The following is a 57671-nucleotide window of genomic DNA, read 5'->3' on the forward strand; positions in this document are numbered from 1 at the left end:
GCCGTTGTGGATGAAGCCATTTTTTACTATTCTTTCTGACCCGCATTTTGGACAGTTTAGCTTCTCTTCACTCATACAACTCTCTCTACATAATCTTTCCACTTATCCTTACATATTTGGCACTACCAAACTATTAATGGGACAATATTATTTTCTTCCCACAGTACGTAACTTAAGCGCCCTTTGTTGTTTCTCCGCCTTGGTACGCCAATACTGAGGAAACTATCGGGAACTAGAGGAGTTGGGCGGACTTTGGGCGTGTAGCTGTAATAAATGCCCATATCTATGCCAAAAAAACAGTCTTGGCGATCTTTCCACAGCAAAGCTAAGATTGAACGCAGTAAGCCGGGAATTAGGTCTTTAAATTCATTATCCACAGGTGTATCGTCAGAATCCGGCAGTTCGGTTGCAGATGGTAGGTATTGCAATGGGTCGTACTGTGGCATGACGGCTTGCCCTTGGATCTAATGCCTGAATTTTAGCTTTTTGACAAAAAAACTGCTTTAGCAGATTTGTAATGAGTTTTGAGTTTTTTTGCTAAATCTCAAGGGTGCGAATTGAAAACATATTTAGACAAAGCACTTCATTTTGAGATCCGGAGGACTTCAATGAGTATTCTGAGTATTAACAAATTAGCTCTTAACCTAGTTGCCAAAGATTTCAGCTTTAACGATTGCCACAAAGCACCTAATAATGCGGGCCCTACCAAAACTTCTAGGGCATTGGCTATTATTCACTTTGCTGCCCATGATGCTTATGCAAAAGTTACAGGACAACTTAATCCCCAACTTGGAAACCTACCGCATCCACCCGAAGGAATCGGCAAGGACGAAGCAACAGGAACGGCGGCACTCCTAGGGGCTGGTATCCTCGCGGCAGAGAGACTTTATCCTGACTTCGTTCAATTCATTTCTACAGAAACTGCACGGCTTACTATTGGAGTTAACTCGGAAGCATTGAACTATGGTAGGCACGTTGCGGCTGCCTGGTTCGATTTTCGTGTCAAAGATGGTTCTAGTGCGCCAGATATGGATAGTAACTTTAGTCTAGAGCCTGGTCGCCACCGTCCCGATCCTCTTAATCCGAAGCAAATAACTCTTGGTCGTACTTGGGGACAAGTTAAGCCTTTTGCGCGCTTAATGGCGTTGTAAATGATGCGCCTTTAGCTCCACCACCAGCCTTGAATAGCGTTGAGTATGCCCTTGCTTTCGACCAGGTAATTGAATGTGGCAAAAACGATATTATTGAGCGTGACCCGGAATTTCGTCGTAAGGCTGTAGATAATACTGGTGCTACCCGTCCGCGATATGCAGCAAATTTTACGCTTAGAGAAGCGATTGAACAAAACAATCTCAGTCGCATTTATCTAGGCGTGCGTTGTCGCAGCTTTCCAATAAACTTCACTATTAATTACTCACAAAATGCGGAAATCGATAGACGAGCCAAGTATTGGGAGTATCTGCTTTGATTAAGGAACTTTGCGATCGCCCTGATTAGTCAATTTGTAGGCTTTAATCGATGCAGGGGTGGTCAAGGAAAATTATGCAAGCTATTGTTAGATATGGGATACAGGTATTATTAGCGCTTTCTATCCTATTAGGCATAGCAAGCTGCAATGTTGCTAATATCTCTGGAAACGAGCCTCTCCCTTTGGTTGCTCCTTTACCTACGCCGCAATTACCCGATTGGATTGAACAAATTAGCCCGGTAGGTGAAACTGGAGTGCGATCGCAAATTCGCATCCGTTTCAAGGAAGCTTTAATTCCAGTTGAAAGTATTGATAGCCCCAATCAACAGCAAATTCTGCAAAAAATAGCAATTTTTCCGCCTTTAAAAGGACAATTTCGCTTTCTTACTCCCCGGATGGTAGGTTTTCAAGCGCAATCCGCACTCCCGAAAGCAACGCGAGTACAGGTTACTCTCAAAGCAGGACTCGCAAACTTAAAAAATCACCGTTTAGAGCAAGATTTAGCCTGGACTTTTAATACGGAAGCAATTAAATTAACTAATTTGCCTGGAACTAGCGAAAGTGGCGAAGTTGAACCAATTGATATTAAGCCCAAACTAAAATTTACCTCGAATGTAGAACTAAACCTCGATACACTCAAGGAGCGTGTAAAGCTGATTCCTGAAGGAAAAAAGCAAAGTATTTCCTTTAATGTTGCTTTGGACGAGGAAGAAAAATTGGCAGCTATCGAACCGGAAGAAAAGTTCGATCCATCTACTCGCAATTGGGTTTATAGCTTAGAACCCCGTCAAACGCTAACCAAAGCAACTACTTATCGCTGGGAAGTGGGTTCTGGTTTGCGGAGTCTTGATGGTAATTTGCTTAGTGCAATGCCTTTTACAAGCAAGGTTGCAACTTACGCGCCTCTTGCTTTTGAGCATATCAACTTTATCGGACAACCGGATGCTGGCGGTACTTTTGGACGATTTACTAAAGGTAGCGCCCAATTGCAATTTAATAATCCTTTAGTAGCATCCTCTAGTGAAGATATTACTGTTACCCCCGCCCCTAAGAAAACTCCGCGATTAGTCCAAGTGTATGAAGGCGATAAGATTGTCAATCTCAACCCTTATGCCTTAGAGCCACAAACTACTTATACAGTTACTCTAGGTGCAAAGATTCAAGATAAGTTTGGGCAAACTTTAGGCAAACCCATAACAGTAAAATATCAAACTGGCGATTTAGCTGGCGATATATGGGTTCCTTCCGACTTAAATATTTTTCCATCTGGTAAGAATTTACAACTAAATATCTCAACAATTAATCTGCCAGAATCGAAGTATAAAGCCGCTTATCAAGTAGTGCAGCCTACGGATTTGGTTTATACTGATTCCGCTTATCCCAGAGGAGAAGGTAAGGATTTATTGCCTAACCCGGCTAGTTGGCAAAGTTTTCAGGTATCTAGCAAAAAAAATCAATACAAAGACATAGCTGTACCTTTACAAAAACAATTCGGCGCTGCTACGGGGATGTTGGCTTATGGAGTACAAGCGCGGACTAATAGCTACCAAGAAGAAGGAAAACAACAATGGCGCGAATCTACTAATTATGGACTTGTACAGTTAACTAATTTAGGCTTATTTGCTCAATGGTTTCCCGATTCGGGAATGGTGCGAGTACATAACCTCAGCGATGGTGCGGTAGTTAAGGATGCAACTGTAGAGATTTATCAATCGAAGTTAGAGGCAAAATCTCGAACCCCACCTCAACCCTGCGCGATCGCCCAAACAGATTCTACTGGTACAGTATTATTCAACCGCCAAGATTTGCAGCAGTGTTATAGCAATTCTGAAGATGCTCCTAAGTTACTTGCGCTCGCACGTGTTGCCAATGACTGGGCTTTTGCTCGTTCTCTAGAGTATAGCGGCGCTTACGACTTCGGTATAGATGCAGGTTGGGATAGTGGTAAGTTCCAGTCTAGAGGGGTAATTTTTTCCGATAGACAGCTTTACCAACCAGGCGAAAAAGCTTGGTTTACAGGGATGGCGTACTATCTGCAAGGAGGGATTCTCAAGCAAGATAAAAATAGTCGCTATGCAGTCACCCTAGAAGATCCTGACGGTAAAAAGACAGATTTGGGCAGTCAAACAACTAACGAATTTGGTACGTTTTCTTTAGAATTGCCCATTAAACCGGAGCGAGCTTTGGGTTACTATTCAATTCGGGCAAAAGCAAGCATTGGAGCCGAAATATCAGGAGAATTTCGCATTGCTGAATTTAAACCGCCGAATTTCAAGGTCGATCTCGCTCTAGATAAAGAATTTGCAGCAATTGGCGACAAGGTAGAAGCAAAAGCTGCTAGTAGTTATCTATTTGGTTCTCCGGTAGAAGGTGGCAAAGTTCAATATTACGTCACGCGCCGCCAAACAGATTTTACACCCAAGACTTGGGACAAATTCTCTTTTGGACGCAAGTGGTTTTGGCCAGAAGAAGCGCCAGAAATCGCTACCGATGTGTTGCAGTCAGAGCAAATACTTGATGAAGAAGGGAAAAGCAGTCAAATTGTTCCGGTAGCGAAAGATGTTCCTTATCCCATGACTTACAGAGTAGACGCGCAAGTTACAGATGTGTCTAATCTATCGGTGGCTAATTCGCAGACCTTTACAGTATTACCGAGCGAAGTCTTAATTGGTTTGCAAAGCAATTTTGTTGCCGACGCGGGTAAATCTTTGCCTGTGCAAGTAATTGTTACTGACAGCACCGGGAAAGCAATAACTGGGCAACCAGTGCGTTTGGAATTGCAACAAATTATCTACAGCAGCGTGACTCAAGTTGTAGAAGGCAGCCAAACACCTAAAAATCAGGTGGAATACAAAACTGTCGAACAAACAGAAATTAGCTCAACGCAGGCGGCGCAATCAGTCGCTCTAACTCCTCCTGAGTCGGGTTCCTATCGCATCCGCGCTAATTTTGCCGATGCCAAAGATGATACTACTGCTACAGATATGCAGATATGGGCGGCGGGTGATAGTCCGGTAGATTGGGGGAGTAGATATACCAATAATCGTTTGGAACTTCGCCTCGATAAAGATACCTACAAGCCTGGTGAAACAGCAAATGTTCTTATTCAGTCGCCTTATCTTGAAGCTGAGTTGCATTTTGCGATTATCCGCCACAACTTTATTGAACGCCGCATAGTTCAAGTTAAGGGTGCAGCGCCACAAATTCAATTCCAAGTTACGGAAGATATGTTGCCCAATGCGGCGGTAGAAGCGGTGTTAGTCCGTCAAGGCAAACCTTTGTCGCAAGTAGAACCAGGCAAACTAGATAAATTAGTAAGAGTTGGTTTTGCACCGTTTAATACTAATTTGGACGATAAGTATTTAAAAGTGCAGGCTACGGCTAATAGTCAAACACTCTCACCTGGTACGGAACAAACAGTAAAGCTAGAAATTAGAGATCTGCAAAATCGACCTATCAAAGGACAATTTACTGTGATGGTGGTAAATGAAGCTGTATTGCAACTGAGCGGCTACAGACCACCAGATCTAGTATCAACAGTATATGCAGAACAATCAATTTCTACTCGATTTGCTGACAATCGCCCGGATGTAGTTTTACAACCGCTTTCCTCGCCCTTACAGAAAGGTTGGGGTTATGGTGGAGGCTTTTCCAATGGGGCAGCTAATACCCGCACTAGAACAAACTTTCAAGCCTTGGCTTACTACAACGGCTCAGTTTTAACTGATGACAACGGGCAAACTAGCGTAACTTTCAAATTACCCGACGATCTGACAACTTGGCGAGTGATGGCTGTGGCTACTGATGGCAATTTGCATTTTGGCAATGCCGAGACAACGTTTATTACTACCAAACCCTTGCTATCTAATCCAGTATTGCCCCAATTTGTCCGCCCAGGCGATTACTTTGAGGGGGGTTTATCCGTTACTAACACGACTGGACAATCTACAAACCTAGCTATTACTGGCAGTCTCAAGGGTGGCGTAGCTTTTGCTGATAATTCTGGCAGCTTGCAAGTTCAAGCCGTGTCAGGAACTAGCGCTTACCGTTTTCCAATGGTGGTAAATACGGCAGGTAACACCCAAGTCCAATTTAAAACTCAACTCAATGGTACAAGCGATGCTTTTGCCGTACCGCTAGAAGTCAAGCCATTAGAAGTTACAGAACAAGTAGTAGAAACGGGCGTAACTAACAAGCAGATAAAGATTCCTGTGAATGTAGATAAAAATGTCGTTAACACGACAGGCGGCTTAGAAGTTTCGACTGCAAGTACGCTGATTGCTCAAATTACTGCACCCGCCGAACAGGTTTTGGCAGATAACGAGTTACCATTTTTGGAACCTGCGGCAAGTAAACTTGCGATCGCATCTAACTTAGCGAAACTCGGCAATTCCTACTCGCAAAACCCTGAATTTAATCCTGTAGTGCAAGCTAGTCAAGCATTAGCAGTATTGCAGAAACTCCAGAGAGCGGATGGTGGTTTTGCAGCTTTCCCCAAACAAGAAACCTCCGATCCTTTTGTTTCTCCCTACGCGGCGCAAAGTATTGCTCAAGCGACTGCTGCTGGATTTAAGCCTAATTCAGCAATGGTGAGTCGTTTAGAGACTTATTTAGACAAAATCTTCACTAATCCCGGTCAATACGATTTCTGCAAGCAACAACTATGCAAAAATCAAGTACGACTAGAGGCTTTGATGGGTTTAGCTGCACTTGGAGATATACGCACTGACTTTTTGGCAGACATCTATGAATATAGAAGCCAATTTGATGCCGTTAGCCAAATAAAACTAGCTCGTTACCTCTCCCAATTTCCTCAATGGCAGCAAGAATTTCAAACGCTATTTGACCAATTGCAAGAAACTGTTTACCAGACGGGGCGCAGCGCTACAGTTAATCTACCTCCAGGTTGGAGATGGATTAGTTCGCCTACTACAGTCCAAGCTCAAGCTTTGCGCTTATTTGTCGCCCAAAATAAGCAACCAGAAACGTTAGATCGCCTATTGCAAGGACTTTTGGCACAGCGCCGCAAGGGAACTTGGGCAAGCACTTATGACAACGCTGAAGCTTTAACTGCGGTGGTGGAATACAGCCAGATTCAACCCAAACCTAATAATTTGACAGCCACAGTGCAACTAGCTGGCAAACAACTAGCTTCAACCAAGTTAGCAGGCGATCGCAATTCTAACCTAGAGGTAAAAGTGCCAATAGCTAATCTTCCTCGCGGTAAACACGATCTGATCCTCAAAAAATCTGGTCAAGGCTTATTGCATTACTTAGTTGCCTACCGCTATCGCTTGCAAGGCAATCAACCAGGCGCTCTTAATGGGTTGCGTGTGGTGCGGGAAATTAGAGCAGCTAATGAGCCAAAGGTGTTGCAACGCTTAGGGCTTTATGATATAGGTGAGCCGCTTAAAGTAAGTAGCGGACAAGTATTTGATATTGGTTTAGAAATTACTACTGACCATGAGGTAAATAATGTAGTAATAACTGACCCGATACCAGCAGGCTTTGAAGCGGTAGATACAAGTTTTCAAACTGCTACGCCTTATTTTCAGGCAACGCAAGATAACTGGGAAATTGACTATCAAACAATTTATCGCGATCGCATTGTGGCTTATGGCAACAGCTTGCAACCTGGAGTATATAGCCTGCATTACTTAGTTCGTTCTGTTACTCCCGGAACCTTTGTTTATCCCGGCGCAGAAGTACATTTACAATACGCACCAGAAGAATTTGGGCGATCGGCGGATTCTACCTTGCAAGTGGTGAATAATTAACTTTTATAGTAGCTACACTTATGGCAAAACTCCCAAACGGCATCTATGAAACAATTTGGAGATTGAAACGACAATTAGCTGATGTGATTGAAAATTCTAGAGATGCGGAGTTTGCCCTATTCGACAGATTTGGTGAAACAGAAAGGACAATTGTCTATCTTGATGAATTACAAAGCGTTGCGGAGCAAGCTACAGAGAAATTTTCACAATTTTCAATTATACAAATTCGGGTCTTTAACGTTCAGCCTCATGTTCCAGGCGATATGCTAGAGCTAGTAATGCAAGCTATAAAAAGTACAGAAGCTAGGCTGCCAGCACTAGAACAAAGTATTCAAGAAATCAAGACTGAGTGGAAGTTACTATGACACAACCATTAATGCCAAGTCCGTCCGTTGATTTACGTCTAGTAAGTAATTTGCGTCGCGCGCGTCTGGAATTTGAGGAGTTAGGATTGCAACTTGATGAAGTGATAGCTAGGTTTGACGAAGAAATTCGCCAGCAAAAGTTGAAAAGAATTCAAAAATCCTTAAGTCTTTTTGACGAAAAAAATACTCGCCTATGACGACTGCAATAGATCGATTACTAACTTTAGATGAGTTTTTAGCATTTCCCGAAACTCAGCCAGCCAGCGAATTTATTGCCGGACTTATTTACCAAAAACCTATGCCTCAAGGCAAACCTTCCCGGCTGCAACTCAAGCTTTGCGAGGCTATAAATCAAGCAGCCGAGGAGCGACAAATTGCCCTAGCTTTTCCAGAATTACGTTGTACTTTTGCCGATCGCTCCATTGTCCCAGATATAACAGTATTTTCTTGGCAGCGAATACCATTTGACGCAGATGGAGAAATTGGCAATGTGTTTAAAATCTATCCAGATTGGACTATAGAAATTCTTTCACCCGACCAAAACGCCACTAAAGTTATTAGTAATATCTTGCACTGTCTCAAATATGGCACTCAATTAGGGTGGTTTATCGAGCCTAGTGCAAAAATTGCAATCGCATTTTCTCCAGGACAGCAGCCTATAGAGCTTACAGGACAAGATATATTACCTATTCCAGAATTTATAGGCTTAGAAATAACTGTTGCTCAAATATTTAGCTGGCTTAAGCCCAGCAAAAATTAAAGTGTTAGCTTAAAAAAGCAATAGCAGCAAGTTTAAAGGAGATTCACGTTAAGGTTGTTAAAGACCTTTTTTACCTGATGCCAAGTGAATTTTCCTGTCTTAGTTAAAGCATTTATTGCGGTATTTGTGATTGCTGATGCCTTGGGTAATGCACCCTTGTTTCTTGTTCTTACTAAAGGCATGGAATTGGAACAAAGAAATAAAGTAGTCGATAAAGCTAGTGTAGTAGCAACATTGGTACTACTTGCATTTGCCTTTGCTGGACAAGTTATTTTGGATTACTTGCATATCAGCATCGGATCTCTAGAGGTAGCCGGAGGCTTACTATTGTTATTGATTGCTTTGCAAATGCTCAACGGAGAAATAGATACCCCCATTGTTGAGCAAGAGCGAGATGTAGCAATTACTCCCCTCGCTTTTCCTTTACTAGCTGGACCAGGAACTTTAACTACAGTTATGCTGCTAATGTCTCAGTCTCCTGAAGCGCGTTTAAGCGTAGTTATTGGGATTGTAGCGGCGATGGTGGTAACTTGGTTTATTGTCCGTCAGGCAAGTCGCATCGATAAATTTATCGGTGCAGAAGGCGCAGTCATCGTTACTCAATTACTTGGTTTTTTGCTGGCGGCTTTAGCTGTAGAAATTGGCAGCGCAGGTATAAAAGAACTGTTTTCGCTCTGAGTGCAGCGATATTTAACTTAAGGATGAGGAAGTCAAGAATCTAGCTCTATATGCTGAGTGATGGAATAAATCTATTAACCGGATAAGAAATATGTCTAGCAAGGCAGACTCTAAGCAAGATTCTAAAAGTAAATCTCAACCTACAAATGGTGAGACAAAAGATAGTCCAAATCTAGATTCACTATTTGAATTTTTGCAAGGTGACTTAAGCTCTATAGACACGGAGGCTGGTTTGGAGTCAATAGATGAGTGGTACAATGCCCTGCACAAATCTAAAGACAAAGACAGTAAAGAGCTTGCAGATGGTCTTAAAGAACTAAAGCAATTACTCAAAGGTGGTAAAGCATCAGGACATGAAGTTGGTGAAGCCCTAATTCATGTAGGCGATCGCACAATGGATATTGCCGCCGATAGTGACAAAGAAGCAAAAGCAACGTTGCAAAAACTAGGCAAGCAACTAACTAAAGTTGGAAACTCTTTAGGCAAAGCTGAAGACCAAGAAAATATCGACAGCATCAATACTTTAACAGAGACGCTAGATGAAGACTTAGAGTCTGTTGATATGAGCGTAGCCACAGCAGCGATCAATCACTGGTACGGGATATTGCAAAAGTTAGAGGACAAGCATTCTCAAAAAATTGCTGACAACCTCAAGCAACTGAAGCAATCTCTCAAGTCTGGTAAAGGAAAAAAGACCGATCTTTCTAAAGCCTTGGCAACCCTAGGCGAACAAACCATCGAAGCGGCGGCAGAAGCTCCTAGAGGCATCAAAGGGGCTGTACAACGCTTGGGCAAGCGATTAAATAAAATTAGCAAGACTATCGAGTAGCTCTAATAACTCAATCTGCTCCCAAATCTGGGGGCGGGCTGCTCAATACTAATTTTTTTTATCCACCCAGCACCATTACTTGCTTTTCTTACCAAAATTAACTCGAACGTCTGTTGCCCGAATAGTTCGCCATCGCTGATTTAAATAGTCCAAATTCGGCGATTGACTGCCATATCGCCAGCCAATGTAAGCCTGACAAATCTCCTCAATTACCTCGGCGATTAGAGGAGAATGACGCTGATAAGAGCCTTGAGCGTATTCTAACGGTGTTTGCGATGGATGCTTGAAGTCGCCTTTTTGTGCCGTCCAAGCCAGCATTTGTTGATATAGTTTTTCCATTGGCGGCAACTTAGCCAACTTACGGTGGTTAAGCAACTTTCTCCACTGCTGTAAACTCAACCAACCAACAAAACCTAATCCTGTAGCAATAATTAACCCCCTTAAAGTCCCCCACCAGCCTTGAGCAAATAACCCCAAAAACCAAGCGATCGCATTTCCCAACCACAAAAATATATTATTAAGTAATCCGGTAACAGGGGTTGGCAACCATCCTGCTATCCACTGCCAAAATTTGCGTAAAACTCCAAATGTCTGCGATTCTTCAATCGATGGTGGAATTAAGGGATGACCGGGAATTGGATCGAAAGTAAACCAACCATAACCAGGGAAATAAACTTCGCTCATCGCGTAAGCATCGGTATTGCGAACCACATATAATCCTGTAAATGGATTAAATTGCCCCGAACTAAAGCCTGCTACAAGCCGAGAAGGAATGCCAATGGAGCGCAGCATCATTGTTAAAGTTGTCGAAAATTGGTCGGGATAGCCACCTTGATTTTTAAATAAAAATGCTTCTACCAAGTCCTCATCTTTAGCTAATAAAGCCAAGCCCAAAGGATTGTCAGGAACTGTGTAGCGCTGCTTGAGATACTGAGCAAGGTAGAGAGCTTTTTCATAAACAGAAGTTAGAGGCTGATTAGATTTGGCTACTCGCTCTTGATTGTAGTTAGCTAAAATTTCCTCAGTGCGATCGCCAACTTTGGCTTTAATCGCCGTCGGAATTTGCAGATAGTAATCTTGAATACTTTTAGAGTAGCGATTATTCGCAAGTTGTAAGGCAGCGCGATTTCGATAAGGGACTTCAGAAATTACCGTATAGCTCATATCCTCCCCCAATCCTACAGGACTTCGCAACCCTCCTTCTAAATCCACCGCGATTTCTCTAGTAGGAAAGTAAATTTGTTTGGGATACGCCAAAGCCGGAACTAAATTTGGCAACTGCGAAACTACTGTATAAGTCTGCACTACTTCTTTAGTCTTGCCACGAATTTGGGGTAGAGGTAAAGATATTTGGTAAGACCAACTAGAGCGGGAATACTTTTGGACTTGCTCGTTGCGAGAAATCTCCCAACCTTTGCCTGTATATTTGTCAAAAGCCAGCACTCGCCAAAATCCCTCAGCTTGACTCCGCACGCGCATGACTATTTTTGGTTTGAGTTCCCCTCGCAAATTTTGATCGATAACGCTACTAAAGCCGTAATAGAATGTCGGATCGGCCCGCCCCCCCCCTCGCTGCTCTCTACCCGTCCCCGTACCACCGCTTCCCGTACCCCCATTCACGTAGCCAGGGTTGACAATATTTCTGCCATCAAATTGCCCTTGAAAATCAATAGTTTGACTAACAGGAAAAGTCCGCAACTGATAACCAGGAAATCGAGGTAAAAAAGCAAAAATTAATATTCCCAAACTGGCAACAATTAAAAATAACTTGCTGCCACTTTTGATATTACTAAGCGCGATCGGCTTGATTTTTCGCCCCTTATCTTTAACCCTCTCTTTTATTCCCAATCGCGAACGGTAATCTAAGACCAATATCGGCAGGGCGATCGCCAAAAACAGCACCAAAATTGGCGCAAAAGCCAAAGTTTGACTAACTGTACCTGCCACACCCAGCAAAATTAGCCCAATCACAATCGAGTAGCCCAAGTCTTTCCGGCGGGGAAGATCGAAGCTATGAAATACTTGAATTTGAATCAAAAACTCCGCCAATACCAGCCTAGTATCGTTGAGTTGACCTAAAAGCCGCCCAAAAAATGCCGCCATCGCAACTAGCATACCGATGGCAATACAAAACTTGAGGGCAATATTGCGATCGCGACGACGATACCAACTCCACGCTGCCCCAACTACACTCAAGGGTACAGCCCACAAACTGCTTTGAGTTCCCCCCGCAATATCCACTGCCGCAATTCCTACTATTACCAAGGATTGGACTAATACCCGCAATAAGATTGAGTCTTCCGCTTCTATAGCAGTAGTTTGTCGCGCAAACTTTCGATTGGCAAGCGATCGCATTTTTTAGAACTTAGTTGTGCGCTTTGATGATGGCATATAATTAATGATTTGCCACTACTCTTTTTACGCCCTTGCTAAACTCAACAATTAACGGATTTGCGTCTTACAGGCTATGAACTTAGAACAACAAATTCAATTACTAATAGATGATGCACCAAACGATGGTGTTACGCCAAAATTGATTGAAAAAATCGCTCCAGGACTAAAGCAGTTAGCTGCAAAGTTGGGTTACGAGCAATACTACATTATTCAAAGCTTAGACGCAGATTGGCTAGTCACAACTATTACCAATCGCACGCTTGAAAAGCGGGTAATTTATGCTTTTCCTACTCTCCAAGATAGTTTTGCTACCAGTAGCGCCGAATTTGCCGCCCAATTAATTGCTTTACCTATTCCCGTCACGCATATTTTGTTTCAGTTAGTAGCTTTAGAAACGGTCGATAGTATCATCTTTTTGGATTCAGGAGCAGCAAGTACAGGTCATGAAGTTAAGCGTCAAGATATCCAAAAATTAATTCAAGTCCAAATAAAACCCAATCCCTTTAACCAAATACCTCCCGATCTTGCTTGAATGTAGCCAACCGTGAATTAATACATCCGACTTAAAACATAGTCAGCCATATCTATTAATGCTTGCCTGGACGGGGAAGCAGGCAAATCGGCTAAATGTTCTACGGCTAAATGGGCGTGATCAGCCGCTAAAGTCCGCGCTCTTTCTATACCATTACTATCAGTAATTAAGGCGATCGCATTTTCCAAGTCTCCTGGTTTCTCAAACTGGCGCTCGATTAATTTTTCTAAGTATGGTTTTTCTTCTAAAGCATACAAGGCAGGAGCCGTCAAATTGCCACTGCTAATATCTGCCAGCGCGGGTTTGCCCAAGGTGCTAGTTGAACCTGTAAAATCCAAAATATCATCGACTATTTGAAATGCCAGCCCCCAATGACGACCATAACCGTACAAATGCTCGGCAGTTTCTCTGGAGACATCGCTTAGCAACCCTGCCGCTTTAGAACTATTGGCAATCAAAGAAGCAGTTTTGTAGTAGCTTTTTTCTAAATAAGCTTCAATAGTCACTTCCGTATCAAACTGCGACATTCCTTGTTGAATTTCCCCAGTAGCAAAATTCATAATTACTTCCGACAGCAGTTTGACTACTTCCAAGTTATCCAAATTAGCCAAATACCAGAAAGATTGAGAAAATAGAAAGTCCCCCGCCAGCACGGCTACACCATTACCGAATAAATTATTAACTGTCGGTACGCCGCGCCGCATTTGGGATTCATCTACTACATCATCGTGTACCAAACTTGCGGTATGAATCATTTCGGTAATCTCAGCTAATCGGCGATGACGCTCAGTAATTTCGTCTTCTAGCATGGTTGCCCGCGATACCAGCAGTACAATCGCTGGGCGCACCCGTTTTCCTCCGGCTGCAAACAAGTGTTTCGCTGCTTCAAAGAAAATTGGGTGATGAGTACCGACTAACTTAATTAAATTCTCTGATAGCAAACGCAGGTCTGCTTCCACTGGAGAAAAGAGAGAAGTTGCTGAGGTCATAGATGAGCCGACTCTGAGTTTAGTTACGAAAATTTACATATCCTGTACTTATTTTAAGCTAACCGTCGGCAACGGGGAAGTTTGATTCAGTGCTAATTTTTAGCTAGAGCAAACTTGCAGCGAACTATCGCCCGATCGGGCGATAGGTTTTGGGATAATTGCTTGGATTAAGTCAATTAGACTGTTGTTTGAGGCAGTAGTTAAGTTTATTAGACTTTTACCTGTAGAGTCGTTGCAAAAGTTGAGAAAGTTTTTGTAGTAGACCCAGACTTGCTTAAGAAATTATAAAATTTTATATTAAGCTCAATGAGAAAATTTTGAACATTTACTTATTAGAATTGGCACAACACCAAGGAAAAAAAGTAGAAAGCAAAAGGTAAAAGCGCAGAAAACCACTTTGGCGCTGCATCTTCTTCTCAAACAAACTAAGTCAAAGATACCTTTTCAACAATTGGCGTGCAACCTAATAGTAACTGAGCAGACTGAGCAAAAGTTTGGGAACAACCACTAACATAAAAGCGAGTGGGAAGCGGGGCTATAGCTGTATTTGTTAAGCCTAGCAAGTCAAGTTGTTGTGTTGCTGTAGCAACAACATGGATAGCTGGATCGAGCAACTTAACTGTGGGAGATAACAGCAAACGCAGTACAGGCTCTAGATGGGGGTAGTGAGTGCAGCCGTAAACAAGGGTATCAATTTTTTGCGCTAATAATGGCGCTAAATACTGCTGCGCTACTCGTGCTGTATAAGGGTCATGGATGCGATTTTGTTCGATCAAGGGTACAAATTCAGGACAAGCGACTTGCCAAACTTGAACCGTAGGATCGAGCGCCAAAATTGCGTGCTTGTAAGCATTACTAGCCACAGTTGCGGGAGTTGCAATTATCCCAATTCGCCGACCGAGCTTTGCCGCCGCAAAAGAGCCAGGTAAAATCGTCCCAATAATCGGAATCGGAAATTCTGCTTGCACGGTCTTTAATACTAAAGCAGAACTGGTATTGCAAGCCATAATCACCATTTTGGCTTGTTGCTGTAGCATCCAACTAATAATTTCGCGGACAAACTGTAAAATTTCTTTTTGCGATCGCGTACCATAAGGCACTCGTGCTGTATCGCCAAAATAAACGATTGATTCTGAGGGCAGTTGCAGAGCAGCTTGACTAAGTACGGTCAGACCACCAACCCCACTGTCAAATATGCCGATACAAGCAGATTGCGGCACATCAAAAGATGCAGGTATGCCAGGAGATACAGATAATTGAGACACAGGCTAATAAATTAAATAAGCTGCAAAAAAAGTTACTGGTTTTGTTGAATATACTGGAGTATACCGCGAGCGATTGCTTCTGCCATTTGATTTTGATAAGCTGTCGTTCCTAAGCGGGGAGAATCAACGACCCCTGTAACAAAGCCTACTTCAACTAACACAGATGGCATGGAACTTTTACGCAGAACGTAAAATCTTGCCTTTCTGACACCGCGATCGCGAATATTGATACTGCCAAGAATACTATTGTGAATTGTCCGCGCCAAACGCTGACCGCTATCGTAGTAATAAGTCTCCAAACCATTGACATCGCTGCGTTTAGCAGGCATAGCATTGGCGTGGATGCTGACAAATACGTTGGCATTTACCTTGTTTGCCAGCACCGTGCGCGGTTCTAGACCGACAAAGTAGTCGCTATCTCGCGTCATCACTACTTGAATGCCCTTTTGCTCTAAAATTGCTGCTATTTTTTTAGAAATGGGCAAAATTACATTTTTTTCTTGCAATCCTCCAATTCCAATTGCCCCAGGATCTTTGCCTCCATGTCCGGGATCGATAACTACAACCATCCGCTTTTGCCCAACGGTGCGAGGTTTTGTTGATGGTACGGGAGTATTTGGTGGTGGAGTAGTCGGAATCGAAATTAAATCCGGCGTTGACGACGAGGGCGACGAGGGTGGAAATAAAGCTTGAGAGGAGCGTTGCAATTGCAAGGCTAATAACTCTGGAGAAGGCTGATTTAGCTCTCCTACGCGCACTCCTGCCGCCGGAAGAACTGAAATTAATACAGTCCGAGGAGTGGGTTGCTGCAAGCGCACTCGGAGCAAAGGACTATTTGTAGTTAAATTGGGTCCCTTGACTGCGCGAGCTAGTTGGGTATCGGCAAAAGTAATTCGATATAGTCCCGAAGAACGATCCCAGCCGCTAGTGTAAGTAAGACTTTGATCGGTTTTAATTAATAGCTGGCTGCCATCGCCATTAAATTCTACAGACTCAATTGTTGCGACTCCCGGCGCTGGCTGGGCAGAGGAGTTGGTAGTTGTACTGACGACGACAGGATTCGTCCTGACGGCACTAACACCACCTACTGGCAGCACAGTTACGCCACCAAAGCGACTAACCGCCGCTTCCCAATCTGGGCTGTTTTTGTTTACCTGCATCGTCATCCTGACCACTGGGGGTGAAGATTGGACTTGCGAGAGCTTAATATTGCTTACCCCAAAACGATTGACTTTGGTATTAGCAGCAGCTAGAGGCGACAAAGCAGCCCCTCTTAAGTCAAAGTTAATTTGAGAGCGATCGCTACTGCGATTAACATTAATGCTAGGAGTACCCCCTCCACGAGTACGGACAAATAAACCATCGGCGGTTACTTGAATGGTGTGAATTTGCACAACGGCGGTGGAATTAGTTGCTGTTCTCCGCAAGGACGAGTTTTTATTAGACGGCTCGTCTGTCTTGACAACTGCAAAGATTTTTCTCGGTTCGGAATTACTCGCTCTCACAGATGCAGGTAGAGGCAACGAGGTACGATTGGGCGATGGAGATGCCGCCACTTTTTGCGGTACGGGCAATTGGACTGTCCACTGGCTAGGTGTTACACCCCGAACTTTGACTTGATTGGGGTCTAATTTGTACCCCGGACTCAATTCAATCGCTATTCGAGTTGTCCGCTCGTCAAATTGACCAACTCGAACGCTGCGAATTGCACCACCGTATTGTTGCTTCACAGTAGAACGTTGTAAAGTCGTCCCTGGCAAATCGATTACTAGGCGAGTTGGATTAAAAATTAGCTTCGCTTTGGGTTGAACGCTGCCATCGGTATTGAAGTGCAGCCGATTTTGGTTGGCATCAAAACGCCAAGAACGTAGCTTTGCTGCCTCTGCTGTAGAGGATAGTACAAAAATACTTAAAATACTGGGTAGTAGCCAGTGAAATCTCACAATGTTTTCTCCTCATTCTCATTGGTTCTAGCCATTTATGCCCGGTCAAACATTGACTATTGGCTATGTTTTTACATCACCATTTGCTGCAATTTTATTGATTGGATGCTGATGATTGAGTATAGCTGAGTATCAGTAGTAAATATCGGCACGGCAAGTCTTACTTATGTACTCTTAAATGGGTTAATTGGCAACAAGATAGGCAATCGCACATCAACTCATCCTAGTATTTAGCCAAGCCTTAGCTTGGTTAGCTGCCTCTCTATCTCTATAACCCTAGATAGAGAGGCAGCTAACCATCACCAACTAAGCGGACGCAAACTAATCTAGGCTTGTTTCCTAAAAACATTATTAATCTACTCGATCTTTGTCCCAAAAGATTCCGTAGCGGGAACGGGCTGCTCTTTTAAGCTGGCAAGCGCTTCCTCTGGAGTGGTAGGGAAAACTATTCGCAAGAAGGGCGGTGCTAAAAAAGTAGTCAAAATTACCATCACAATAATTGCGGCTTCTAAAGGCTTAGAAAGCGCCCCACTAGCAGAACCAACACCGGCAAATACTAGCCCTACTTCTCCTCTAGGGATCATCCCCACGCCAATCGCTAAACGATTGATTTGTGGTTGACCAAATACAGCTAACCCCGTGACTAATTTACCAACTATAGCGATCGCAATTAAAAAGCTAGCAATAATCAAACCCTCCCTATTGCTAGGTTCAAAGGGATTAAGGACGCTCAAGTCAGTTTTAGCACCCACACTAACAAAGAAAATCGGCACTAACAAGTCAGCAATCGGACGTACTTGATGCTCCAGTTCGGTGCGCTCGTCTGTTTCATCTAGGACTAAACCCGCCGCAAAAGCTCCTAAAATTGCTTCTAAATTGATTGCCGCCGCGAAGTAAGCCAATAAAAAAGCAAAGATAAATGCCGGGATAGTTAATCTGCCACGAGTTTTGAGCCGCTCGGAGATCCCGACAAAAGAGGTATTGAATACTTTTCCAAGTAAAATTGCACCGAGCAAAAAGCTGGTAGCGCTAATTATCAAATAAATGACATTACTCACATCGACTTCACCAGTTTTTGCCAAACTAGCGACGACGGCTAAAACGATAATACCGAGTACATCATCAATTACCGCCGCCCCCAGAATAATTTGACCTTCTTTAGAAGTCAGCTTGCCTAGTTCCGATAGCACCTTGGACGTAATGCCAATACTTGTAGCGGTTAAAGCGGCTCCGGCAAAAATCGCTGGTACGGCGCTTACGTGGAACAAAGTCATTAGCCCGATAGTTCCCGCCGCAAACGTGACAATTACGCCGACAAATGCTACTACTACTGCTTGATAACCAACGGCTAAAAGTTCTTTTAAATTTGATTCCAAGCCAATTTCAAATAGCAGAATAATTACCCCAAGCTCTGCCAAAACTGAAATTACCTCACTTTGCGCTTGAAAAGTGGCAGCTACCGCCCCTGGCTCCAAACCTGCGGTATTTTGCAGCAAGGTCATAATTAGCGAACTAGAGCTACTACCGCCCCCTTCGGGAAACACCAATATATCCAAAGCCGAAACACCCACCACAACCCCGCCGACTAATTCTCCTAGTACAGGTGGCAAGCCAAAGCGGTTGGATAGTTCGCCACCAATTTTGCTTGCTAAGTAAACGGCAACCAAACTGAGCAATACTCCCGCGAGGATCATCGGACTATTTTCTGCCTCGCTTGAAGCGGCAAGTAAAATCGTCGGCTTGCACCAACTGGGAACAAGCACTAACAGCGACAAGTCAAATCCAGCAATTGCTTCTATTACCATTAGCTATCAAAAAATCATCTTTTTTACTGTACAAGAAGATTGCAAGTAAGCCGTGGTCTGAAAATTAATTACGGCGGTGGGATTTATAAAATGCGATAGCGCTAGCGCGCTCGCAGAGCTTCGCACTGCAAAGAAGCAATATTTGGGATAATTGAGAATATTTTGGCACAACACAATCCATGAAACTTTCGTTGATAAATAACTTGTCTGGGCAGAAACTAGGCAGTAGAAAAGATTTACGCCAGTATTTTGTCGTCATATCTTTAGCTTTTGGGTTGCTAGGCGTAACGACTCTGAGCGCTTTAGCTCAAGACCGAGGACAGGTACAAAATATATTAATGCGGACTTTAACTGTTAGCGGTCGCGGCGTAGAAACTATTCCCACCACTTTATCTGAGGTACGTTTGGGCGTAGAAGTCCAAGGAAAAACTGCTACTGAGGCTCAACAGGAAGCCGCTAAACGCTCTAATGCGGTAGTCGCTTTGCTCAAAGCTCGGCAACAAGTTGAAAAGCTCGAAACTACAGGTATTAGCCTTAATCCTGTCTATAGCTACAACAACAACACGCAAAAATTGACAGGTTATACAGCTACTAATACTGTCAGTTTTCGGATTCCCACAGAGAGTATTGGCAATTTATTAGATGAATCCGTCCGAGTAGGAGCGACCAGAATAGAAGGAATTAGGTTTATAGCCACCGATAGCGCAATTTTGGCTGCCGAACAAGAAGCCTTAAAAAAAGCAACGCAAAACGCTCAACAGCAAGCTAGTTCGGTTTTAGGCGCGCTGAACTTTGCGGCAAAAGAAATTGTCAGCATTCAAATTAATAACGCTGCTCCGCCTCCACCTCAACCCTTAGCTCAGTTTAACGACTTGGCATCTCGTGCGGAGTCTAAGGCTAGTACCCCCGTTATCGGTGGCGAACAAAAGGTAGAAGCATCGGTTACTTTACAAATTAGTTATTAGCATCAAAGGCAGAAAATATTGATTTTCTGCCTTTGGCTTACATTGCGCTATTGCTCCCACCAAAAGAATTAGCCTCATCTTCGCGCTTAGAACCTAATAGTTCTAGCCTTTCGACGAGGATGACTGGGGAAGAACGATTTGTCCCTGTTGTGCGATCGCTCCAAGTGTCAAACTTTAAGGAACCTTTTACCCCGATTTGCTTGCCTTTACGCACAAAATCCGCCGCAACTTGAGCGGTTTTATCCCACATTTCCAAAGTAAACCAGTCCGGTTCATCGCTATTGCGAGACTGGCGATTGACTGCCAGAGTCAATTTACATACTACTTTGCCACTGGTTAAATATTTAACATCTGGATCTTTACCCACACGCCCTACCAGATGCACAACGTTAAGACTCATATTGTTTTACTTACAGTACAGGTGTACTCCACAATCGTGCCTCTAATAGCCAAAAATTGCAAATCCAATTTCCAGCAATTTAAAACCATCTAGGCAATTTATCACTTTACTGAAAACTCCTCAATTTTCCTACTAGACTCAAAGCACAAGAAGTAATAAAATCCAGCACGGTTACTATTTTTTGTTCTACATAGAACTTACTAAACTTTGGGGTAGCGAGGCACGTGGGTCTTTTTGGTTTTTTTAATCAGTCTTCCTTATCTAGGGACATGGGTATCGATCTCGGTACTGCCAACACCCTCGTTTTTGTATCCGGTAAAGGCATCGTATTGCAAGAGCCTTCCGTAATCGCTATCGACTCTAAGGATAAACAAACTTTAGCTGTAGGAGAAGATGCCAAAAAAATGCTAGGCAGAACTCCCGGTAGCGTCATTGTTAGTCGCCCGTTGCGAAATGGCGTGATTGCCGACTTTGATACTGCCGAATTAATGCTCAAGCACTTTATTCAACGCGCCAACGGCGGCAGAACAGTTAACCCGCGAATTGTAGTTGGCATTCCTAGCGGCGTTACTGGCGTAGAACAACAAGCCCTGATGAATGCAGCCCTGCGGGCGGGGGCAAGAGAAGTTCATGTAGTCGATGAGCCTTTGGCAGCAGCAATTGGGGCAGGATTACCTGTAACCGAACCCATCGGCAATATGATTGTAGATATCGGCGGCGGGACGACAGAAATTGCCGTGCTTAGCTATAACGGAACTGTGGAAAGTGAATCGGTGCGGGTGGCTGGAGATGAGCTAAATGAGGCAATTATTCAGTACATGAAAAAGATTCATAATATGGTGATCGGTGAACGCACGGCAGAAGAAGTCAAAATTCGCATCGGTTCGGCTTATCCTACCCGCGATGATGATGAGGCGGTAATGGAAGTAAGAGGATTGCACTTACTTTCTGGATTGCCAAGGACAGTCACAATTAAGGGACCAGAAATCAGGGAGAGTATGTCCGATCCACTACTTGTAATTATTGAGGCAGTCAAGCGCACGTTGGAACGAACGCCACCAGAACTCGCTGCCGATATTGTCGATCGCGGGATTATGCTGGCAGGTGGTGGCGCTTTACTACGCGGCATCAATACTTTAATTAGTCATGAAACAGGGATAATTACCCACATAGCAGACGAACCTCTAAACTGTGTAGTTTTGGGTACAGGCAAAGTATTAGAGAATTTTAATCAAATGGAACGAGTATTTAGCGGGCGTTCTCAACATCAGTAGCTATGTATGCAATCCGGCGATGGTGGGATAAAAATCGGTGGCAACTAATTGGTACTTGTTTGGCATTGGCTTGTGCGTGGATAATTCGCCAAACTCAAGGAGCAGCAATTAGCGAACTAACTGGTGCGATCGCTCGCCCATTTCAAGATCCAATTCAAATAGAGCGGTTGAATGATGCTCGGACAATTGAACTGCAAGGACGGTTAGTAGAACAAGAGCGCCAAAATCAACAGCTAAAAGATTTACTAGACTATCGAGCCGCGCAAAAAAATCGTCAAATGATTGTCGCTCCCGTAATTGGACGCAGCGCCGATCTTTGGTGGCAACAAGTCACTCTTGGGCGCGGTAGCAAAAAGGGAATCGGTGTAAATTTTGTAGTTACGGCTCCTGGTGGTTTGGTAGGTAGAGTAATTGGCGTTACTCCAAATACTAGCCGCGTACTATTAGTTAGTGATATTTCAAGTCAAGTGGGAGTAACTATTAGTCGCAGCCGTTATACGGGCTTGCTCAAAGGGCAGTCTTCAACGCGGGCGGTAATGCAATTTTTTGATAAAGTCCCCGATGTTCGCCCAGGGGATTTTGTGGCAACTTCGCCTTACAGTCAAATATTTCCGGCGGGTATACCTGTGGGGAGAGTAGAAAAAATCGATTTAACTAAAAGCCCTGCCCCAGAAGCCGCGATCGCTCTCACGTCACCGCTAAATTATTTAGAGTGGGTATTTGTTTATGCAAATGTCGGCGTTCAAGAAAATAAATAATGATGCTGAGGTGATTTTTTGCCCAAAGGCGCAATCCGTTTGTTGAATTGGATAGTTTTAGGTGGTTCGCTATTGGCGTGTCTATTAATGTTGCCTCTGCGTTTACCAGGAGTGGAATTATTAGGAGTTGCTCCCAACTGGCTGTTGATTTGGGTAGTCTGTTGGAGCGTTAAGCGCACGATGGTAGCAGGTTTTCTGGCGGGGGTAACTTTAGGCTGGCTGCTTGATGGCATGACGAATCCTGTTCCTACCCATACTTTGAGCTTGGTAATTGTGGGCATTTTGACGGCACGTTTGCACAAAACGCGCTACTTGCAAGAAGATTTTATTTCTATTGCTTTAATTGTTTTTGGCATGACTATACTTACAGAAACAATTATGGCGCTGCAATTTGCTGTTCCTGAACCTACCAAAAATATTACCCTTGCCGTAGAGCAATTTTTGCTAACTCTTGGCAACCAATGGACTTATCATCAGCAAACGGCTTTATCGAGTGCGATCGTTAGCAGTTTATGGGCGCCAGTAGTGTATTATCCTCTCAATCGTTGGTGGCAGAAGTCGCCCTTGAAATACTAATACATTGATTTAGTTACATATCTCCGCATCCCCGTATAATGTTGCCCAGAATTAAAAATAATCTATTACGTGAACCAATCAGATGCCACAAACAATCCGCAGCCCACAACGGTAGTTACTGCCTTTGACAAAGAGATGATGCAACGGTGTTTGTCTCTAGCTCGTAACGCCCTCGGACGCACTGCCCCTAATCCGTTAGTTGGTTCGGTAGTAGTGCTTGAGGGCGAAGTTATCGGTGAAGGGTTTCATCCCGGCGCTGGTCAACCTCATGCCGAAGTTTTTGCACTCCAAGCCGCCGGAAACCGGGCAACAGGGGCAACAATTTACGTTAATTTAGAGCCTTGCAATCACTACGGGCGCACTCCTCCTTGTAGCGAGGCTGTAGTCGCTGCCAAGGTAGCCAAAGTCGTAGTAGGGATGGTAGACCCCGATCCGCGCGTATCTGGGGGAGGAATTGCCAGATTGCGCTCGGCAGGAATAGAGGTAGTAGTAGGAGTAGAAGAAGCAGACTGCCGTCAGCTAAACGAAGCTTTTATTCATCGCATTCTCTACCAGCAACCTTTTGGCATTTTGAAGTACGCGATGACTCTAGACGGCAAAATTGCCACCAGTAGCGGTCATAGTGCCTGGATTACGGGGGAAACTGCCCGAAATGAAGTGCATAAGTTGCGGGCGGCTTGCGATGCGGTAATTATTGGTGGCAATACTTTAAGGCTAGACAATCCCAAGTTAACAAGTAGGCTGGCGGATGCTCCGAATCCCTTACGTGTAGTTATGAGCCGCACCCTAGACTTACCCGCAGACGCTTACTTATGGCAAGAAATGGCGATCGCTCCAACTTTGGTATTAACGGAAGTAGGTGTAAAGAGAGATTTTCAACAACTGCTATTAGCAAAGGGAGTAAAAGTAGTGGAATTAAGCCCTCTGACCCCAAAGGAGGCTATGACGTATTTATATTCTTTGGGCATAATGTCCGTATTGTGGGAATGTGGAGGTACTTTAGCGGCAAGCGCGATTTCTGGTGGTGCAGTGCAAAAAGTACTTGCTTTTATTGCTCCAAAAATTATTGGTGGGAGTAAAGATTTCTCCCCAGTAGGTGAATTGAACTTAACAAACATGACCCAGGCTTTACTCCTAGAGCGCTCCCACTGGCGCACGGTAGGCTCAGATTGCTTAATCGAGGGTTACTTACCCTTAAGGCAAATAACCTCGTAAATTAGTCAATTTTTACCCTGTAAATGCTATTTTGTAGCCTGTTTATCAGTAGTACCGCCTTTAAGAGTGTCGTAATTATCCGTAGAAGATTCTGGCAATTAATCCTATGACCCTAGAACAAAACTTAGAGGAAGAAGAAATGTTAACGCCTTATGAAGCCTACGAACATAACGGCACGTCCGAGCATCACAATAACGGCTTTGGTAAAGAAGAAGAATCCAAAGATCCGCGTCTGGTAGGATGGGAGTTTAAAATTGTTCGTGCTAAACGCAATTTATTCCGCGATCCAGAGGTTTTCCAACTTTTGTGTGCGGAGGAAAGAGAAGCTGGCTGGATTTTGCTCGAAAAATTAGACGATCGCCGCGTGCGCTTCAAGCGACCTATTGCGCTTAGAGAAATTGTTAAATCAGAGTTTCTTAGCTACGATCCTTATCGCTGCGCTTATGGTTCTGCTTGGCAACCCAGTAAGTGGCTCAGTGCGATCGCGCTTTTGATTGCTATAGTTGTTCCAGCTTATCTGGGCTATACTTTCGTAGCCCAAGCTCTGGCAGCAACTACTGCTCGTTCAATACAAAGTTTTCCGCCTTTAGCACCGTCGCCTAAACTTTGATGGTTAGGGGATAGATATACTAATCTAGTTGCTTGGCTGCTAATTAACGCTCTTGGGCTAAGTCCCGAATTAAGCTTAAACGCGACTGAATATAGTTGCTGAGAACATCAGTCTCGCTGCCATCTAAAGTTGTTTGGGTTGTAGTTTGCTTAGTCAACCACTGTACGAGGCTGGCATCATCGAGTTTCAATAGAGTATGCGCCTGTGTAGTTTCGACTACAGACCACAGCTGACGTAAAATTGCTGGAGTCATAGAAACCTCTTCTTAATAATTTCTTTATCTTTTAAGAATATACCCAACGGCACCACAAAATAACCAAAGAACAATACAAGTCGATACAAGAGTTACTAATTACTTAACAATAGGATTTATATCTTGACAATTGCTCTCTTGTATGAGAAAGGAAATATGTCTTTATAGAGATGACAAAAGGGAAAAAACTCTAAAAGCTGACGATTTTGGCTTTAATCGCTCTATTTTTGCTGCTACGCCAGCTAAGGTTTCAGCTAAATGCGCGATCGCTCTTTAGACAAAGGGGTTAACAGATTCACTACAATTTTTCTAGCTTTGGGAAATGCTATACAAATAAATCTTGAACTAGCAACGAATCTCTCGCAGTTATCTGTAATTGATTGCTGCATAGTACCATTTCATTAAATAAAGTTTCATAAAAAAAGAAAGACACCCCAGCGACTTTGGCTGCGCGAGTCTGCTGGATTTGTTCTTTAATTGAATTAAGGGGAACTGGTTTATTTTTAAGTCCACTCAGAATACCGATGCTAACAGGAACATATTTATTAGCTTCAGCAACTTCTCGCTTACTTATTTCCGCCACAAAACTCGGTAGATTATCTCGATAAACTTGTAAAACTATTTCTTCTGCTAAACCTTTTTCTACCCAGGATTCCCAACTTGCTGAATAATATTTTTTAGAAAAGGCTAAAGGATTGGGAGAAATAGAAATCAAGCAATCTGAGCGCTTACTTTTAACAGCATGAGATATTTTCTCTAATAATTCTGTAGTTTTTTTAGTCGCCCAATCTATCCACCTTGGATCTTGATGGTTGAATGGAACAATGTTTACTTTCTGCTCAGTTTTATAGAGGTTTTGGGTAAATAAATCGTAGCCCATTTCTATTGGAAACCCAAAGCGATCGTCTAATTGAATACCATCAACTTCATATCTTTGTGCAACATCTGAGATTAAGTCAACCATAAATTTTTGCACCATCGGTTGACAGGGATTTAACCATACTTGAATATCAGGCTTATTTTTGTCATGGCTTTTAAGCCTAATTGTATTTTGTCTAATATCTAGAGCTAATAAATCTTGGTAATTTTGAGCTAGAGGAGAATTTGGAGGAGCCATTAAGCCATATTCAAACCAAGGAATAACCCGCAAGTTTAGAGGTTTTGCTACTTCTATAATTTCTGCTAACATATCTCTACCTTGGAAAAAATCAGGATTTTCCATTACAGAAAAGCCTGTAAAATCTTGGGCAACTTTGCTTGGATAAAGGGTAAACCCCCGTTGCCAAACTACAGGATAAATAGTATTAAAATCTAAGTCTTTGAGACGCTGCACGCCTACTTCAATATTGGCGCGAGAATGCAATATATCACTATCAACATTGGTTAGCCAGATACCCCGCACCTCAGCAATTTCAACATCAATATCTTTTTGTGAAAAGTAGCCTAGTTTGCCTACATTACCAATCTTTTGCTCTAACTTTACAAGACAACTATCTCCAACTTTAAAAGCATACTTAATATTGAATTTATCTCCCCTATTGACAACAAATTTATTTCCGTCGGCTAACTTACTTAAATCATGATTAGACTTTCTGAAAACAGTATTTCTAGTTATTGTTAGTAACGACATTTTCGGGTTTTCCTAATTAGGTGGAATTAACTAGCGCCAAAGTGTTCAAAGTTTTATTTGCCCATTTTCGTTTTAATCTGCTCTGATGCCAAAGAACAAAAGCATTTGCAATACGAATGTACTATACAAAATTACAAGCGAGTACCTTGGTAGTAAGGCACTTTAACTAATCGCCTTATATCCCGACATCCCGACGCTCACCGTTTCGGTGAGCGTCGGGATATAAGGCGGGCAATTCCCTATGGGTCATTGCCAATTTATGTTATAATTAGCACATACCCAAAGCTCTATTTGGGAGAGAGGATGTATCCTTACGTTGTTGAACCTCTCGCAGAGCAGACAAAAATGCTAGAAACTGCACTGAACTTATGTATAGAAAACGCAACGCTTTCTATACATAAGTTCTAAACCAAAAAAAAACAAATATTTCTACCTGCGGAAGGCTGGGTAGCTGCCAGGGTACATCAAGAGGTGTACGTCAGTTAGGGTGACAAGGGTGCGCCAAACCTGCGGAGGGTAAGTAAGACCAAACCAAGGCTTGTCTTGGAGAGGCGTTAGCCATTGAAACTGGAAGCCCATGCTGTAATGGTACTCCGTTCAGCGTTGGGTACTTCACAAATAGACATCTGAGAGCAAGAACTTTGTCTTGCGCCAAACCGTAATTTCATGCTGATTTCATTTTCATGTGAAAAGCTGAGCTATTAGTTCAGTTTTAGCACCTAACAAGGAGCTTACTTATGACAATTGGCTCTGCTTTTTCGCGGGTTCTTGCGCCGTATGGAATTTCTGGAGTAGTAATTAGCCTGATACTGCTGAGTAATCCAACGGCGGTTTTTGCTCACGGCGGTCATCGAAATGAATTTCAAGGAGGAGGCGAAACAATGCAAGCTGTGAAGTCTATTCAGGTTGATGCACAAACCGCTAAACGCCTAGGAATTAAAGTAGAGCCTGTTAATCAAGCTATTCTGGCGGTGGGAATCAAAACCACTGGGCAAATTGAAACTCTACCTAGTAAGAAAGTAGAAGTCACTGCACCCATTCCGGGGACAGTAGTTGAGTTGCTGGTAGAACCTGGCGCAGCCGTCAAAATAGGTCAACCCGTTGCTGTTTTATCCAGTCCTGAATTAGTAGAATTGCGCGTACAATCCCAGGAAAAACAAGCGCAAGCTAAAGCTGATTTACAGCAAGCACAGGCGGATTTAAACCTAGCACAGCAAAATCTCCAACGCCAACGTCAAATTGCCACAGCAGAGATAGAACAAACTCGCACCGAACTTAAAGTAGCTCAAGAAAAATACGATCGCGATCGCGATTTAGTGACAGTAGGAGCGCTCCCCCGCCGAGAAATGCTTGAATCCCAAGCTCATCTAGCCGAAGGTAAAGCGCAACTTACAAAAGCTTCTAGCCGCCAGGAAGTATTAGCAGCCGAAGCCCAACTCAAACGCGCCCAATCGTCGGTAGAAGTGGCTAAGTCTCGCATCCGCCTTAGTAATGCGGCTTACCAAACGCGGTTGTCGCAACTAGGAAACCGTGCCAATGAGCAAGGATTAGTTGTAGTATCTGCGGCTATTTCTGGCATCGTAGCTGACCGCGAAGTTAGCCTTGGTCAGTCGTTTGAGGATGCGGGAGGCAAGCTAATGACAATTGTTAATGACAGTCAGGTTTTTGCGACAGCGAACATTTATGAAAAAGATTTAAACCTAATTGCTATAGGTCAAAAAGTAAGTGTGAAAGTTGATAGCTTGCGCGATCGCACTTTTAACGGAAAAATTATCCGCATTGGCTCAGTGGTAGAAGGTGAAACACGAATTATCCCCGTCCAAGCGCAATTAGATAACTTAGATCGTCAGCTAAAGCCGGGAATGTTTGCCCAATTAGAAGTTTTAACCCAGCAAAAGCCCACAGCTATTTTGGCAATTCCTCGCGCTGCTGTAGTTGAAGCCAAAGGCAAACAACTTGTCTACGTCCAAAATGGCAATGCTTACCAAAGCGCAGAAGTTAAGTTAGGGCAAACTTCTGGAAACATGGTTGAAATTAAAAGCGGTTTATTTGATGGCGATCGCATTGTTACCCAAGGGGGTATTCAACTTTACGCCCAATCCTTACGCAGTAAGACTTCTGCCGCTCATACCGAAACTATTGTTAAGAAAGATACCGCCCTACCTTGGTGGGTAGTTATTCCCATTGGTGGTGCGATCGCATCTACGGCTTTTTGGGTAGGTCGTCGCACCTCACCCCAATTGATGCCAGTTGTAAAAATTTCTGCTGATGAATCGCCAGTATGGAATGATAACCATCGCGTTACAGAGGCTCGGGAATCAACCAAAAATCAGAAGTAAAAATGCTCAGTACCATCATCAAGTGGTCAATTGCTCGACGCTGGTTAGTTATTATGGCTGCGGCTTTAGTCACTGTTTGGATCGTGCGCCTCGCTTCGCAAATGCCTGTAGATGTTTTTCCGAGCTTTGCGCCTCCCCAAGTCGAAATTCAAACAGAAGCGCCGGGACTTGCACCGGAGGAAGTGGAATCCCTTGTAACTTTGCCCATAGAAAGCGCGATTAATGGCACTCCTGGAGTTAGCACAGTACGATCTTCTTCCGCGGTGAGTATTTCTGTAGTTAAAGTTATTTTTAACTGGGGAACAGATATCTATCAAGCCCGCCAACTGGTAACAGAGCGATTGCAACTAGCTACAAATAAGCTCCCTGAAGGAGTCGAACCGCCGCAGATTTCCCCGATTAGTTCTCCCATTGGCACGATTATTAAACACGCTTTTACAGTGGATGCAGAGACGCGATCGCCAACAAATTTGATGGAAGTGCGCCGAATCGTAGATTGGCAAGTAACAAATCGCCTCTTAGCTGTACCAGGAGTAAGTCAAGTAGTCGTATTTGGTGGAGATGTCCGCCAGTATCAAGTATTAATCGATCCAGCAAAACTAACAGCCTTTGGTATTTCTTGGCAAGAAGTGACAGAAGCTGCTCGTGCAGCGAATATTAATGCTCCTGGTGGCTATTTAACCAATTCCGACACGGAATTATTAATACGGGGTGTGGGACAGATTGCTTCTATAGAAGACTTAAAACAATCGGTAATTACTGCTCGTAATGGCATCCCAATTACATTAGCAGATGTGGCAGATGTGCAAATTGGTGCGGCGCTCAAACGTGGTGATGCGAGTCTAAACGGTCAAAAAGCAATTATTCTCATTGTCAATAAACAGCCGCTTGCAGACACGCCTACAGTAACTCGCGCCGTTGAAGATGCGATCGCCGAAGTCAAGTTAGGTTTACCCAAAAACATTAAAATTACTGTTACTTTCCGTCAGGAAGACTTTATTGAAGCCTCTATCGATAACGTCAGAGCAGCGCTAATTGAAGGTAGCATTATTGTTGCGTTGATTCTCATCCCATTTTTGATGGATTGGCGCACTTTAGTTGTGAGTCTCACCGCCCTGCCTTTATCGTTGTTATTGGGATTACTGGCGCTAAATTGGCTGGGACAAGGACTCAATACAATGACTTTGGGGGGACTTGCAGTAGCCATTGGTTCCGCCGTTGACGATGCGATTGTAGATGCTGAAAATGTCCATCGTTCTTTGCGAGAAAATAAGTTTTCATCCCAACCGCGATCGCCTTTACAAGTTGTTTTTGCTGGCTGTCAGGAAGTACGAGACTCTTTATTTGGCGCAACGTTAATTACTGTGGTTGTTTTTTCGCCAATTTTTGCTTTAGCGGGTGTAGAGGGGCGAATTTTTACACCAATGGGAATTGCTTATTTAGTTGCAGTTTTAGCTTCTAGTTTGACAGCGCTTACCGTTACTCCGGCTTTGTGTGCAATTTTACTTCCCTCCAGTCGCTTGCTGGAAAGAGAACCATTTGTAGCGAGATTTTTTAAACGGCTTTATCGTCCCCTTTTGAATTTTTCGATGCGTAATTCTCAGGTAATTTTGGTAATTGCTGTAGCAAGCTTGGTAAGTGCGATCGCTATTGTTCCGTCACTGGGGCGAGTATTTTTACCGCCATTTCAAGAAAAGTCGCTGATTAATTCTGTAAACTTGTATCCTGGTGTGTCTCTAGAAGCTACTAACCGCGCTGGTTTTGCGATTCAAGACGCTCTTAAAGACGATCTCTCTTTCGAGCAAATCGCTTTGCGTTCTGGACGCGCACCGGGAGATAGCGATGTCGGCGGTGTCAATTTTGGCGAACTAGATGTTGAATTGAGCGAATTAGGCATCAAAAACCGGGAAGCAAGTATCGAAAAACTAAGAGCAGAATTTGCAAAATTGCCTGGAGTTGCAGCCAATGTAGGCGGGTTTATTTCTCACCGCTTAGATGAAGTGTTGTCAGGAGTTAGAAGTGCGATCGCGCTCAAAATTTATGGTACTGATTTAGAACAACTCCGCACTATTGGTAGCCAAGTTGAGGAAGTAATGAAAACCGTTACCGGGGTTGTAGATTTGCAACTTGAGCCTCAAGTTCCCATTAGACAAATGCAAATTCAATTTGACAGAGTAGCGGCGGCTCGTTATGGTTTAACGGTAAAAGAACTAGCAGAAACTATTGAAACGGCTCTTAATGGGCGCGTAGTTGCAACGGTACTAGAACAACAACAAACCTTCGATCTAGTGGTGTGGCTAAAGGAAAGTAATCGCGGCAATTTGGAAACAATTGGCAACTTATTAATTAATACCCCAACTAATCAAAAAATTCCCCTAGCTCAAGTTGCCAAAATTAACTATGGTACAGGCCCAAATACAATTAATCGGGAAAATGTATCGCGGCTGATTGTAGTTTCCGCCAATGCTAACGGGCGAGATTTGCGCTCGATAGTTGATGAAATTAGCTCAAAAGTAAAGCAACAAGTACAGTTACCTGCGGGTTATTTTATTCAGTACGGCGGTCAATTTGAATCCGAACAACGAGCTACACAAAATATATTAGTTTTTAGTGCGATCGCCTTTGTTCTAATTACTGTCTTAATGTACCTAACAGTAAAATCTATTCCTTCAACTTTGATGATAATGATTAATTTGCCTTTGGCGTTAGTAGGAGGGGTAATTTCTGTCGCTTTAACAGGTGGTATAATTTCTGCCGCCTCGCTAATTGGGTTTATTACATTATTTGGGGTCGCAACTCGAAACGGCTTGCTATTAGTTGATAATTACAATGCCAAATTTGCCGAGGGAATGCTTTTTAAGGAAGCAATAATTCAAGGTTCAATGGAGCGCTTAAACGCTATTTTGATGACAGCTTTTACCTCGGCTTTGGGTTTAGCTCCTTTAGTAGTTGGAAGTGGCGCAGGTAAAGAAATTCTCCAACCTTTAGCCATTGTTGTATTGGGAGGATTGTTTACTTCTACCGCTTTAACTCTATTAGTTCTCCCGGCTTTGTATGCTCAATTTGGGAAAACTTTGATGCCTCAAATAAAGTCAATTCAGGCTGAAATTACACCTCAAAATTTCCCGGTTCATTAATAATTCAATCAGCATCAAAAAAAGAGAAGGAAATGAATATTAAAACAAGCTTAATCGTTATCGGCAGTGTAGGAATAATTTTTTTAGGAGCGTGTAGCAGCAATACACAGTCTACCTCCACCAACTCCCCAAATTCTTCCCCCGTAGAAGTCGGACAAAGTCCTTCCGTATCCTCGGAAACTGAACATCCTCAAGAGTCTAAAGGAGGTCAAGTAATAGAAGCAGGTGCTTATCATTTAGAGTTTGTGTCTGAAGTAGAGAATAATGGAACTCACTTAGATTTTTATCTCCAAAAAGGAGATAACCACGAAGCAATTTCTAATGCTAAAGTAACGGCTCAAGTTCAGTTACCTGATGGTACGCAAAAGTCACTTCCTCTTGCTTACGATGCTGAGGGTAAACACTATGCAGCTTTACTCCCTGAGAAAGCATCTGGCGAATACAATGTAGTAATTCTTTCTGACATTAGCGGCGAAAAAATAAACGGTCGATTTGCCTTCAAACGCTAATTATTACTTTCCATTTTCTAAGTGCGATCGCATTCTTGGAACTGTAAATATGCTTTTATGAAAATTCTTCTAGTTGAAGATGAGCCAGATTTGGGAACAGCTATCAAGCGCACCTTAAACCAGGAAAAGTATGTAGTTGACTGGGTTATGGACGGCAATGAAGCTTGGTATTGTTTAGAAAGCCAATGGACTGAATATACATTAGCGATCTTTGACTGGTTGCTACCAGGTTTGTCTGGATTAGAACTATGTAAAAAGCTGCGATCGCGATCGCAAAAGCAGACTCTCCCTGTGTTGATGCTAACTGCCAAAGACAGAATGGAAGATAAAGTTGCAGGTTTAGATGCGGGAGCAGATGACTATCTAGTAAAGCCCTTTGGGATGGTGGAATTGCTGGCGCGGTTACGAGCATTGCAAAGACGTTCTCCTGCTTTTCAATCTCAACAACTCCAAATTGGCAACTTAACTTTAGATTACGCTACTCATACTGTCGGCATTGAAAACCCAAAAGGCGAACGCCAATTTATTTCGTTAACTAGCAAAGAATTTCAGCTACTAGAATACTTTATGAAGCATCCCAATCGAATTGTTACCCGCGATCAAATTCAAAATCAGCTTTGGGAAATGAGTGCTGAACCCCTCAGTAATGTAGTAGCGGCGCAAATGCGATTGCTACGGCGCAAACTCAGCCAAATAGGAAGTAAGCCCTTTATCGAGACTATACATGGCATTGGCTATCGTCTCAATCATGAACCAAAATAGGCTTTTTCACCTCACGCGCTGGCGATTGGCGGCTTGGTATGCAGTTGTAATGGGGTTTATTCTCGGATTGTGTGGCTTGGGAGTATATCAAGCAATTGTTCACGCTCATTGGCAAACTCTAGATCGAGAGTTGGAGTCGGTGGCGGGTACTCTCCATGACAGTATTGAAAACACCTTGAAGCAACCCGGACACTTAGAACCAATTACTCGGCAACTTTTGCCAGAAGAAAGCGAGAAACGCCATGTTTTAGGAGCAATCCACCAAGGCGATTATTATGTAAGATTGTTGAATAATTCTAATCAGCTTGTTGCGGTGGCTGGTTTTCAGCCTCAAGTGCCATTAATATCAAGTAAAGACACTTGGCAAACGCTCAAGGATGCTGATGGAAATCGCTACCATCAAATTTCTCTAAGCCTGCATACTCAAAACAATCTCCCTTGGGGATATATGCAGATGGGGCGAAGTCTCAAAGATATTGACGATTACCTAGCTAATGTAGAGCTAGTTTTACTATTAGGATTACCAATTGCTATGGCTTTGGTTGGTGCTTCTAGCTGGTGGCTCTCAGGGTTAGCCATGCAACCAATTTATCAGTCTTATAGACAAATTCAGCAATTTACCGCCGATGCAGCGCACGAATTGCGGACACCTTTGGCGGCTACCCAAGCGACAGTAGAATCGGCTTTGAGAGTGTACTCTTTTGCACCAGAAACCCAAGATATATTCAGCGCCATAGAGAGGCAAAATCGGCGATTAACTCAGTTAGTTACAGATTTATTATTACTGGCGCGGATGGAAAAGCAACCTTTATCGATTCAAGATCGATGTTGCTTGAACGATCTTGTTAGCGATTTAGTCGAAGAATTAGCAAGTTTGGCGATCGCATCAGATATACAATTAACCTCTAATGTCAAGGTGCATACACCATTGACTGTTTTAGGGAACGAAGCTCAACTCTATCAACTGGTTTCTAACTTAATTATTAATGCTATTCAATATACTCCTAGTGGCGGTCAGGTAAATGTCAGCTTAGATCGCAGCAATAATTATGCTCTGATTAGTATTCAAGATACAGGCATTGGTATAGATGAATCCCAGCAAAAGCAGATCTTTGAGCGTTTCTACCGCGTAAATAGCGATCGCTCCCGCGTTACTGGTGGTTCTGGGTTGGGGCTTGCGATCGCATTAGTCATTGTGCAAGCTCACGGAGGTAGTTTGCAAGTACAAAGTCAATTGGGTAAAGGTAGCAATTTTACTGTGCGATTGCCTTTAGCAACCATGTTCTACGCTATTAATTATTAACGGCATAAACATTAGAGAAACGGCAATTTCGTCGGTTAAACATAACGTATTTGCTGTTTATAAAGCTAGTCTAGTATATATCTGGGCTGAATTTTTGCTTGCGTCTCTAAAAACTTTTGATAGACACCTATATAAAGCGCCAAGCCTAAATCTGCATCAATTTCAACAATTTTAATGCCGCACAACTTGCAAGTTGTGCGGTGTTAGTTAATAAGTTTTGCTAGGCTAAATTGCTGTAGTATTTAGCCGCAGATAGCGCCCTTGAATTATCATATAGATGCCATAAGCAACTAAACCCAGCGCTACTATACCCAAGATCCAAGCACCATAAGCTTGCTGTTGTAGTACCTGTAAAGCTTCTCCTAAGCCTCGTACTTCGCTAGGATCGTACCGACGCGCTGCTTGAATTAAAAAAAAGCCAATAATACAAAATACTATACCTCGCGCTGCCAAACCAAATCTACCAATGGCAATTATCCAATTTTGTTGGGTATTGCTCACCTCACTCAAGTCCATTCCTTTGCGAAATTTAGCTTTATAAGCTTTGTAAAACTGATAAAAACCTAAGCCGATTACTCCGGCTCCAATTGTTCCTACTACCCACTGCCCGAAAGGTTGAGAAAGCAATTTTCCCGTCCAATCTTGAGTAGAATTACTATTGCCGCCACTCCCCGAACCGATGACAATTCCAATCGCACTTATTGCTAAACTTGCATAAATAAAACCATTAGCAGCGTAGCCGATACGTTGTGCTAAACCTTTGGCATCAGTCCCTTTATGTTCTGGATCTTTAATTGCTTGGATAAAACGCCAAAGCGCATAGCCAATTAAACCGATCGCGACTAGACTTAATAAAAATTTTCCAAATGGTTGCGTTACAATCGCACTTAAAGCACCTTTGGTATCGGTAGTTTGTCCGCCGGAACCAAAAGCTGCTTGGGCAGCTAATAGTCCAACTATGCCGTACACAACGCCCTTAACTGCGTAGCCAAATCTAGCTAACCGCTCTACCCATAAAGAACGTTGCTGCGTTAATTGTGATGTCATGATTAAAAAAATACTTATACAAATGATAGTTAGCAAAAATTAATTAATGGCTACATCTACCTAAGTGTATAAATTTTGACCTTACTTGGTTAATTTCAATTTAATCAACCCTAGAGATAAGAAAATCTTCGCCAATTTTAAGGAGTATTAATTATGACTGCAATTACAGGTTCTTGGCAGCACGAATACATCACAACAAACGGCGTAAAACTACACTATGTAACGCAAGGCAATGGGCCATTAATATTAATGCTGCATGGATTTCCTGAATTTTGGTACTCGTGGCGGCATCAAATTCCAGAATTTGCTCAAAATTATCAGGTTGTGGCGCTCGATTTACGTGGTTACAACGACAGCGATAAGCCAAAAGAGCAATCAGCTTATGTGATGGATGAATTTATCAAAGATATTGAAGGCGTAATTACAGGGTTAGGCTACGACAAGTGCATATTAGTAGGGCATGATTGGGGAGGTGCGATCGCCTGGAATTTTGCTTATTCTCGCCCGCAGATGGTAGAGAAGCTAATTGTCTTAAATATTCCTCACCCCGCTAAAATGGCTGAAGGTTTACGTACTCCGCAGCAATTGCTCCGCAGTTGGTATATGTTCTTTTTTCAGTTGCCGGAAATTCCCGAAGCATTAATTCAAGCTGGAGATTATCAATTACTAGGAAAAGCGCTGCAACAAATACTAATCAATAAAAATATTTTTACCCAATCTGACATTGAAGCTTACAAAAATGCTGCCTCAAAACGCGGTGCTTTGACGGCGATGTTAAACTACTACCGCAATATTACTCAGCAAAGAATGCTAAGTTCTGACTGGAGTATTTTGGAAGTTCCCACCCTAATGATTTGGGGTGAAGGAGATGTAGCTCTTGGTAAGGAGTTGACTTACAACACCCAAGCTTATGTGAGAAACTTGCAAATCAAATACATTGCCAACGCTGGGCATTTAGTACAGCAAGAGCAGCCAGAGCTAGTAAATCAATATATGCGAGAATTTATAGAAACTGTTTAAATTTATGCAAGTAGGTTTCATCGGTACAGGGCTAATGGGGCTACCAATGGCTCAACGGCTCGTAGAGGCTGGGATTGGCTTAGTAGCATACAACCGCACTCCAGAAAAGCTAGAACCTCTCCAGACGGCAGGTGTGAAGATTGCCCAGCAACCTACCCAAGTAATTACTGAGAGCGATTGCATTATTCTGATGCTTACTAATGCTTCAGCTATCCGCAGTTTGTTGTTGTCGGAGGATGCCAAGCAACATTTAGCCGGAAAGACTGTAATTCAAATGAGTACGATCGCATCAAAAGAAAGTATAGCGATCTCCAAGGAAGTTATAGCTGCTGGAGGCGACTACTTAGAAGCACCAGTTTTAGGTAGCATCCCTGAAGCACAATCTGGCAAGCTGATAGTTATGGTAGGCGGTACAGAGGCGCAATTTGAACGTCGGCAAGGTTTATTGCAAAACTTTGGCTCTGAACCTTTGCTAATTGGAGAAGTTGGAACCGCATCAGCGATAAAACTAGCTTTAAATCAGTTAATTGCTTCTCTCAGCATGGCTTTTGCTTTGAGTCTGGGGTTTGTAGAGCGTCAAGGTGCGGATGTAGACATTTTTATGCAAATTCTCCGTCAAAGCGCCTTGTATGCGCCTACCTTTGACAAGAAATTGCAGCGAATGCGCGATCGCGATTATTCTAATCCCAATTTCCCTACTAAGCACTTATTGAAAGATGCAGAGTTATTTATCAATGAAGCGGAAGGGTTGGGGATGAATATCAGCAGTATTGAAGGTGTGAAAAAAATATTGGAAATAGCGATAACTAGCGGGTTTGCAGATGCTGACTACTCATCACTATTTAATGCAATTGAGGGAGACAGTGCGAGTTAGCTGACGGAGGAGACAGAGTAAGCGACAAATACTAGACCACTAACTAAAGCTGCGGCAACTATGCCCAAAACGACATAGTTGCGCTTTTCTGCACCTGTAGGATCTTCTGCTTGATAAACTGTTGGCTCTTTAGCGAAGTTGTTTAGACGACCGCCGTCTTCTGTTGTGTATGGCATATTTTCTATCCTTTTGCTAGTTAATTTACCAATCGTAACATAAGGTTTGTAAACTAACTCACAAATTTTAAAAATAAATCTTTCATTACCCTCCAGCCCTTGCAAAGACTGGAGAGTTAATTATTAGCTAGTAATAGTGCCGCTTAGGGGAGAACTTGCGATCGCGTAGTCTTTAATCGGGATACGTCCAGCTAGGTGCGCCATCCTTCCAGCTTGGGCTGCTAAACTCATGGCACGAGCCATAATTGGGGCATTTTGGGCAAGAGCGATCGCGCTATTAATTAATAGCGCATCTGCGCCCATTTCCATCGCTTGTGCTGCCTCACTAGGCGTACCAATCCCAGCATCTACTACTACAGGTATGCCAGAGTTTTCGATAATTATTTCAATATTTGCCGCATTTTTCAAACCTTGCCCGGAACCAATGGGGGAAGCTAAAGGCATAACTGTTGCACAACCAACATTTTCTAAACGTTTAGCCAAAATTGGATCGGCATTAATATAAGGCAGTACGGCAAAGCCTTCTTTAACTAGCTTTTCGGCAGCTTCTAAAGTTCCAATCGGATCGGGTAGCAAGTATTTAGGGTCGGGTATTACTTCTAATTTGACAAAGTTATTATCTTCTTGTCCTAACAATTTCGCCATTTCTCGCCCCAGTCGGGCAACGCGGATCGCTTCCTCTGCCGTCTGACAGCCCGCCGTGTTGGGCAACATCCAGATTTTTGTCCAATCTAGAGCTTCTGCCAAGCCTTCGTGTCCTGGGGCTTTATTTTGTACTCTCCGCACGGCAACGGTGACAATTTGACAGCCGCTTTGAATAATGCTTTGTTGCATTTCTCCTATGGTGCGGTATTTGCCCGTACCCGTCATCAAACGCGATTGAAAGGTTTTACCTGCAATAGTTAGGGGACGATCTAAAAATTGTTCTAAAGGATGATTGAGTGTCTGCATTTTAAAGAAAGTCAAAGGGTAAAGGAAATATATTTAACTGCAAAACCGGGAATAGTGGAAATGTTCTAATAATGAAGAAGTTTGGTTATTTATGACATCTGCAATTAGATTAGCGGTTGCGGGAGCTAAAAGGATACCATTACGATGATGACCCGTGGCAAGAGTGAGATTAGCGTAAGGACTAGCACCAAGAATTGGCAATTCATCTGGGGTTGAGGGACGAAAACCCCACCAAAATTCCTCAATAGGATAATTCTGTAATTGGGGATAAAGATGGATAGCGTTTTGTAAAAGTAATTGCACGCCTGCGGGAGTGTTGTAAGGAGTAAAGCCCACATCTTCCATAGTCGCACCAATCAGAATCCTCCCATCCGTACGAGGTACTATATATACATCTGGCGCATATAAAACTTGTTTTAGAGGCAATTCTTTTTCTGTTACGCGCACCGACAGCATTTGTCCTTTTTTGGGGTGTACGGGTATGGGTAACAATTCCTGAGACCAAGCACCCGTTGCTAATACATAATGTTCGGCATGGATAAGCTCGTTATTTGCCGTGCAAATGCCTGTAACTTGATTTTGCTGATGAATAAAGTTTTTGACTGTTATGCCTTCTTGGATATTTACACCTAATGCAACGGCGGCGGCGCGGAGTGCCAATGTTAAAGCCCGATTGTCTACTTGTCCATCTTCGGGATACCACCAACCGCCAACTACATCAGAACTTAAATTAGGCTGCTGCTTAGAAATTGCTTGTTTATCCAACCACTGTGCATCATTTCTATCCGTTTGTTCGTAAACTGGGGCTAAGATTCCACAATTCCAATAGCCCGTACTTAAACCGCTAAGTTGCTCAATTTTGCTCGTCCAATCAGGATAAAGCTGCCGCGACAGCAAACATAAATCCAACATTGCGCCGGGGGGAATTTGTTCGGCAACGGGTGCCAACATTCCGGCGGCGGCATGACTTGCGCCAGCTTGGAAGTCGCGGACAAGTACAGTTACGTCTAGAAAACGCAATCTTAATTCAATAGCAGCCGCTAAACCAATTACTCCGCCACCAACAATCAAAACATCCGTTGTCATACCAAATTCTCCCATTCTCCCATCTCTAGCCTAGCGACTAATCTTTATTCCTTTTACTAATTGGTAAAAATTTAAAACTCCTTGAATAGCGGCACAATCCACGCAGCCACAATACATATCACCACAAATATTTCTAAGGCGGTGAATAAAGAAATAGATTTTAACCTTAATTGCGTACTCCATCGCCAAGACCACCACGCAGCAATATGAGTAGACCACAGGGCGGGGCTATCTTTGGCACGAAATCGCCAGTTTAGCATCGATAGCAGCAATGGCAGCCCTCCAACTTTGGTATTCATGAGGAGATGCAGGGCAATACAGACTACGATAATTATCCAGGAAATTAGGTGGGCGTAGTACCAAGGGCGATCTAGTTCTCCATTGGGCAACCATTTTTCGTCCATCATTTTGCCACTAAAGAGGGCAAAAGTGAGTGCCAAAATTACAACAGTGTTTGTAAACCGGTTTAAGGTGTACCACCAAATAGGTTTGCCAAACTGATTCAGCTTGGCTAAAAAATCGGGTTGGAGTAATCTTTTTTGTCCCCGATGAAAGCTGTATACAACAAACAAGGGAAAAACGAGCAAGGTATACAGTCCAAAAGTCCCGTGCAAACTTTCAATTTCGGTGTAGTCGGGAAGGGGAACTTTGCCCCAACGTCCATCAAAAGTGTTGTAAGTCCAGAAAGCTGTCAAAATTGCCGCAACTAGAAATAGACCTGTTAACCCATGCAAAATTCGGAGTAGAAAGGGTTGGTAAGGCTGGGAAAATTTCATAGGTTGGCACTTCATAGGGCAATAATAACAGTGCAAGTTACCAGGGCAATTAATTACACAAGCATTGCTATTGTAGTGACTAGCGTCATTGTTAAGTAATGTGCGAGATTACCTGGGCGATCGCTTAACTAAATTACTTCATCACTAATAATCCAAACATCCATCGTTATGCCGAATAATTCGCCCCTTTTCCCATCTCTAGCCTAGCGACTAATCTTTCGCCTTCCAAACAACTTTTTCTCCTTGTCCCCAAAAACCATCAAATTTTGTCACGCTGACATCCCCTAAAACCTTAGTTTGACAAGCCAAGCGGAGATTTTTGGATGAAGAATGCGGGGGAAGGCTGCGCCGAGTTTTGCCAAGCCAAGTTACTTCAGAAACTTCTCCTACCATCATGACAGCACAAGTACCACAAGTGCCAAGCCCGTGACAATTGATTACCGAGGCATTGCCATTGTAGAGATTGATATCATTATTGAGTAATACTTGGCGGAGATTGTCTCCACTACTGCAAACTAGAACTTTACCCTGGGCAAAAACTTGGGGCATATTATTTTGTACTTTTATTTTTGAGCTTCTCCTTAGTCTAATTGGCATTTATGACAACACAGCTTTGGATTTATGACACCACGTTACGGGATGGAACCCAAAGAGAAGGAATATCTGTATCTATAGAAGACAAACTCCGCATCGCCAGACAACTAGACGGGTTGGGAGTACCTTTTATTGAAGGGGGATGGCCAGGGGCAAATCCTAAAGATGTGCAATTTTTCTGGCAGCTTCAAGAAGAACCTTTAATTCAGGCGGAAATAGTAGCTTTTTGTTCTACCCGTCGCCCGAATATATCGGCGGCAGAAGATCCGATGCTGCAAGCGATTCTAGCGGCGGGAACTCGCTGGGTAACTATTTTTGGTAAATCTTGGGATTTGCACGTTACAGAGGGTTTAAAAACTAGCTTAGAAGAAAATCTAGAGATGATCCGCGATACGATCGCCTATTTGCAATTATCGGGGCGACGGGTAATTTACGATGCCGAACACTGGTTTGATGGCTATAAGCAAAATAAAGATTACGCCCTGAAAACCTTATTAACCGCCGTTGCTGCGGGGGCGGAGTGGGTGGCTTTGTGCGATACCAATGGCGGTACTTTACCCCACGAAATTAGTCAAATTGTCCGCGATGTCAGGCTTGCTTTGCCGCCAAATACTCAAATTGGCATACATACCCACAATGATGCCGATACCGCCGTTGCCAATGCGATCGCGGCGGTACTTGAAGGCGCAACAATGGTACAAGGAACAATTAATGGTTATGGCGAACGTTGTGGCAATGCCAATCTCTGCTCAGTAATTCCCAATTTGCAATTAAAGTTAGGCTACAACTGCCTTCCAGACGACCAACTTACCCAGCTTACGCAAGCGAGTAGATTTATTAGCGAAGTTGTAAACCTTGCGCCCAACGAACACGCAGCTTTTGTTGGGCGTTCAGCTTTTGCTCATAAAGGCGGGATTCACGTCTCGGCGGTAGAAAAAAATTCTTTAACTTACGAACATATTGAACCAGAAAAAATTGGTAATAATCGCCGCATAGTTATTTCCGAACAAGCAGGACTTAGTAACGTTTTAGCAAAAGCGCGGACTTTTGGGATTGAATTAGATAAAAATAACCCCGCCGCTAAACAAATATTGCGCCACTTGAAGGAATTAGAAAGCCAAGGCTATCAATTTGAAGCGGCGGAGGCAAGTTTTGAATTGCTAATGCGGGAAGCCTTGGGCAAACGCCAGCATTTATTTACGATTAAAGGCTTTCAAGTCCACTGCGATTTATCCCAAGACGTGGATAGTTGCAATAGCAGCGCGCTGGCAACAGTAAAACTAGCTGTAAACGGTCAAGATATTTTAGAAGCTGCCGAAGGCAATGGACCTGTTGCAGCGCTAGATGCGGCATTACGCAAAGCATTAGTCAATTTTTATCCCCAGGTTGCCAACTTTGAATTAACAGATTATAAAGTCCGTATTTTGGACGAATATAGCGGAACCGCCGCCAATACACGGGTACTTGTAGAATGGCGCAGCGACTTTCAACGCTGGACTACAGTAGGTGTATCAACTAATATTCTTAATGCTTCTTATCAAGCCGTAGTTGAAGGGTTGGAATACGGTTTATTATTGCCATCGGCAGTAATAAACTTCCATTGAAGCAAAAGCGCGATCACATTTATTTCAACACCATTTTTGACCTTGTAGCCACAACTCCCAAAAAGTAATTATTCATGCCGCCGAAATTTGCTGATAACATCGCATGGCAGCAGGCAGAATTAATCATGCAGCCTGCTTTTATTCGCATTCTCGATTGCATCCGCAAGCACCTCGATACCAGTGCTTGGAAGGGAACCTATGAAAATGTGCTAATTTGGCAGCCAGGAACTACCGAAGAAACAAAAGCTGAAGTGGCTAATTTAGTCCAACAACTAGAATCGGCGCAAAGCGAACAAGTAGACCAAATCGAACAAGCTTTGATGAAACTGCCATCGCCTACACCGGGCTATCATTTATGTTTGCAGCATGAAGGATTGGAAACTGTCAAAGTCGATCTTTGGGAACTATGCTATCAAGTTTGTTTTCACAACTATAGTTCTTTGCTTGCCGAGTCGCCCAATTATATCGTGGCAATTGACACTAGCTTAATTGATGAAACAGGCGATGTCGATTGGCAACTATTGGATGAAAAAGCCGCTCATTTAATCGATCGCGTATTTGCCGAGTTGCCCACTATTTAAAACATTCAAAAACTTATGATTCAACATTTACAAGACATCCAGGCAGCAGCAGGGGCAACGTTTGATTCTAGTATCCCCGTAAGTTTTGGTAACGATTTGGAGGCGCTAGCAGCAGTGCAAAATGGGGTAGCTTTATGCGATCGCACTCATTGGGGATTAATTAAAGTTACAGGTGGCGATCGCATCCGTTTTTTACACAACCAAAGTACCAACAATTTTGAGCGTCTAAAACCGGGAGAAGGTTGCGATACGGTTTTTGTGACTTCTACCGCGCGGACAATCGATTTAGCTACAGCTTATATTACCGATGATTCGGTACTACTAATAACGTCACCCAATCGCTGCAAATATTTGCTCGAATGGTTAGATCGCTATATCTTTTTTGCCGACAAGGTGGAATTAATAGATGTCACCGATAAAACAGCAATATTTAGCTTAATTGGCACACAAAGCGATAATATACTTGCAAACCTAGGTTTAGACGCAATTATTGGGCAACCATTAGCCAATCATCAGTTAATCAACGATATACGGATAGCAGTAGGAAGTGGGCTTGCAACTCCTGGATATACTTTAATCGTTCCTGCCGAAAATGCTGCTAATGTATGGAAAATGCTGGTAGAAGAAGGTGCTGTACCAATGGGCGACTTCCTTTGGGAACAACTAAGAATCCAGCAAGGTCGTCCAGTACCAGACAAAGAACTAACTGACGATTACAATCCTTTAGAAGCAGGCTTATTACAGACAATATCTTTTGATAAAGGCTGCTATATCGGACAAGAAACGATCGCGCGATTAAATACTTACAAAGGCGTAAAACAATCTTTGTGGGGTATCAATCTCAACGCTCCCGCCGAGGTAGGTAGTGCGATTATGGTAGGAGAGGAGAAAGTCGGAAAACTTACAAGTATTGTAGAGAGCGATCGCGGATATTCTGGCTTAGGCTATATTCGGACTAAAGCGGGTGGTGCGGGTTTAAAAGTCCAAATAGGCGAAACGACAGGCGAAGTAGTGGAAGTACCATTTTTAAGTCGCGTCCAATAATACCTGTAAAGGCGAACCAATGAGCGTAACTATTCCCATCCAAGCTATTGAACTTAGTCCTGGTAGCCACATTAGCATCCATAACTTGTCTTGGCAGGAATTTGAAACTATCTTGACTAATTTGGGAGAAAAACGCAATACGCGTGTGGCTTACTACCAAGGCACTTTAGATATTATGTCTCCGTTAGCAATTCACGAAAGACCGCATAGAATTATCGCTTACATAGTTACAGCAATTTTAGATTCCCAGGGGCGCGATTGGGATGACTTTGGTTCAACTACTTTTAAACGTCCAGAAATTGCCGGGGTGGAACCTGATACTTGTTTTTACATCCAAAATGTTAATCGCGTCCAAGGATGTACGAATATGAATCTATCTATCTATCCACCGCCTGATTTAGCGATTGAGGCTGACGTAACTTCAAAAACTACCTTAAATGCTTACATCGCTATCGGTGTTCCTGAAGTGTGGATTTACAAAGATGGGCAACTTACGATTAATATTCTTAGCGAGAATAGCTATGTTCAATCCTCTAGTAGCCTTGTTTTTCCCGATTTACCTATAACTCAACTTATTTCTCAACTGGTACTTAAAGCGATTGATGAAGGAACAAGTAAAATGTTGCGAGATTTGAAAGCCGAACTATGAGGATTATGATGTGCGATCGCGCAAACGATTCCCCTTAATAAGGAAGAAAAGAGCTTTCTGGTTATGGTTAAATTACATTCATGTCTGAACAAGTTGAAAAGAGCGATTTAGATATAGCAACAATTGACAATGATGCAAAGCAACCTATCAAAAAAGGCAAATTAGCCGATCCGCGTAGCACTTCAGAAAGAGCAAAAGCATGGATTGTCAAAGGTTTAGTAATTATTTTTGGTAGTACGATTTCTTGTTGTTTTGCCCTAGTTGTAATCGAAATTATCTTTCAGTGCGGTAATGCAGACGATTGGAAAGATATAGTAACTTTGATATTAGTTGCAGAAACAGGGATTGTGGGGACTGTTATCGGCTTCTATTTTGGCGAAGGCTCAAAATCTTAGATTATGAAAGCATCTACAACAAAATCTAATTCGGGAATGGGGCTTGCGATCGCAACTCTATTCGCTATTTTGGCTACTTTAACTGTAAATGTCTTCTCGAATTTCTTTCCCCCTAGAGGCGCAAATATTGGCAGAATTTCCAACACTATTCTTCAGGGAGTGCAGGTTACTCCAGCAAATTATGCTTTTGCGATTTGGGGCTTAATTTATATAGGATTAATTGCTTATGGCATTTACCAACTTCGTCCCTCGCAGCGCCGAGATCCGACAATCCAGCGCGCTGATATCTTGCTCATTGTTGCTTGCGCGGCTCAAATAGTTTGGGTATATCTATTTACGATGAGCTTATTTTGGCTTTCTGTCGTTGCAATGCTTGTAATTCTCTTAGCTTTAATTGGCGCATACTTGCAGTTGGGAGTAGGAAAAGTTAGAGTATTACGCGATCGCAAATGGCTTGCACATATACCTTTTAGTGTTTATTTAGGCTGGATTTCTGTAGCGACAATTGTCAACATTGCCTCTGCTCTCTATATTTCTAACTGGAATGGTTGGGGTATTAATGCAACTAATTGGACTGCGATCATGTTAGTAGTAGCTACAGCAATCGGTGCAATTGTGGCGATTCAAAGAGCCGATATAGCCTTTACCTGTGTATTTATTTGGGCATATATAGCGATCGCAATTCGTCATTTAGATAATCAGACAATCTTGATTACCGCCGTAGCAAGTGCGATCGTCTTAGGGGTTTTATTAGTATTTGGCATAAGTAAAACCGTTAAATCTATCGCCGACTAGAAGGGAGTTTCAGTTTGCAAACAAATCATCTCTTTTGATTGGGGATGCTCAAAGCAAAGCTCTCTAGCGTGTAAATGCAAGCGATTTACTTTAGCTTGGCAACCATATAATACATCGCCTAATATTGGTGTGCCCAAACCTTGCCTATCCGCAGAATGGACGCGGAGTTGATGACTGCGCCCAGTTAAAGGCAAAAACTCCATCCGAGTATATCTGTTAGTAGTAGATAGAGTTTTGTATTGAGTTGTGCTTTGTTTACCTTGCAACCAATTGACTTTTTGGTAAGGGCGATTTGTTGGATCTCCCCAAAGCGGTAAATTAATTGTGCCACTCGCACTGTTTACAACGCCTGCAAGTATTGCTTCGTAGACTTTACGGACTTTTCGTTGTTGAAACTGGATGCTTAAATGACGGTGAGTTAAGCGATCGCGTGCTAGTAAAAGAATACCCGACGTTTCATAATCCAAACGATGCACCGTAGCAAGCCCCAAACGCCCAGCAACGCTATCTTGCAAGGTGCTGTAACGCCCCGGTACAGATAGCAATTTTGGCGGCTTATTGACGGCAATTAGCCATTCATCCTCATACAAAATAGTTAGCGGCGTATCATTGACAGCTATAGTATGTTGCGGCAAACCCGATAATAAAAAGCCCATTAAAGGCTGACAGCGCTCCGCACAAGCACCGTAGAATTGCCCTTGTACTTTATCCGTTGAGGAAGAACCCCACCAAAACTCTGCCATTGTCAAGGGTTTAAGCCCAATAGTTGCCGCATAGTGGAGTAATTTAGGCGCGCAGCATTCCCCTGTCCCCGTAGGGATACCTCTGGGCATTAAATCCGTTAGCGGTAAAGATTCCCCAGCAAAATTAGTTAACCAAAAATTCTCGTGCATCTGGGTTTGAAGCTGACGAGATAAGGCTTTGCGCCGTTGTTTTAATTCGCGGATTTGGACTTGCGAAGCCTCAATTTGAGCTTTGAGTGGCTGTAATACGGCATCTCGTTCGTGTTTAAACAGTTTGCGTTCAATCCCATCTTGGCGGCTTTGTTCGTTTAGTTGTTCCAAAGCTTCAAAATCGAGCATTTGGCGTTGCTGTTGACGATCTTGCTTGCGTTGGTTGTGCAGTAAAGTAAGTTCGTGTGACTTTCTTGCAAATTCTTGCGCTAATAGCTCATATTCTTGGGCGATGGGAAGAAGTTGTAAAGCAATTATTTCTTGCTTCAATGATTCTAATTTAGCTAGAGTACAGGCTTCTTCTAAAGCAATGCGATCGCGTCCAGGAATGGGTGGAACCCAGCCTTCCACCGTACTATTGCCCTGCAAAAGCCCAGAAAAAGCTTTAATTACTTGCTGTTGCCCAGACTTAGTTTCGCCTAAAAGTACGCCATACATTTTACCTTCACGGGAATAGATTTCATCACTAGCAAGGTGTTGCGTCAATTCGCCAGCAATAGCTTCTACTAAGGGAGTGCGAGGTAATTTGAGCAATTCGCCACTTCGGGGGCAAAAACCCTCATACCAATAGCTAGCAGTTGAATTCATCGTTGGCAATTTAATTAGATTCAAACTCAACTGTTTATCTTTGCTACGTCACGGTTAAAAGTAGAGATTCTAAGAAATAGCATTGCTACAACAATATTATTCATTCGCTTCAATGTGCTGTTTCATCTCTACACCAATAGCATGAGTAGCCGGATCAGAGCTTTGTAGCAGTGTGTTTGAAATATTTTGCTGTTCAATTTGGCTTCGGTTTTGACTGAGTTTATACTTACCTTCTAAACGAGAAACAATCATCTCAAATCCAACAATGCCATTCATCATCCCATCACGAAATCCATCAGATAAACCGTGCCAATGCGATTTGTAGTCAGTTTCGTAGGTGTCTATCATTGCGTCGATCATCTTGTTCATTAATTCGGGTGAATCATTGAGCATGATGATTTTGGGAACACCATACGCATGAACAGCAATATAATTCCACGTTGGTACGCTTTCGTGTTTTTCATACAAAGTAGGAGAAATGTAAGCGTGCGCTCCCGTGAAAATAGCTAGTGACTCAGACGATTCAAAGGCTTGCCATTGAGAATTTTGCTTTGCAAGATGACCGATTAACTTAATGACATCTCCTTGTACTGCGATAACCAGAGGGATATGTGAAGCACAAGGCACACCATCTGCAATTGATACTAGAGTAGCAAAACTGTTTGCTCTGATAAAAGCAGTCAGTTTGTCAATGTTGTCTTCTTGAAAAGCAGTTGGTCTGTACATAGAGATTCAGTTTTATGTCAGTCTCCTGGATATGATAATTCATATTAAAACTCCTCGTTATGTTATTTCCCTTTTAGTAAACTTGTAGTCCACTTGCAATATTTATTGCGTGAGGAACATACTTAACTTGAAATAGAAAATTAGATTTTTCCAGATGGCTTAATTGAGATTAGAAGCCTGCCGTCCGCCAAGACGCTCTTGTTGAGTTGCTGGAAGCGTTTTCACAGAGATTGTAAGGACTTTGCATTTGACCAATTGCTAGGAGACGGAGGAAGTTACCCACCCCTTCAATTAGGCGGGAGTTTCTCAAACCACCGCAGTTAACTGGCACAAATCCAATTTCTTCAGCTAGGGTCATTACAACTTGTCTTGCCTGTTCGTCGTCACTGGCAACAAAAACGGAAACGCCATAGTCTTTGAGCGGTGTCGGCGCAAGTTCAAAAACTTCCTGTGCCATTGTGTTGAAAGCTTTCACTACACGAGCATTAGGAACTTCTGCTGCTAGTTTTTCTGCTAAAGATTGCACAATCGGCGGATAAGCAAATCCTTCTGGAATATCAAAGTTATTGCAGTCAATCACAATTTTTCCATCCAACATTTCGACTTGCGTCAAAACCTCTGCTGGATTTACCCCTCGCACGGTGTATAACAGCACTTGGGCAAACGCAACCGCTTCATCGTTAGTTCCTCCTTGGGTGTTTTGTCCAGCAATGTCTGCTACATCTTTCCCTTTTTTAGCAGTACGACCACCGAAAAATACCTCATGTCCTTGTTCTGCCCACAAGATACCGAGCGAACGACCCATGTTACCACTACCGATAATTCCGATTTTCATAATTTATAGAACTCTTGGAAGTTGTAAAACAGACAGGTCTGTACTATGTCAATAGAACTTAGCGATCGCAGTACAAGCAAAAAATTAATGAACAAAGGCGTGAAATCGAAGGCAGTAAGCGACACACCTAAGAAGTCATTACGCGACCAAATTTTAAAAGTTGCAGACGAGTTGTTCTACCAAGACGGAATTCATGTCACGGGAATCGATAGCATTATTGCTAAATCTGGTGTGGCGAAAACTACACTGTATCGGTACTTTCCGTCTAAGGACGATTTAATAGTGGCATATTTACAAGACCGAAACCGACGCTTTTGGGAATGTATTGAGGCAGCGATAAATCAAACTTCAGATGACCCGAAAGCAAAACTATTGGTAATCTTTGAGTGGTTAGAAGACTTGATAGCACAACCAGATTGTTATGGTTGCCCATTTTTAATTACCATCACAGAGTTTCCATCATTAGATTATCCCGGTCATCAGGTAGCTATAACCCATAAAAATCAGATGCGCGCTCTATTTATCGAATTAGCGGAGCAAGCAAAAGCCGCAAAGCCTAAAGAACTAGGCGCACACTTATTAATGCTGCTTGATGGAGCGTTTGTAGAACGACGGCTGTATGGACACAATGAATTTAGAATTGGTTTGACAACAGCCGCAAATATTTTGATTGACAGCCAATTAAAGTAATGTTGATGAGCCGTTGTTACTGACTTTAGACTCCCTCAACGGTTAGTAGAGAAACCGCTTTTGCACTTGAATATTTTTGTAGCAAAGATTTCTTGCAGTCTTTGGTATTACTAACGTTCCGTTTCAGTTAGCTTTCTACTAAGGCTAATGTCTAGTCAGAAGATTATGAAAAATACCCTTTAACACCAAAACTAACGGCTTAGAGCTTTCATAAACCTCTGCATACCAGCAAAAATACTCAACTTTTTAGGCTTTGGCGCATCCTCGGTTGAAGTAGCAGTTTCTCCCGCGAAAATTAGGTCGAGATCGTCGCCTACGGGTTTATTGGGCAATTCCTTAATTAGCTCGTAGCCATTAGTTGTTTCGCGCCAAACTTGCCACAATCCGGGGTAGCAACGAAATAAAGTTCCTTCCTCTAAAGGGCGTAAGTAGTAGCACGATTGAATATTTTTCAAAAAGCGATCGCGCAATTGCCTTCCCGCGTACCCAATCCCTACTATTGACACATCTTCAAGTCGAGGATTGAGCAATACAACTGGGCGATGTTCGCCTAAAGCATTACACAACTTTTCTATTTGTAAAACTTCCTGGGCTGTAGGCGCAATACATAAAATCGCCTCATCTTCGGGCTGAATTTGCTCCTCCACCGACACTCTTTTGGTACTAATATCTAATAGCTCAAAAGGGACATCACCCCAGTCCCGACGCGCCAAAGCTGCCGCTCCAGCATCGGGAAAAAATACTTTGTTAAAGTTATGAGTATTGCCCTCCTCTGTACTCAAAAAGCGCTCCGCCACAGGCATAGGATTGAGTTCGGGTAACAAAATCTCTACTTGCAGCCGATTGTTACCGTCTGTAATGGCGGCTTGGGTAGCAATGCGAGCTTGATCGATGGCTTCGTTAAGAGTTTTAGGTAGTTCTGACATTTTTTAAATTAATAACTTACAGCAAATTTTACTGGGTTCAAGCGTTGTAATACTTGTTTAAGTACCATTGCAGTCCAATCGATATCGGCGGAAGTAGTTTCGCGTCCCAAAGTTAGGCGAATACCGGATCTAGCAACTGTTTCCGAAAACCCCATTGCCAAAAGTACGGGACTTGGGGAAAGTTTACCACTATGACAAGCCGCCCCCGCACTAATAGCGATTCCTGCCAAATTTAGCTGGCGAACGATAGTTTTGCCTGTAATCTTTTCGCCGTCGGCAGTAGCCAAATAAAAACTAACATGATGGGGCAAGCGAGAACAGCGATCACCTGTAGGAATTAAACTAGGCGTATCTGCCAAAACATCAAACAACTGTTCCCTTAAAGCAATCAAACGCGCGGTTTCTATAGGCATTTCTTGCGCTGCTAACTGGGAAGCGATGCCAAAAGATGCGATCGCAGGTAATGGCTGAGTTCCCGATCGCAACTTCAATTCTTGTCCGCCACCACACAATAAAGGCAATAGATTCACCCCTGGACGGACGTACAGCGCCCCCGCACCTTGAGAACCATACAGTTTATGGCTAGAAAGGGAAAGTAAGTCTACGGGCAGTTTTTGTACGTCTAGAGGCAACCGTCCCGCTACTTGTACGGCATCAGTATGAAATAAAGCGCCATGATTTCGCGCAATATTGCCTAAAGTTTCAATCGGTTGAATTGTCCCGACTTCGCTTTGTCCGTAAATAACCGAAACTAATACAGTATTTGGTTGCAAAGCTGCTTGTAAGTCTAAAGGATTGACTCGCCCTGTAGCATCTACAGGCAAATAAGTTACATCCCAACCCCACTGTTGCAACAGTTTGGCTGGTTCAGTAATAGCGGAATGTTCTACGCTAGAAATAATTAAGTGTTGGGGTGTAGTATAGTTACGAGCAACACCCATAATTGCCAAATTATCCGCTTCTGTACCGCCGGACGTAAAGATAATTGATTCGGAATTAGGCGCATTTAGTAAAGCAGCTACTTGCATCCTAGCTTGTTCTAATACCGTTGCCGCCCGTCCTCCCCACTCATGCAAGCTAGAAGGATTTCCCCACAAAGAAGTACCCATCTGTTGCATCGCTGCGATCGCTTCAGTGCGTGGTGGTGTGGTAGCGCTGTAGTCTAGATAAATTTGCATGAGTTATCAATCAATTCATTTGCTAGGAAGGAATCGTATTTCTTTTTTCTTTATCCACTGTAAAGCGCTGCTAAGAAAATAAACAGTTTTAGCAAGTGCGAGGAGTTTTTGGGAAGTATAACTTTATCTGCTAAATCAATTCTATGAATTTTAGACAGCATTTTTGTTATATATTTCTTCCCTTCTTGCTTACTGCGTGTCAAGGAGTACATTCCCAGCAGCATCGAAGTCCATTACCGCAAGACTCTTTAGTGCAGGTGTACTTCAATCATACCGAGTCTTCTCAGTACCAAGAACCCTTACGCCAGCAGCAAAGAAATGGCGACAATTTAGAACAGCACATTATCGAGGCAATTTCTGCAAGTAAATCTAGCGTAGACGTAGCAGTGCAAGAGTTGCGGTTGCCTAAAATTGCTCAAGCGCTAGTAGAAAGACAAAAAGCTGGGGTAAAAGTTCGGGTAATTTTGGAAAATACTTACAATCACTCTTTGAGCGAGTTAGAGAGAGGAAAATCAGCCAGAGACGCAGCGAAATACGACGAATTACGTCAACTAAGTGACCTAAATCATGACGGTCAACTAAGTATTGAAGAAATCCAACAAGGGGATGCCGTCTCAATTATTAGGAGTGCCAAAGTACCTGTAGTTGATGATACGGCAGATGGTTCCAAAGGTAGCGATTTGATGCACCACAAATTTATCGTTGTGGACGATCGCATAATAATTGTAACTTCAGCTAATTTTACCAGTAGCGATATCCACGGGGACATCACAAACCCTTACAGTACAGGCAATGCCAATAACTTAGTACAAATTGATAGCCCCCAATTAGCCGCCTTATTTACTCAAGAATTTAACTTCATGGGGGGTGAAAAAAGCGATCGCTCTTTTGGTTTAAAAAAGCCTTTTCGTCCCGCCCAGCAAGTCCAAGTAGGTAATACAAAGATTGACGTGCAGTTTTCGCCTATGTCCCCAACAAAACCATGGAGTCAAAGCACTAACGGCTTAATTGCTAAAACTATCAGTACCTCTAACCAATCGGTAGATTTAGCCTTATTTGTATTTTCCGATCAAACTATTGCGAATACTTTAGAGCAACAAAGCCGCCATAATGTCCAAATTCGCGCCGTAATCGACCCAGATTTCATCTATCGCCCTTACAGCGAAGCCTTAGACATGATGGGAGTTAGCCTCAGCAATAAGTGTAAATACGAAGCAAATAATCATCCTTGGCTTAATCCTATTACGACTGTAGGCGTACCCCAATTGCTCAAAGGCGACTTATTGCATCATAAGTTTGCAGTAATAGACAAAAGTGCGGTAATTACTGGCTCTCACAACTGGTCGGAAGCAGCTAATAGTAGCAATGATGAAGCTCTATTAGTCATCCATAGTCCCACTGTTGCAGCGCATTACCAGCAAGAATTTGAGCGGCTTTATACTGATGTTCAACTAGGTATACCAGAGCGCGTACAGCAGAAAATTCAAAAAGCACAAAAACAATGTGCAGAAATTAATTAGCTAATAAAACTGTTGCTGCTTTACTTGTTAACCAAGGCTTTATCAGGAGTTTACAAACAGACTTTAAACTAACTGCAAAACTTATCAAACTTTTTGTTTATGTCCCGTAAATTGACAAGGCGTTCATTTTTAGCATTCAGCGCTACCAGCACTGGTGTTATTTTGACCCACAAATTGTTGCTTCCCCAATCTGCCCAAGCAACTACTGGCAACATTAGTATTCAATCTGGAGATGTGACAGCCAATAGCGCCATAATTTGGGGGCGGGGCGATCGCGATGCTCGTTTAGTTGTAGATTATTCCCAATCTCCTAACTTCCGAGGGCGAGTTGCTAGTGCCGTAGGTACAAAAATCAGCGCTGAAACTGATTACACTGGCACTGTCGAATTAGCTGGCTTGCGCCCAAGTACAACTTATTACTACGGGGTTCGCTTTGTTCAAGGGAGAAGAACCCACTTCAATAACTCGCTCCAAGGCTTAGTTGGTCGCTTTCGTACCGCACCAGCAAGCTTTCAAGCGCGTCCTGTTCGCTTTGTGTGGGCGGCGGATATGGCAGGACAAGGTTGGGGGCGCAATCCCAATTTAGAAATTACTGCCTTTGATGGCGAACAAATTAAAGGCGGATACGTCATTTTTGACGTGATGCGGAAGCTGCGCCCAGATTTTGCTTTGTTCTCTGGCGATATGATTTACGCTGATAATGCTATTCCTCCTACTAAAGAAATTCCCGCTAGTGTAGGCGGTGGAACTTGGGTAAACGAACCAACCAAAGACTTTGTAGCCATAACCTTAGATGAATTTCGAGAAAACTGGAAATACAACTTAGGCGATGAAAAATTTGCCCGTTTCCTTGCCGAAACTCCTATTTACGTGCAGTGGGACGATCACGAAGTAACCAATAACTGGTATCCCAACGAAATTCTAACCGCATCGCCCTACAATGGCATCGCTGCCAGCACTCTAGCCCAACGCGCCAGACAAGCATTTTTTGAATACAACCCGATTCGCGGTGCAGAAATTTTCCGCAACTACAACTACGGCAAACACTTGGAGCTATTTTTACTAGATGAGCGATCGTTTCGCGGCGATAATGACAAAAATACTGAGCCAAGCTTAGAAATGCTCGGTCAAGAGCAGTTAAAGTGGGTCAAGCAAAAATTAAAAGCTTCGCGGGCAACTTGGAAGGTAATTGCTTCCGACGATCCTTTGTCAATTGTTACGGGCGGCGCGGGAGATTACGATGCTTGGAGTCAAAATGATAGCCGCGTATTAGGTAGAGAAGCTCAACTTGCGGAGTTGCTCAAATTTATCAAAGACCAAAAGATTAAAAATGTGGTTTGGATTACGGCAGATGTACATTTTCCCGCCGCTATTTCCTACGAACCCAGCCGCGCTACATTTCAAGATTTCGATCCTTTTTGGGAATTTGTAATTGGACCTATTCATGCGGGTGCCTTTGGTCCATCAGGGGACTTACCGCTAGATCCTAGTTTTGGTGCTAAGTATGAATTTAGTGTATTTCCTAGCGTTGCCAACTTACCACCACCCAATAATCAGTTTTTTGGCTCTATTGATATTGATGCTCGAACTGCGAGTTTTAGTGCCAGCATTCACGACATTACTGGAAAAGTAGTTTACAAAAAAGTCTTAAAGCCAATTTCATAACTTGGATTTAGGCTTTGGTTTATACCGAACCTAACTAAATTTCCAAGCCACCCTTGGGATTATCGGTATAAACCCATTCTTCATCTGAAATATTTAATAGAAATAACGACATCTATTTTATTAAAATGTTTTTTGTATAATACTTGGATTTGAAGTTGATTAAAATCAAAATGTAGTTTTACCCCTAACAAGTATAATTAGGAAGCCATCTAAAATTTAGTTGCCGTGCCAAGCTAATTAAACATATAAGGTTATCAAGGTTTTGAAATCTAAGAACTTGTAACACAATTAAATTTATTACACCTTCTAACTGACTAATCTAAAATAGTTGTAAAAAATAGAAAGTATATAATATTAATGAATATTATTAATGTTTCGTTAAATATTTGATAAATTGCTAGTTAACTTATCCTTTGTTAGTGCTAAACCGACAGGCATAAGCACTTATGCTATTAATCTAATTCCTCATCTCCAAAAACTGCAACCAACATTACTTAGTCCGCGAAAAATAGACGATCGCGATTGTTATCTAATTCCAGCAAATTTGACTCCAGATTCGGGTAGTAAGGGGCATTTGCGTCGATTGTGGTGGACTCAACAACAATTACCAAAAATATATAAGCAAAAGACTTCGCATCTATTATTCTCTCCTGTCCCCGAAGCACCGCTATTTACAGACTGTCGCTACATTGTCACCGTCCACGATTTGATACCTTTACGTTTTGCTAAATTCTCCCCCCTGACTGCTTACAGCCGCTATTATATCCCTCATGTTTTAAAGTCCGCTCAACATATTCTCTGCAACTCAAAAGCCACAGCAAAAGATATTACCCACTTTTTTGGTATCGATCCCCGCAAAATTACCCCAATACTCTTGGCACACGATGAAAGCAACTTTCGCTTTCTTAACTTACCCAAGTCTAACTACTTTGTTTACGTTGGCAGGCAAGATCCTTACAAAAACTTGCAGCGACTGATTGCTGCCTTTGCAGCGCTGCCAAATTACCATAAATACCAGTTATGGATAGTGGGCAATTCTGACCCACGTTATACCCCAGTAATTCAAGCGCTAATTGGCAAAATGGAATTGACCAATTACGTCAAATTTCTTGACTACGTTGATTATCGCCAATTACCCATAATTATTAATAGCGCGATCGCTCTTGTGTTTCCTAGCTTATGGGAAGGCTTTGGCTTTCCGGTTTTAGAAGCTATGGCTTGCGGTACGCCTGTAATTACGTCTAATCTTTCGTCATTACCTGAAGTCGCAGGCGAGGCGGCGGTACTTGTAAATCCTTACAGCGTCGAAGAAATTAGCCAAGCCATGGAAAAAATTGCTAACTCCGCCGATTTGCGATCGCAACTGTCTCAACTTGGTTTAATTAGATCTAGGGAATTTAGCTGGCAAAAAACTGGGCGTTCTACTGTAGAAGTTTTATCAAGCTACTTATAGCAGCCACTACACGGCGGCTTGTTGGCATTGATACAGCGCAATGTAGATTTTTCCTCACAAGGATTACCTGGTGCGATAATTACGCCTTTCTCCAGAATGGCAACTATCTCCAGAATAGCAACTAATTTAAACAAATCAGCTAACTTGGAGTACCTAACTTTTTCTGTTTACTTGCCTTAATAAAATATTAATAATTCTCTAATCCTCTATTGCTCCAGAACGAATAAGATAGTAAATTCTTAGACACCTACTAGGGAAACAGTTATATAAATATTACTTATTTAAACTGCGATGCTAGTCAGAAATCTACCTCTAAACTGACGCAAGAAAGTTAAAACTTTGGGCGATTGCTAAAAACAAGACAATTAAGGAGGTCGAAATTCCTGATCCTGCTTTAAACTTAGTGAGGGAACACAAATCCACACTTAAATAGTAGCGATTCTACCCCACGCACAACAGGTAACACCCAAAAAATCTAGTTAGGATCGAGGTAAGAAAAAATATATTTGACTAGCGTAATTTTACAAAACCTTTATCAAAAATCAGCCTTTTGGTTTTGTAGTTTACGTCAGTAATGAGGAAACAAGAGTTAGAATCAATGCGTCGAATTGTAAGGTGTGAGTGTGTAACGAGTGTCATGACTCCCTATAACAATGAGCAAACCTCAGCTTGGTTGCGTGGTCTGCTAACAATTGCCTGGGCAGACGGCAACTTTGATACTGAAGAACAAAAATTAATCACAGCTTTGGCGCTGGATGGCGATAATACCAGCCAATTAGAAGTTATAAAGCCAATTACAAGCACCGAACTCGCGGCGGCATTTAAGAGCGGTGATACCGCCGCCGCCGAGAATTTTTTACGCACCGCCGTAATGGTAGCGATCGCGGATGGTGTATATTCCGTCTGTGAAGCTAACCTTTTGCATGAATTTTGCCAAGCTTTAGGACTGTCAGAAACCGCCCTAGACAGCTTGAAACCTACCCTGTATGACGACCAAGAAGAAGGCATG

51 protein-coding genes and 2 pseudogenes (1 of these 53 running past the window's edge) are annotated in these 57671 nt (G+C 42.8%); 34 read left to right on the forward strand and 19 right to left on the reverse strand.

Going from position 1 to position 57671, the window contains the following annotated elements; translation table 11 throughout:
- Positions 1-134 precede the first annotated feature (134 nt).
- Positions 135-446, reverse strand: a pseudogene (locus tag AC2VE5_RS05385) (Uma2 family endonuclease); the annotation flags it as partial.
- Positions 447-608: 162 nt separating this feature from the next.
- On the opposite strand from AC2VE5_RS05385, the gene AC2VE5_RS05390 reads away from it, so the two are divergent.
- The 8 genes from AC2VE5_RS05390 to AC2VE5_RS05425 all read left to right on the forward strand — a co-directional run bounded on the left by AC2VE5_RS05390 (position 609) and on the right by AC2VE5_RS05425 (position 9877).
- Entirely contained in the window at positions 609-1151 is a 543-nt protein-coding gene (locus AC2VE5_RS05390) for a hypothetical protein (protein ID WP_486886750.1), read from the forward strand.
- 29 nt (positions 1152-1180) lie between these two features.
- Positions 1181-1468: a hypothetical protein gene (locus AC2VE5_RS05395; protein ID WP_486886751.1), complete on the forward strand. Its 288-nt coding sequence runs from the start codon at positions 1181-1183 to the stop codon at positions 1466-1468.
- A gap of 74 nt (positions 1469-1542) precedes the next feature.
- Entirely contained in the window at positions 1543-7245 is a 5703-nt protein-coding gene (locus AC2VE5_RS05400; protein ID WP_486886752.1) for an alpha-2-macroglobulin family protein, read from the forward strand.
- Between the two features lie 20 nt (positions 7246-7265).
- Complete coding sequence (locus AC2VE5_RS05405) at positions 7266-7610, forward strand: hypothetical protein (protein ID WP_486886753.1); 345 nt, start codon at positions 7266-7268, stop codon at positions 7608-7610.
- Positions 7607-7807: a hypothetical protein gene (locus tag AC2VE5_RS05410; protein ID WP_486886754.1), complete on the forward strand. Its 201-nt coding sequence runs from the start codon at positions 7607-7609 to the stop codon at positions 7805-7807. Before AC2VE5_RS05405 ends, AC2VE5_RS05410 begins: the two co-directional genes overlap by 4 nt.
- The gene (locus tag AC2VE5_RS05415) at positions 7804-8370 is read left to right on the forward strand and encodes a Uma2 family endonuclease (protein WP_486886755.1); all 567 of its coding nucleotides are present in this window, start codon (positions 7804-7806) and stop codon (positions 8368-8370) included. The genes AC2VE5_RS05410 and AC2VE5_RS05415 overlap by 4 nt, the downstream gene beginning before the upstream one ends.
- A gap of 84 nt (positions 8371-8454) precedes the next feature.
- Positions 8455-9048, forward strand: a complete 594-nt coding sequence (locus AC2VE5_RS05420) for a MarC family protein (protein ID WP_486886756.1) — start codon at positions 8455-8457, stop codon at positions 9046-9048.
- A 91-nt stretch (positions 9049-9139) separates the two neighbouring features.
- Positions 9140-9877, forward strand: a complete 738-nt coding sequence (locus tag AC2VE5_RS05425; protein WP_486886757.1) for a hypothetical protein — start codon at positions 9140-9142, stop codon at positions 9875-9877.
- A 75-nt stretch (positions 9878-9952) separates the two neighbouring features.
- Here the strand turns inward: AC2VE5_RS05425 and AC2VE5_RS05430 are convergent, their stop codons facing one another.
- Positions 9953-12232, reverse strand: a complete 2280-nt coding sequence (locus AC2VE5_RS05430) for a transglutaminase TgpA family protein (protein ID WP_486886758.1) — start codon at positions 12230-12232, stop codon at positions 9953-9955.
- Between the two features lie 112 nt (positions 12233-12344).
- On the opposite strand from AC2VE5_RS05430, the gene AC2VE5_RS05435 reads away from it, so the two are divergent.
- Positions 12345-12803 carry a hypothetical protein gene (locus AC2VE5_RS05435; protein WP_486886759.1) on the forward strand — a complete coding sequence of 153 codons (459 nt, stop codon included), beginning with the start codon at positions 12345-12347 and terminating at the stop codon, positions 12801-12803.
- Between the two features lie 17 nt (positions 12804-12820).
- On the opposite strand, the gene sds is transcribed toward AC2VE5_RS05435, so the two are convergent.
- From sds to AC2VE5_RS05455, 4 genes are all read right to left on the reverse strand, one after another.
- Positions 12821-13792, reverse strand: coding sequence for a solanesyl diphosphate synthase (gene sds / locus AC2VE5_RS05440; protein WP_486886760.1), 972 nt, complete (start codon positions 13790-13792; stop codon positions 12821-12823).
- 425 nt (positions 13793-14217) lie between these two features.
- The gene (gene murI / locus AC2VE5_RS05445; protein ID WP_486886761.1) at positions 14218-15057 is read right to left on the reverse strand and encodes a glutamate racemase; all 840 of its coding nucleotides are present in this window, start codon (positions 15055-15057) and stop codon (positions 14218-14220) included.
- 32 nt (positions 15058-15089) lie between these two features.
- Positions 15090-17000: an N-acetylmuramoyl-L-alanine amidase gene (locus AC2VE5_RS05450; protein WP_486886762.1), complete on the reverse strand. Its 1911-nt coding sequence runs from the start codon at positions 16998-17000 to the stop codon at positions 15090-15092.
- Between the two features lie 356 nt (positions 17001-17356).
- On the reverse strand, positions 17357-18694 hold the full coding sequence (locus tag AC2VE5_RS05455) for a cation:proton antiporter (protein WP_486886832.1): 1338 nt from the start codon (positions 18692-18694) through the stop codon (positions 17357-17359).
- A gap of 290 nt (positions 18695-18984) precedes the next feature.
- Here AC2VE5_RS05455 and AC2VE5_RS05460 point away from each other — a divergent pair, with 290 nt between their 5' ends.
- Positions 18985-19770 carry an SIMPL domain-containing protein gene (locus AC2VE5_RS05460; protein ID WP_486886763.1) on the forward strand — a complete coding sequence of 262 codons (786 nt, stop codon included), beginning with the start codon at positions 18985-18987 and terminating at the stop codon, positions 19768-19770.
- A gap of 37 nt (positions 19771-19807) precedes the next feature.
- Here the strand turns inward: AC2VE5_RS05460 and AC2VE5_RS05465 are convergent, their stop codons facing one another.
- Entirely contained in the window at positions 19808-20170 is a 363-nt protein-coding gene (locus AC2VE5_RS05465) for a single-stranded DNA-binding protein (RefSeq protein ID WP_486886764.1), read from the reverse strand.
- Between the two features lie 224 nt (positions 20171-20394).
- Here AC2VE5_RS05465 and AC2VE5_RS05470 point away from each other — a divergent pair, with 224 nt between their 5' ends.
- The 5 genes from AC2VE5_RS05470 to AC2VE5_RS05490 all read left to right on the forward strand — a co-directional run bounded on the left by AC2VE5_RS05470 (position 20395) and on the right by AC2VE5_RS05490 (position 24603).
- Positions 20395-21444 (forward strand): rod shape-determining protein, encoded by a 1050-nt coding sequence (locus tag AC2VE5_RS05470; RefSeq protein WP_486886765.1) that lies wholly within the window; start codon positions 20395-20397, stop codon positions 21442-21444.
- A 2-nt stretch (positions 21445-21446) separates the two neighbouring features.
- Positions 21447-22202 (forward strand): rod shape-determining protein MreC, encoded by a 756-nt coding sequence (mreC, locus tag AC2VE5_RS05475; protein WP_486886766.1) that lies wholly within the window; start codon positions 21447-21449, stop codon positions 22200-22202.
- 87 nt (positions 22203-22289) lie between these two features.
- Positions 22290-22778, forward strand: coding sequence for a rod shape-determining protein MreD (mreD, locus tag AC2VE5_RS05480; protein WP_486886833.1), 489 nt, complete (start codon positions 22290-22292; stop codon positions 22776-22778).
- A 135-nt stretch (positions 22779-22913) separates the two neighbouring features.
- Entirely contained in the window at positions 22914-23993 is a 1080-nt protein-coding gene (gene ribD, locus AC2VE5_RS05485; protein ID WP_486886834.1) for a bifunctional diaminohydroxyphosphoribosylaminopyrimidine deaminase/5-amino-6-(5-phosphoribosylamino)uracil reductase RibD, read from the forward strand.
- 106 nt (positions 23994-24099) lie between these two features.
- A complete protein-coding gene (locus AC2VE5_RS05490; RefSeq protein WP_486886767.1) occupies positions 24100-24603 on the forward strand; it encodes a hypothetical protein in 504 nt (167 codons plus the stop codon).
- Positions 24604-24646: 43 nt separating this feature from the next.
- Here AC2VE5_RS05490 and AC2VE5_RS05495 read toward each other — a convergent pair whose 3' ends face one another.
- On the reverse strand, positions 24647-24856 hold the full coding sequence (locus AC2VE5_RS05495; protein WP_486886768.1) for a hypothetical protein: 210 nt from the start codon (positions 24854-24856) through the stop codon (positions 24647-24649).
- A gap of 142 nt (positions 24857-24998) precedes the next feature.
- Here AC2VE5_RS05495 and AC2VE5_RS05500 point away from each other — a divergent pair, with 142 nt between their 5' ends.
- Positions 24999-25133, forward strand: a complete 135-nt coding sequence (locus AC2VE5_RS05500; RefSeq protein ID WP_486886769.1) for a hypothetical protein — start codon at positions 24999-25001, stop codon at positions 25131-25133.
- A gap of 48 nt (positions 25134-25181) precedes the next feature.
- On the opposite strand, the gene AC2VE5_RS05505 is transcribed toward AC2VE5_RS05500, so the two are convergent.
- Positions 25182-26486, reverse strand: coding sequence for a glycoside hydrolase family 10-like protein (locus AC2VE5_RS05505; RefSeq protein WP_486886770.1), 1305 nt, complete (start codon positions 26484-26486; stop codon positions 25182-25184).
- Between the two features lie 737 nt (positions 26487-27223).
- Between AC2VE5_RS05505 and AC2VE5_RS05510 the strand changes: the two genes are divergently transcribed.
- Genes AC2VE5_RS05510 through rppB form a run of 5 tightly spaced genes read left to right on the forward strand, consistent with a single transcriptional unit; the run spans position 27224 to position 34536 of the window.
- Positions 27224-28825, forward strand: a complete 1602-nt coding sequence (locus tag AC2VE5_RS05510; RefSeq protein ID WP_486886771.1) for an efflux RND transporter periplasmic adaptor subunit — start codon at positions 27224-27226, stop codon at positions 28823-28825.
- 2 nt (positions 28826-28827) lie between these two features.
- Positions 28828-31962, forward strand: coding sequence for an efflux RND transporter permease subunit (locus AC2VE5_RS05515; protein ID WP_486886772.1), 3135 nt, complete (start codon positions 28828-28830; stop codon positions 31960-31962).
- A gap of 32 nt (positions 31963-31994) precedes the next feature.
- Entirely contained in the window at positions 31995-32471 is a 477-nt protein-coding gene (locus AC2VE5_RS05520) for a hypothetical protein (RefSeq protein ID WP_486886773.1), read from the forward strand.
- A gap of 57 nt (positions 32472-32528) precedes the next feature.
- Complete coding sequence (rppA, locus tag AC2VE5_RS05525; RefSeq protein WP_486886774.1) at positions 32529-33233, forward strand: two-component system response regulator RppA; 705 nt, start codon at positions 32529-32531, stop codon at positions 33231-33233.
- Positions 33220-34536: a two-component system sensor histidine kinase RppB gene (gene rppB, locus AC2VE5_RS05530; protein ID WP_486886775.1), complete on the forward strand. Its 1317-nt coding sequence runs from the start codon at positions 33220-33222 to the stop codon at positions 34534-34536. Before rppA ends, rppB begins: the two co-directional genes overlap by 14 nt.
- A gap of 225 nt (positions 34537-34761) precedes the next feature.
- On the opposite strand, the gene AC2VE5_RS05535 is transcribed toward rppB, so the two are convergent.
- Positions 34762-35583 carry a DUF1206 domain-containing protein gene (locus AC2VE5_RS05535; protein WP_486886776.1) on the reverse strand — a complete coding sequence of 274 codons (822 nt, stop codon included), beginning with the start codon at positions 35581-35583 and terminating at the stop codon, positions 34762-34764.
- 153 nt (positions 35584-35736) lie between these two features.
- On the opposite strand from AC2VE5_RS05535, the gene AC2VE5_RS05540 reads away from it, so the two are divergent.
- Together AC2VE5_RS05540 and AC2VE5_RS05545 are read left to right on the forward strand one after the other, a co-directional pair.
- Positions 35737-36603 carry an alpha/beta fold hydrolase gene (locus tag AC2VE5_RS05540; RefSeq protein ID WP_486886777.1) on the forward strand — a complete coding sequence of 289 codons (867 nt, stop codon included), beginning with the start codon at positions 35737-35739 and terminating at the stop codon, positions 36601-36603.
- Between the two features lie 4 nt (positions 36604-36607).
- Positions 36608-37477, forward strand: a complete 870-nt coding sequence (locus AC2VE5_RS05545) for an NAD(P)-dependent oxidoreductase (protein ID WP_486886778.1) — start codon at positions 36608-36610, stop codon at positions 37475-37477.
- Here the strand turns inward: AC2VE5_RS05545 and psb34 are convergent.
- From psb34 to AC2VE5_RS05565, 4 genes and pseudogenes are all read right to left on the reverse strand, one after another.
- Positions 37474-37653, reverse strand: a complete 180-nt coding sequence (gene psb34 / locus AC2VE5_RS05550) for a photosystem II assembly protein Psb34 (RefSeq protein WP_486886779.1) — start codon at positions 37651-37653, stop codon at positions 37474-37476. The genes AC2VE5_RS05545 and psb34 overlap by 4 nt on opposite strands.
- A gap of 123 nt (positions 37654-37776) precedes the next feature.
- Positions 37777-39690: pseudogene (thiO, locus tag AC2VE5_RS05555) on the reverse strand (glycine oxidase ThiO).
- A 71-nt stretch (positions 39691-39761) separates the two neighbouring features.
- Complete coding sequence (locus AC2VE5_RS05560; protein ID WP_486886780.1) at positions 39762-40466, reverse strand: cytochrome b/b6 domain-containing protein; 705 nt, start codon at positions 40464-40466, stop codon at positions 39762-39764.
- A 210-nt stretch (positions 40467-40676) separates the two neighbouring features.
- Positions 40677-41015, reverse strand: a complete 339-nt coding sequence (locus AC2VE5_RS05565; protein ID WP_486886781.1) for a 2Fe-2S iron-sulfur cluster-binding protein — start codon at positions 41013-41015, stop codon at positions 40677-40679.
- A gap of 50 nt (positions 41016-41065) precedes the next feature.
- On the opposite strand from AC2VE5_RS05565, the gene cimA reads away from it, so the two are divergent.
- The 6 genes from cimA to AC2VE5_RS05595 all read left to right on the forward strand — a co-directional run bounded on the left by cimA (position 41066) and on the right by AC2VE5_RS05595 (position 46128).
- Entirely contained in the window at positions 41066-42664 is a 1599-nt protein-coding gene (gene cimA / locus AC2VE5_RS05570; protein ID WP_486886782.1) for a citramalate synthase, read from the forward strand.
- Between the two features lie 74 nt (positions 42665-42738).
- Positions 42739-43245 (forward strand): hypothetical protein, encoded by a 507-nt coding sequence (locus AC2VE5_RS05575; protein ID WP_486886783.1) that lies wholly within the window; start codon positions 42739-42741, stop codon positions 43243-43245.
- Between the two features lie 15 nt (positions 43246-43260).
- Positions 43261-44289: a CAF17-like 4Fe-4S cluster assembly/insertion protein YgfZ gene (gene ygfZ / locus AC2VE5_RS05580; protein WP_486886784.1), complete on the forward strand. Its 1029-nt coding sequence runs from the start codon at positions 43261-43263 to the stop codon at positions 44287-44289.
- A 19-nt stretch (positions 44290-44308) separates the two neighbouring features.
- Entirely contained in the window at positions 44309-44938 is a 630-nt protein-coding gene (locus AC2VE5_RS05585; RefSeq protein ID WP_486886785.1) for a Uma2 family endonuclease, read from the forward strand.
- Positions 44939-45018: 80 nt separating this feature from the next.
- Positions 45019-45333 (forward strand): hypothetical protein, encoded by a 315-nt coding sequence (locus tag AC2VE5_RS05590; RefSeq protein ID WP_486886786.1) that lies wholly within the window; start codon positions 45019-45021, stop codon positions 45331-45333.
- Between the two features lie 3 nt (positions 45334-45336).
- Positions 45337-46128 carry a tryptophan-rich sensory protein gene (locus tag AC2VE5_RS05595; RefSeq protein ID WP_486886787.1) on the forward strand — a complete coding sequence of 264 codons (792 nt, stop codon included), beginning with the start codon at positions 45337-45339 and terminating at the stop codon, positions 46126-46128.
- Here the strand turns inward: AC2VE5_RS05595 and AC2VE5_RS05600 are convergent.
- The 3 genes from AC2VE5_RS05600 to AC2VE5_RS05610 all read right to left on the reverse strand — a co-directional run bounded on the left by AC2VE5_RS05600 (position 46125) and on the right by AC2VE5_RS05610 (position 49230).
- On the reverse strand, positions 46125-47669 hold the full coding sequence (locus AC2VE5_RS05600; protein WP_486886788.1) for an RluA family pseudouridine synthase: 1545 nt from the start codon (positions 47667-47669) through the stop codon (positions 46125-46127). The genes AC2VE5_RS05595 and AC2VE5_RS05600 overlap by 4 nt on opposite strands.
- A gap of 96 nt (positions 47670-47765) precedes the next feature.
- A complete protein-coding gene (locus tag AC2VE5_RS05605; protein WP_486886789.1) occupies positions 47766-48395 on the reverse strand; it encodes an FMN-binding negative transcriptional regulator in 630 nt (209 codons plus the stop codon).
- Positions 48396-48564: 169 nt separating this feature from the next.
- A complete protein-coding gene (locus AC2VE5_RS05610) occupies positions 48565-49230 on the reverse strand; it encodes an NADPH-dependent F420 reductase (protein WP_486886790.1) in 666 nt (221 codons plus the stop codon).
- A gap of 45 nt (positions 49231-49275) precedes the next feature.
- Between AC2VE5_RS05610 and AC2VE5_RS05615 the strand changes: the two genes are divergently transcribed.
- A complete protein-coding gene (locus tag AC2VE5_RS05615) occupies positions 49276-49920 on the forward strand; it encodes a TetR/AcrR family transcriptional regulator (protein ID WP_486886791.1) in 645 nt (214 codons plus the stop codon).
- A 191-nt stretch (positions 49921-50111) separates the two neighbouring features.
- On the opposite strand, the gene AC2VE5_RS05620 is transcribed toward AC2VE5_RS05615, so the two are convergent.
- Both AC2VE5_RS05620 and AC2VE5_RS05625 read right to left on the reverse strand, forming a co-directional pair.
- The gene (locus tag AC2VE5_RS05620) at positions 50112-50846 is read right to left on the reverse strand and encodes a DUF1995 family protein (RefSeq protein ID WP_486886792.1); all 735 of its coding nucleotides are present in this window, start codon (positions 50844-50846) and stop codon (positions 50112-50114) included.
- Positions 50847-50854: 8 nt separating this feature from the next.
- Complete coding sequence (locus tag AC2VE5_RS05625; protein WP_486886793.1) at positions 50855-52024, reverse strand: cysteine desulfurase family protein; 1170 nt, start codon at positions 52022-52024, stop codon at positions 50855-50857.
- Between the two features lie 143 nt (positions 52025-52167).
- Here AC2VE5_RS05625 and AC2VE5_RS05630 point away from each other — a divergent pair, with 143 nt between their 5' ends.
- The 4 genes from AC2VE5_RS05630 to AC2VE5_RS05645 all read left to right on the forward strand — a co-directional run.
- Positions 52168-53544 carry a phospholipase D-like domain-containing protein gene (locus AC2VE5_RS05630; protein ID WP_486886794.1) on the forward strand — a complete coding sequence of 459 codons (1377 nt, stop codon included), beginning with the start codon at positions 52168-52170 and terminating at the stop codon, positions 53542-53544.
- A 99-nt stretch (positions 53545-53643) separates the two neighbouring features.
- The gene (locus tag AC2VE5_RS05635) at positions 53644-55209 is read left to right on the forward strand and encodes an alkaline phosphatase D family protein (protein ID WP_486886795.1); all 1566 of its coding nucleotides are present in this window, start codon (positions 53644-53646) and stop codon (positions 55207-55209) included.
- Positions 55210-55603: 394 nt separating this feature from the next.
- Complete coding sequence (locus AC2VE5_RS05640) at positions 55604-56662, forward strand: glycosyltransferase family 4 protein (RefSeq protein ID WP_486886796.1); 1059 nt, start codon at positions 55604-55606, stop codon at positions 56660-56662.
- A gap of 598 nt (positions 56663-57260) precedes the next feature.
- Positions 57261-57671, forward strand: partial view of a Mo-dependent nitrogenase C-terminal domain-containing protein gene (locus tag AC2VE5_RS05645; protein WP_486886797.1) — the 5' portion only. 291 nt of this gene lie beyond the right edge of the window; 411 of the gene's 702 nt are visible here — the first part of the coding sequence; it begins with the start codon at positions 57261-57263; its stop codon lies off the right edge, out of view.

Source organism: Aliterella sp. E5.1 (genome assembly GCF_057473825.1).

Coding starts and splice junctions, on each gene's coding strand:
- AC2VE5_RS05595 (WP_486886787.1), top strand. CDS start 45,337: ATGAAAGCATCTACAACAAAATCTAATTCGGGAATGGGGCTTGCGATC.
- AC2VE5_RS05400 (WP_486886752.1), top strand. CDS start 1,543: ATGCAAGCTATTGTTAGATATGGGATACAGGTATTATTAGCGCTTTCT.
- AC2VE5_RS05610 (WP_486886790.1), bottom strand. CDS start 49,230: ATGAAAATCGGAATTATCGGTAGTGGTAACATGGGTCGTTCGCTCGGT.
- AC2VE5_RS05425 (WP_486886757.1), top strand. CDS start 9,140: ATGTCTAGCAAGGCAGACTCTAAGCAAGATTCTAAAAGTAAATCTCAA.
- AC2VE5_RS05560 (WP_486886780.1), bottom strand. CDS start 40,466: ATGAAATTTTCCCAGCCTTACCAACCCTTTCTACTCCGAATTTTGCAT.
- AC2VE5_RS05415 (WP_486886755.1), top strand. CDS start 7,804: ATGACGACTGCAATAGATCGATTACTAACTTTAGATGAGTTTTTAGCA.
- mreC (WP_486886766.1), top strand. CDS start 21,447: ATGTATGCAATCCGGCGATGGTGGGATAAAAATCGGTGGCAACTAATT.
- AC2VE5_RS05405 (WP_486886753.1), top strand. CDS start 7,266: ATGGCAAAACTCCCAAACGGCATCTATGAAACAATTTGGAGATTGAAA.
- AC2VE5_RS05620 (WP_486886792.1), bottom strand. CDS start 50,846: ATGTCAGAACTACCTAAAACTCTTAACGAAGCCATCGATCAAGCTCGC.
- AC2VE5_RS05390 (WP_486886750.1), top strand. CDS start 609: ATGAGTATTCTGAGTATTAACAAATTAGCTCTTAACCTAGTTGCCAAA.
- sds (WP_486886760.1), bottom strand. CDS start 13,792: ATGACCTCAGCAACTTCTCTCTTTTCTCCAGTGGAAGCAGACCTGCGT.
- AC2VE5_RS05590 (WP_486886786.1), top strand. CDS start 45,019: ATGTCTGAACAAGTTGAAAAGAGCGATTTAGATATAGCAACAATTGAC.
- AC2VE5_RS05635 (WP_486886795.1), top strand. CDS start 53,644: ATGTCCCGTAAATTGACAAGGCGTTCATTTTTAGCATTCAGCGCTACC.
- AC2VE5_RS05490 (WP_486886767.1), top strand. CDS start 24,100: ATGACCCTAGAACAAAACTTAGAGGAAGAAGAAATGTTAACGCCTTAT.
- AC2VE5_RS05505 (WP_486886770.1), bottom strand. CDS start 26,486: ATGTCGTTACTAACAATAACTAGAAATACTGTTTTCAGAAAGTCTAAT.
- AC2VE5_RS05535 (WP_486886776.1), bottom strand. CDS start 35,583: ATGACATCACAATTAACGCAGCAACGTTCTTTATGGGTAGAGCGGTTA.
- psb34 (WP_486886779.1), bottom strand. CDS start 37,653: ATGCCATACACAACAGAAGACGGCGGTCGTCTAAACAACTTCGCTAAA.
- ygfZ (WP_486886784.1), top strand. CDS start 43,261: ATGATTCAACATTTACAAGACATCCAGGCAGCAGCAGGGGCAACGTTT.
- AC2VE5_RS05585 (WP_486886785.1), top strand. CDS start 44,309: ATGAGCGTAACTATTCCCATCCAAGCTATTGAACTTAGTCCTGGTAGC.
- AC2VE5_RS05435 (WP_486886759.1), top strand. CDS start 12,345: ATGAACTTAGAACAACAAATTCAATTACTAATAGATGATGCACCAAAC.
- rppB (WP_486886775.1), top strand. CDS start 33,220: ATGAACCAAAATAGGCTTTTTCACCTCACGCGCTGGCGATTGGCGGCT.
- AC2VE5_RS05565 (WP_486886781.1), bottom strand. CDS start 41,015: ATGCCCCAAGTTTTTGCCCAGGGTAAAGTTCTAGTTTGCAGTAGTGGA.
- AC2VE5_RS05520 (WP_486886773.1), top strand. CDS start 31,995: ATGAATATTAAAACAAGCTTAATCGTTATCGGCAGTGTAGGAATAATT.
- AC2VE5_RS05510 (WP_486886771.1), top strand. CDS start 27,224: ATGACAATTGGCTCTGCTTTTTCGCGGGTTCTTGCGCCGTATGGAATT.
- AC2VE5_RS05465 (WP_486886764.1), bottom strand. CDS start 20,170: ATGAGTCTTAACGTTGTGCATCTGGTAGGGCGTGTGGGTAAAGATCCA.
- rppA (WP_486886774.1), top strand. CDS start 32,529: ATGAAAATTCTTCTAGTTGAAGATGAGCCAGATTTGGGAACAGCTATC.
- AC2VE5_RS05605 (WP_486886789.1), bottom strand. CDS start 48,395: ATGTACAGACCAACTGCTTTTCAAGAAGACAACATTGACAAACTGACT.
- cimA (WP_486886782.1), top strand. CDS start 41,066: ATGACAACACAGCTTTGGATTTATGACACCACGTTACGGGATGGAACC.
- AC2VE5_RS05430 (WP_486886758.1), bottom strand. CDS start 12,232: ATGCGATCGCTTGCCAATCGAAAGTTTGCGCGACAAACTACTGCTATA.
- AC2VE5_RS05575 (WP_486886783.1), top strand. CDS start 42,739: ATGCCGCCGAAATTTGCTGATAACATCGCATGGCAGCAGGCAGAATTA.
- AC2VE5_RS05545 (WP_486886778.1), top strand. CDS start 36,608: ATGCAAGTAGGTTTCATCGGTACAGGGCTAATGGGGCTACCAATGGCT.
- AC2VE5_RS05600 (WP_486886788.1), bottom strand. CDS start 47,669: ATGAATTCAACTGCTAGCTATTGGTATGAGGGTTTTTGCCCCCGAAGT.
- AC2VE5_RS05495 (WP_486886768.1), bottom strand. CDS start 24,856: ATGACTCCAGCAATTTTACGTCAGCTGTGGTCTGTAGTCGAAACTACA.
- AC2VE5_RS05630 (WP_486886794.1), top strand. CDS start 52,168: ATGAATTTTAGACAGCATTTTTGTTATATATTTCTTCCCTTCTTGCTT.
- mreD (WP_486886833.1), top strand. CDS start 22,290: ATGTTGCCTCTGCGTTTACCAGGAGTGGAATTATTAGGAGTTGCTCCC.
- AC2VE5_RS05625 (WP_486886793.1), bottom strand. CDS start 52,024: ATGCAAATTTATCTAGACTACAGCGCTACCACACCACCACGCACTGAA.
- AC2VE5_RS05410 (WP_486886754.1), top strand. CDS start 7,607: ATGACACAACCATTAATGCCAAGTCCGTCCGTTGATTTACGTCTAGTA.
- AC2VE5_RS05615 (WP_486886791.1), top strand. CDS start 49,276: ATGTCAATAGAACTTAGCGATCGCAGTACAAGCAAAAAATTAATGAAC.
- AC2VE5_RS05460 (WP_486886763.1), top strand. CDS start 18,985: ATGAAACTTTCGTTGATAAATAACTTGTCTGGGCAGAAACTAGGCAGT.
- AC2VE5_RS05500 (WP_486886769.1), top strand. CDS start 24,999: ATGAGAAAGGAAATATGTCTTTATAGAGATGACAAAAGGGAAAAAACT.
- AC2VE5_RS05515 (WP_486886772.1), top strand. CDS start 28,828: ATGCTCAGTACCATCATCAAGTGGTCAATTGCTCGACGCTGGTTAGTT.
- AC2VE5_RS05455 (WP_486886832.1), bottom strand. CDS start 18,694: ATGATCCTCGCGGGAGTATTGCTCAGTTTGGTTGCCGTTTACTTAGCA.
- ribD (WP_486886834.1), top strand. CDS start 22,914: ATGATGCAACGGTGTTTGTCTCTAGCTCGTAACGCCCTCGGACGCACT.
- AC2VE5_RS05540 (WP_486886777.1), top strand. CDS start 35,737: ATGACTGCAATTACAGGTTCTTGGCAGCACGAATACATCACAACAAAC.